49 protein-coding genes, 5 pseudogenes and 1 riboswitch (2 of these 55 cut by a window edge) are annotated in these 57,671 nt (G+C 37.9%); of the genes and pseudogenes, 12 read left to right on the top strand and 42 right to left on the bottom strand.

Going from position 1 to position 57,671, the window contains the following annotated elements; genetic code table 11:
• The 4 genes and pseudogenes from BAU16_RS07825 to BAU16_RS07835 form a co-directional block, all read right to left on the bottom strand.
• Positions 1-74: pseudogene (locus BAU16_RS07825) on the bottom strand (M15 family metallopeptidase) (its annotated part extends 505 nt beyond the left edge of the window); the annotation flags it as partial.
• Between the two features lie 159 nt (positions 75-233).
• Positions 234-599 (bottom strand): annotated as a pseudogene (locus tag BAU16_RS13700) (VanZ family protein); the annotation flags it as partial.
• A gap of 141 nt (positions 600-740) precedes the next feature.
• On the bottom strand, positions 741-2,087 hold the full coding sequence (locus BAU16_RS07830; protein WP_137605594.1) for a sensor histidine kinase: 1,347 nt from the start codon (positions 2,085-2,087) through the stop codon (positions 741-743).
• A pseudogene (locus BAU16_RS07835) lies at positions 2,084-2,746 on the bottom strand (response regulator transcription factor). Before BAU16_RS07835 ends, BAU16_RS07830 begins: the two are co-directional and overlap by 4 nt.
• A gap of 447 nt (positions 2,747-3,193) precedes the next feature.
• Between BAU16_RS07835 and BAU16_RS07840 the strand changes: the two are divergent.
• The gene (locus BAU16_RS07840) at positions 3,194-3,784 is read left to right on the top strand and encodes a GNAT family N-acetyltransferase (protein WP_137605596.1); all 591 of its coding nucleotides are present in this window, start codon (positions 3,194-3,196) and stop codon (positions 3,782-3,784) included.
• Positions 3,785-3,837: 53 nt separating this feature from the next.
• Here the strand turns inward: BAU16_RS07840 and BAU16_RS07845 are convergent, their stop codons facing one another.
• The 4 genes from BAU16_RS07845 to BAU16_RS07860 all read right to left on the bottom strand — a co-directional run bounded on the left by BAU16_RS07845 (position 3,838) and on the right by BAU16_RS07860 (position 7,984).
• The gene (locus tag BAU16_RS07845) at positions 3,838-4,719 is read right to left on the bottom strand and encodes an SDR family oxidoreductase (protein WP_137605597.1); all 882 of its coding nucleotides are present in this window, start codon (positions 4,717-4,719) and stop codon (positions 3,838-3,840) included.
• Entirely contained in the window at positions 4,719-5,141 is a 423-nt protein-coding gene (locus BAU16_RS07850; RefSeq protein WP_137605598.1) for a MarR family winged helix-turn-helix transcriptional regulator, read from the bottom strand. The genes BAU16_RS07845 and BAU16_RS07850 overlap by 1 nt, the downstream gene beginning before the upstream one ends.
• A gap of 177 nt (positions 5,142-5,318) precedes the next feature.
• Positions 5,319-6,035, bottom strand: coding sequence for a DNA alkylation repair protein (locus BAU16_RS07855; RefSeq protein ID WP_137605599.1), 717 nt, complete (start codon positions 6,033-6,035; stop codon positions 5,319-5,321).
• 197 nt (positions 6,036-6,232) lie between these two features.
• On the bottom strand, positions 6,233-7,984 hold the full coding sequence (locus BAU16_RS07860) for a 1-deoxy-D-xylulose-5-phosphate synthase (RefSeq protein ID WP_137605600.1): 1,752 nt from the start codon (positions 7,982-7,984) through the stop codon (positions 6,233-6,235).
• Between the two features lie 139 nt (positions 7,985-8,123).
• A riboswitch (Fluoride riboswitch) is annotated at positions 8,124-8,196 on the top strand.
• Between the two features lie 54 nt (positions 8,197-8,250).
• Between BAU16_RS07860 and BAU16_RS07865 the strand changes: the two genes are divergently transcribed.
• A complete protein-coding gene (locus tag BAU16_RS07865; RefSeq protein ID WP_137605601.1) occupies positions 8,251-9,513 on the top strand; it encodes a chloride channel protein in 1,263 nt (420 codons plus the stop codon).
• Positions 9,514-9,519: 6 nt separating this feature from the next.
• Here BAU16_RS07865 and BAU16_RS13800 read toward each other — a convergent pair.
• The 10 genes and pseudogenes from BAU16_RS13800 to BAU16_RS07910 form a co-directional block, all read right to left on the bottom strand.
• Positions 9,520-9,873 (bottom strand): annotated as a pseudogene (locus tag BAU16_RS13800) (ISL3 family transposase); the annotation flags it as partial.
• 411 nt (positions 9,874-10,284) lie between these two features.
• Positions 10,285-11,478: an ATP-binding protein gene (locus BAU16_RS07870; protein WP_161526853.1), complete on the bottom strand. Its 1,194-nt coding sequence runs from the start codon at positions 11,476-11,478 to the stop codon at positions 10,285-10,287.
• 763 nt (positions 11,479-12,241) lie between these two features.
• Positions 12,242-13,261, bottom strand: a complete 1,020-nt coding sequence (locus BAU16_RS07875) for a DUF5067 domain-containing protein (protein ID WP_137605603.1) — start codon at positions 13,259-13,261, stop codon at positions 12,242-12,244.
• 55 nt (positions 13,262-13,316) lie between these two features.
• Positions 13,317-14,318, bottom strand: a complete 1,002-nt coding sequence (locus BAU16_RS07880; RefSeq protein ID WP_137605604.1) for a DUF5067 domain-containing protein — start codon at positions 14,316-14,318, stop codon at positions 13,317-13,319.
• Positions 14,319-14,714: 396 nt separating this feature from the next.
• Positions 14,715-15,896: a tryptophan synthase subunit beta gene (gene trpB, locus BAU16_RS07885; protein ID WP_161526935.1), complete on the bottom strand. Its 1,182-nt coding sequence runs from the start codon at positions 15,894-15,896 to the stop codon at positions 14,715-14,717.
• Between the two features lie 414 nt (positions 15,897-16,310).
• Positions 16,311-16,775 (bottom strand): helix-turn-helix domain-containing protein, encoded by a 465-nt coding sequence (locus BAU16_RS07890; protein WP_161526854.1) that lies wholly within the window; start codon positions 16,773-16,775, stop codon positions 16,311-16,313.
• Positions 16,776-17,187: 412 nt separating this feature from the next.
• Positions 17,188-17,406 (bottom strand): hypothetical protein, encoded by a 219-nt coding sequence (locus tag BAU16_RS07895; RefSeq protein WP_048603473.1) that lies wholly within the window; start codon positions 17,404-17,406, stop codon positions 17,188-17,190.
• An 18-nt stretch (positions 17,407-17,424) separates the two neighbouring features.
• A complete protein-coding gene (locus BAU16_RS07900; RefSeq protein WP_161526855.1) occupies positions 17,425-18,555 on the bottom strand; it encodes a M56 family metallopeptidase in 1,131 nt (376 codons plus the stop codon).
• A gap of 3 nt (positions 18,556-18,558) precedes the next feature.
• Positions 18,559-18,933, bottom strand: a complete 375-nt coding sequence (locus BAU16_RS07905) for a BlaI/MecI/CopY family transcriptional regulator (protein ID WP_048603471.1) — start codon at positions 18,931-18,933, stop codon at positions 18,559-18,561.
• A gap of 103 nt (positions 18,934-19,036) precedes the next feature.
• Positions 19,037-19,432, bottom strand: a complete 396-nt coding sequence (locus BAU16_RS07910; protein WP_161526856.1) for a YbaN family protein — start codon at positions 19,430-19,432, stop codon at positions 19,037-19,039.
• 130 nt (positions 19,433-19,562) lie between these two features.
• On the opposite strand from BAU16_RS07910, the pseudogene BAU16_RS07915 reads away from it, so the two are divergent.
• Positions 19,563-20,195, top strand: a pseudogene (locus tag BAU16_RS07915) (GntR family transcriptional regulator); the annotation flags it as partial.
• An 80-nt stretch (positions 20,196-20,275) separates the two neighbouring features.
• Positions 20,276-21,559 (top strand): PTS sugar transporter subunit IIC, encoded by a 1,284-nt coding sequence (locus BAU16_RS07920; protein WP_161526858.1) that lies wholly within the window; start codon positions 20,276-20,278, stop codon positions 21,557-21,559.
• A gap of 88 nt (positions 21,560-21,647) precedes the next feature.
• Here the strand turns inward: BAU16_RS07920 and BAU16_RS07925 are convergent, their stop codons facing one another.
• The 3 genes from BAU16_RS07925 to BAU16_RS07935 all read right to left on the bottom strand — a co-directional run bounded on the left by BAU16_RS07925 (position 21,648) and on the right by BAU16_RS07935 (position 23,210).
• The gene (locus BAU16_RS07925; RefSeq protein WP_048603467.1) at positions 21,648-21,989 is read right to left on the bottom strand and encodes a DUF2200 domain-containing protein; all 342 of its coding nucleotides are present in this window, start codon (positions 21,987-21,989) and stop codon (positions 21,648-21,650) included.
• A 104-nt stretch (positions 21,990-22,093) separates the two neighbouring features.
• On the bottom strand, positions 22,094-22,789 hold the full coding sequence (locus BAU16_RS07930) for a hypothetical protein (protein WP_161526859.1): 696 nt from the start codon (positions 22,787-22,789) through the stop codon (positions 22,094-22,096).
• Positions 22,790-22,889: 100 nt separating this feature from the next.
• A complete protein-coding gene (locus BAU16_RS07935) occupies positions 22,890-23,210 on the bottom strand; it encodes a DMT family transporter (protein ID WP_048603465.1) in 321 nt (106 codons plus the stop codon).
• A gap of 222 nt (positions 23,211-23,432) precedes the next feature.
• Here BAU16_RS07935 and BAU16_RS07940 point away from each other — a divergent pair, with 222 nt between their 5' ends.
• Positions 23,433-23,867 (top strand): VOC family protein, encoded by a 435-nt coding sequence (locus BAU16_RS07940; protein WP_161526860.1) that lies wholly within the window; start codon positions 23,433-23,435, stop codon positions 23,865-23,867.
• 129 nt (positions 23,868-23,996) lie between these two features.
• Here the strand turns inward: BAU16_RS07940 and BAU16_RS07945 are convergent, their stop codons facing one another.
• Entirely contained in the window at positions 23,997-24,500 is a 504-nt protein-coding gene (locus tag BAU16_RS07945; protein WP_161526936.1) for a cysteine hydrolase family protein, read from the bottom strand.
• 106 nt (positions 24,501-24,606) lie between these two features.
• Between BAU16_RS07945 and BAU16_RS07950 the strand changes: the two genes are divergently transcribed.
• The gene (locus tag BAU16_RS07950; RefSeq protein ID WP_161526861.1) at positions 24,607-25,086 is read left to right on the top strand and encodes a GNAT family N-acetyltransferase; all 480 of its coding nucleotides are present in this window, start codon (positions 24,607-24,609) and stop codon (positions 25,084-25,086) included.
• Between the two features lie 14 nt (positions 25,087-25,100).
• Here BAU16_RS07950 and BAU16_RS07955 read toward each other — a convergent pair whose 3' ends face one another.
• Entirely contained in the window at positions 25,101-25,595 is a 495-nt protein-coding gene (locus BAU16_RS07955; protein WP_161526862.1) for a hypothetical protein, read from the bottom strand.
• Positions 25,595-25,792 (bottom strand): helix-turn-helix transcriptional regulator, encoded by a 198-nt coding sequence (locus BAU16_RS07960; RefSeq protein WP_161526937.1) that lies wholly within the window; start codon positions 25,790-25,792, stop codon positions 25,595-25,597. The genes BAU16_RS07955 and BAU16_RS07960 overlap by 1 nt, the downstream gene beginning before the upstream one ends.
• A gap of 257 nt (positions 25,793-26,049) precedes the next feature.
• On the opposite strand from BAU16_RS07960, the gene BAU16_RS07965 reads away from it, so the two are divergent.
• From BAU16_RS07965 to BAU16_RS07975, 3 genes are read left to right on the top strand one after another with little or no spacing between them, the layout of a single operon-like run.
• Complete coding sequence (locus BAU16_RS07965; RefSeq protein ID WP_161526863.1) at positions 26,050-26,982, top strand: AAA family ATPase; 933 nt, start codon at positions 26,050-26,052, stop codon at positions 26,980-26,982.
• A 4-nt stretch (positions 26,983-26,986) separates the two neighbouring features.
• Entirely contained in the window at positions 26,987-27,976 is a 990-nt protein-coding gene (locus BAU16_RS07970) for a DUF58 domain-containing protein (protein WP_161526864.1), read from the top strand.
• Positions 27,969-30,038, top strand: a complete 2,070-nt coding sequence (locus tag BAU16_RS07975) for a transglutaminase-like domain-containing protein (protein ID WP_161526865.1) — start codon at positions 27,969-27,971, stop codon at positions 30,036-30,038. Before BAU16_RS07970 ends, BAU16_RS07975 begins: the two co-directional genes overlap by 8 nt.
• A 79-nt stretch (positions 30,039-30,117) precedes the next feature.
• Here the strand turns inward: BAU16_RS07975 and BAU16_RS07980 are convergent, their stop codons facing one another.
• The gene (locus BAU16_RS07980) at positions 30,118-30,717 is read right to left on the bottom strand and encodes an SOS response-associated peptidase (protein WP_161526866.1); all 600 of its coding nucleotides are present in this window, start codon (positions 30,715-30,717) and stop codon (positions 30,118-30,120) included.
• Between the two features lie 265 nt (positions 30,718-30,982).
• On the opposite strand from BAU16_RS07980, the gene BAU16_RS07985 reads away from it, so the two are divergent.
• From BAU16_RS07985 to BAU16_RS07995, 3 genes are all read left to right on the top strand, one after another.
• Complete coding sequence (locus tag BAU16_RS07985; protein WP_048603453.1) at positions 30,983-31,111, top strand: hypothetical protein; 129 nt, start codon at positions 30,983-30,985, stop codon at positions 31,109-31,111.
• Between the two features lie 43 nt (positions 31,112-31,154).
• Positions 31,155-32,849 carry an oleate hydratase gene (locus BAU16_RS07990; RefSeq protein ID WP_161526867.1) on the top strand — a complete coding sequence of 565 codons (1,695 nt, stop codon included), beginning with the start codon at positions 31,155-31,157 and terminating at the stop codon, positions 32,847-32,849.
• Positions 32,850-33,002: 153 nt separating this feature from the next.
• Positions 33,003-33,599 carry an ATP-dependent Clp protease proteolytic subunit gene (locus BAU16_RS07995; protein ID WP_161526868.1) on the top strand — a complete coding sequence of 199 codons (597 nt, stop codon included), beginning with the start codon at positions 33,003-33,005 and terminating at the stop codon, positions 33,597-33,599.
• A gap of 58 nt (positions 33,600-33,657) precedes the next feature.
• Here the strand turns inward: BAU16_RS07995 and BAU16_RS08000 are convergent, their stop codons facing one another.
• The 17 genes from BAU16_RS08000 to BAU16_RS08080 form a co-directional block, all read right to left on the bottom strand.
• Positions 33,658-34,065, bottom strand: a complete 408-nt coding sequence (locus BAU16_RS08000; RefSeq protein WP_048603450.1) for a VOC family protein — start codon at positions 34,063-34,065, stop codon at positions 33,658-33,660.
• A 94-nt stretch (positions 34,066-34,159) separates the two neighbouring features.
• Positions 34,160-34,678, bottom strand: a complete 519-nt coding sequence (locus tag BAU16_RS08005) for a GNAT family N-acetyltransferase (RefSeq protein WP_161526869.1) — start codon at positions 34,676-34,678, stop codon at positions 34,160-34,162.
• Positions 34,679-34,699: 21 nt separating this feature from the next.
• The gene (locus BAU16_RS08010; RefSeq protein WP_161526870.1) at positions 34,700-35,476 is read right to left on the bottom strand and encodes a hypothetical protein; all 777 of its coding nucleotides are present in this window, start codon (positions 35,474-35,476) and stop codon (positions 34,700-34,702) included.
• A gap of 169 nt (positions 35,477-35,645) precedes the next feature.
• Complete coding sequence (locus tag BAU16_RS08015; RefSeq protein ID WP_048603447.1) at positions 35,646-35,876, bottom strand: hypothetical protein; 231 nt, start codon at positions 35,874-35,876, stop codon at positions 35,646-35,648.
• Between the two features lie 69 nt (positions 35,877-35,945).
• On the bottom strand, positions 35,946-37,514 hold the full coding sequence (gene abc-f, locus BAU16_RS08020) for a ribosomal protection-like ABC-F family protein (protein WP_161526871.1): 1,569 nt from the start codon (positions 37,512-37,514) through the stop codon (positions 35,946-35,948).
• A 454-nt stretch (positions 37,515-37,968) separates the two neighbouring features.
• Positions 37,969-39,348: a Na+/H+ antiporter NhaC gene (nhaC, locus tag BAU16_RS08025; protein WP_161526872.1), complete on the bottom strand. Its 1,380-nt coding sequence runs from the start codon at positions 39,346-39,348 to the stop codon at positions 37,969-37,971.
• 327 nt (positions 39,349-39,675) lie between these two features.
• Complete coding sequence (locus BAU16_RS08030; protein ID WP_161526873.1) at positions 39,676-40,335, bottom strand: potassium channel family protein; 660 nt, start codon at positions 40,333-40,335, stop codon at positions 39,676-39,678.
• A 14-nt stretch (positions 40,336-40,349) separates the two neighbouring features.
• Positions 40,350-40,997 (bottom strand): potassium channel family protein, encoded by a 648-nt coding sequence (locus BAU16_RS08035; protein ID WP_048603437.1) that lies wholly within the window; start codon positions 40,995-40,997, stop codon positions 40,350-40,352.
• A 14-nt stretch (positions 40,998-41,011) separates the two neighbouring features.
• Positions 41,012-43,807: a cation-translocating P-type ATPase gene (locus BAU16_RS08040; RefSeq protein ID WP_161526874.1), complete on the bottom strand. Its 2,796-nt coding sequence runs from the start codon at positions 43,805-43,807 to the stop codon at positions 41,012-41,014.
• Positions 43,808-44,097: 290 nt separating this feature from the next.
• A complete protein-coding gene (uvrC, locus tag BAU16_RS08045) occupies positions 44,098-45,888 on the bottom strand; it encodes an excinuclease ABC subunit UvrC (RefSeq protein ID WP_161526875.1) in 1,791 nt (596 codons plus the stop codon).
• A gap of 134 nt (positions 45,889-46,022) precedes the next feature.
• Positions 46,023-46,412, bottom strand: a complete 390-nt coding sequence (locus BAU16_RS08050; RefSeq protein ID WP_161526876.1) for a DUF4430 domain-containing protein — start codon at positions 46,410-46,412, stop codon at positions 46,023-46,025.
• 9 nt (positions 46,413-46,421) lie between these two features.
• Entirely contained in the window at positions 46,422-47,249 is an 828-nt protein-coding gene (locus tag BAU16_RS08055) for an ECF transporter S component (RefSeq protein ID WP_161526877.1), read from the bottom strand.
• Positions 47,222-48,895: an ABC transporter ATP-binding protein gene (locus tag BAU16_RS08060; protein ID WP_161526878.1), complete on the bottom strand. Its 1,674-nt coding sequence runs from the start codon at positions 48,893-48,895 to the stop codon at positions 47,222-47,224. Before BAU16_RS08060 ends, BAU16_RS08055 begins: the two co-directional genes overlap by 28 nt.
• Complete coding sequence (locus BAU16_RS08065) at positions 48,873-49,817, bottom strand: energy-coupling factor transporter transmembrane component T (protein WP_161526879.1); 945 nt, start codon at positions 49,815-49,817, stop codon at positions 48,873-48,875. The genes BAU16_RS08060 and BAU16_RS08065 overlap by 23 nt, the downstream gene beginning before the upstream one ends.
• Before the next feature lie 2 nt (positions 49,818-49,819).
• The gene (locus BAU16_RS08070; protein WP_161526880.1) at positions 49,820-50,962 is read right to left on the bottom strand and encodes a DUF4430 domain-containing protein; all 1,143 of its coding nucleotides are present in this window, start codon (positions 50,960-50,962) and stop codon (positions 49,820-49,822) included.
• The gene (locus BAU16_RS08075; RefSeq protein WP_161526881.1) at positions 50,959-55,479 is read right to left on the bottom strand and encodes a prenyltransferase/squalene oxidase repeat-containing protein; all 4,521 of its coding nucleotides are present in this window, start codon (positions 55,477-55,479) and stop codon (positions 50,959-50,961) included. Before BAU16_RS08075 ends, BAU16_RS08070 begins: the two co-directional genes overlap by 4 nt.
• A 303-nt stretch (positions 55,480-55,782) precedes the next feature.
• Positions 55,783-57,671 carry the 3' portion of a vitamin B12-dependent ribonucleotide reductase gene (locus BAU16_RS08080; protein ID WP_442896822.1) on the bottom strand. It continues 586 nt past the right edge of the window, so 1,889 of the gene's 2,475 nt are visible here — the last part of the coding sequence; its start codon lies off the right edge, out of view; its stop codon occupies positions 55,783-55,785.

A 57,671-nucleotide genomic window follows, 5' to 3' on the forward strand; every position in this document is an offset into this window, starting at 1 on the left:
GTGTGCCATTTATTAACAAGAATAAGAGCCCAGTCAGATGAATCAGTAGTCGTTTTTATTGTAGACTGCGCATCTGTCGTAGCAAAACCAAGCACGGATTCCTCAAAAAAGTCATGTTTATTCTCTGGTATACCAATGAAATAAACCAGCCCTGCTACAAGTACCAAAAGGAAGCTGCCGGTGGTTCGCCACCCTTTTTTCGTTTTGAAAAATCGACTTCCAAAAGTATAGATAAAAAATCCACCTAGACCACCAACCGTATTTAAAAGTAAATCATCGACATCAGAAATATCTTGAGCCAAGATATATTGCGCTAGTTCAAGCGTCAGACTCAGAAAAAATGATCCTGCCAAAATGCGTAGCAAATGGCGATGTTTTGATGATAGGACCGTAACCATATATCCAAATGGGACAAATAAAAGAGCTTTTCCTAACAACCTACTGGCTCCAGCTAGAGAAGCTCCGCCCCTAAATGGAATGATATTGATGCTTCGTCCACCTAAATTTTCAACTTGAAAAAGAGATAGTTTGAGAACAATCAGTAGATAAACGACCAGTAATATGGTAATGATTATTTTTTCAATAGTTGCTTTTTTCATATGATTTCTCCTCTAAAAGTAATAACTTTGTTCTACGGTCATTATTATGGCAAAGCTATCTGTATCTAAACTGGATATTTCCTGTAGTTTTTCTGTAGAGACAAAAAAAACGACCAATTTCATGGTCGTTTCTACATTTATTTAGATACTTTTGGGAAAAGTAGCCTGAAACAATACGCCTTCTTCCGTGTTTTCTAATTTAAATTCGGTATTCATTTCATTCAGTAGTCTTTGCACGATGGTCAGACCTAGTCCACTGCGATGTTCTTTTCCCGTTCGTGCTTTGTCACCTCGATAAAATGGGTCAAAAATCTTTGTCAAAATTTTATTATCGATTTGCGCCTGTGCATTCAAGACGTTTAGTCGATAACTGTCAGAATACTCTTCACTCCAAATACAAATTGTCGCTTCATTCGGAGAATTTTGTAGCGCATTGGCTAGGACATTGGACAAGACTTTTCTTAACATGTTCACATCAGCAAGAATAAATGTTTCTGCTGGAATAGTTATCTTGATAACCTGTCTTGATTCTTCAAGCAACGACTGGTATGGCAGTAGAGCTTCATTGACAGACGAAAGTAAATCTACTTTTTCAGGTGATGCAATTATTTTTCCATCGTTCAGTTTAACTAATTCCAATATCTCAGAAACCAGCTCACTTTGCCTATCCATTAATTTCAAACATTCCCGCAAATATTTAGGATGATTTTTATATTCTCCGATGTTTGCCAGCATCCCCTCTAATAAAATACTCGTGGCAGCAATCGGTGTTTTCAATTCATGAGAAGCCGCTGAAAAGAAATCTCTTTGAGCTTCTTCCATCTCCCGCTCGCGGATAATCTCATTTTGTTGGTGGGCAATTGTCTCTTTTAGTTTATGATACATTGAATGAATATCTCGGGATAAATCCCCCAATTCATCTTTACGATTCGGCAAACTTTGGGTCATATCTTCAAGCTTAGACATTTTCTTTGTATCTTCTGCCAGCCTTTTTATGGGATCAGCAATTTGCTTTGTAAAAACATACGCAATCACTAAGCACAAAATCACAATAAAGATAAAAATAAGTAATCCCCGCAAGAGCATTTCCCGATGAAATTCCGTCAGAACTGGACGAGTTTGGGCAATAATGGAATACCCCAAGGAATCATCTTTATAAACGACATAATAAAAGTCCTTTTGTGCATCAGCTGTAATATCTGCTTCAGGAGTGGCGTAAATTTCCTGATTTCTACCACTAGCAATCGCAAATTCAAAAGATTGATTCTCGTTATAAAATTTTTCAGCTACCTCCGGGATGTTGTCATAATCACTGTTTTTTACTCGATTTACTAATGGCTGATAAGAAGTAAAAATTTGCTCTTTTTCCACCGACCGATACAAGGTGAAAAACTGATTATAAAATAATCCCGCCGTGACAAGAACTAAAAACAGCATGGCAAGAATCGTATAGCTGAATATTTTTAGAAAAATCCCATTTTTCCTCATGGTTTCTCCTCTAAATAATAACCCACGCCGCGTACTGTTTTAATAATATTTTCCGGCAGTTTATTTCTTAAATTTTTGATGTGGGTATGAATTGTACTTTCGTCTCCCTCAAATTCATAGCCCCAAACACGAGACAAAATAAATTCGTGGGTGAGCGTCTTCCCTTTGCTTTGAATCATCAGCATTAAAATCTCAAATTCTTTTAATGTAAGTCCTAACTCTTCTCCGTCATAAGTTCCGTTGAAACTTTCTGGAAAAAGTGTCAGTTTCCCCCGATGAAGCTCCTTTGATAAAGCACCTGTTCGGCGAAGCAGAGCTTCTACCCGTTTTAGTAATAATTGAATTTTAAATGGTTTCGTTACATAATCATCGGCCTCTTCATCAAAGGCTTTTAGCTCATTTTCATCATCAGATAGAGCTGTCATCATTAAAACAGGGGTATCGTTAAGCTTCCGTAATTCCCGTAAAAGCTCATGTCCATTCATTCCCGGCAGCATGATATCCAGAATCACCAACTGATAGATGGTTTCATACATTTTTTCATACGCATCATTTCCATCTGAACAGGCATCCACCTCATACCCAGCTTAAGTCAAAAAAGTTTTTACTGTATTGCAAATATTCTCATCATCTTCGACAAGCAAAATCCGTACAACCATATTTTCCCCTCCCATTAGAAATTTTACTAGGACAATCTGTGTTTTTTCTGTATTTAAAATTATTTACTTTTTCGAAAATAAATGCGTTACACGAGAAAAAAATTTTTAGGTCTTCATACATCAAGTTATACCGCAAAAATGCTAGAATATCGAGTATAGTCTTAATGAAAGTTACTATTTTCTTTCCTGTAGTTTGCATTAAACGATTTCTTTATTTACTACTAATTTATGACTCAAAAATAACCCATATAAAATAAATAGTTGAGTGTTCCTATTTAAAAATGATACTATGAATTGTACGTAATCTATTCAGCAATTTAAGATATCCTATGATTATTATTTCTTAAAAAATAACTAATTATCTTCTCTTGCGTCAACTGACTAACCATTTTCCAAATAAGCTATTTTCTTAAAGTCCCTATTCTTACTAAAAAGGAGCTCACCGTTATGAAAATCATCAAAGTCAGCACCGCTTCCCATGACCTTCGTCCCGCAATCAGCAAGATATTTGTTGAAGGTTTCTATGAATGGTTAAAATTTTTCTCCAAAGATAAAGAAAAATTAGCCCAAACCTTTACACATATTTTTAATCCAGAAGTTTTTTATGCCGCGGTAGAAAATGATATCGTTTTGGGTTTTGCAGCCTGTAGTGATGGCACAAATCCATCGGTTCAATTAAAACAGCAAGAATTTAGAAAACACCTTGGATTCATCAAAGGAACGATCGCCTATCGTGTTTTGAGACGCGAATTTGAGGAAAAACCGTACCCTTTTGAAATTTTGCCAGATATGGGTGCGGTGGAGTTTGTTGCTACAGATAGTCAACATCGAGGCAGAGGCGTAGCAACACAAATTATCCGCTATATTCATGAGACTACTCCCTATACTACGTATGTTTTAGAAGTAGCCGACACAAATACCAAAGCACTCAAGCTTTACGAAAAACTTGGTTATCACGTCTTTAAATCCGTTGCGGAACGTCACGCTAAGCGTAGTGGTTTTAATTTTTATCTGTACATGGAATATACAAAATCATGATAGGTACTCTAACTGCAAAGTTGCTTATTTGGCAACTTTTTTTGTAACGATAATCAAAAATTATTTTCTTTCTGCAAAAAATCTTGTTGATAATCTCTCACATATTCCTCGAAAGAAGTCGCTTTTCGCCCTAAAACTTGTTCAACTGTCGCTGTTACCTTCTTTGCATTCCCAAGTTGGGTGATGAGGTAAAGCATCACCATCACATTCACGTAGTCTTTTTTTATTCCTCTTTGCAGCATGGTCCTACGAAAGCCCAATAAGCTTGGTTTGCTGTAACTAATTGTTTTCCCTAAAATATTGGTCATAATCGCTGCAATTTCATTATACGTCCATGCTTTTTCTCCAGTTATTTCCAGTTCTTTGTTTATGTAATCGTTCGATAACAGGCATTTTGCACTGACTGCGGCAATATCTCTTGTATCAATGAAACTGGTTCTTGAGTTACCGGCTGGAATGTACAATTCATGATGATCACGAATATCTGCTACATGTGTGGTGTTTAGATTTTGCATAAAGAAGCTTGGTCGGATAAACGTATGAGGAATACCTAATTCAAGAATTTTCTTTTCAATTTTATGATGCGGGGTAACTGGATTCTTTTCAACGCCAATCAAGGAGACAAACACGACTTGTTTTATCTTTCTTGCTTTGACTTCCTCTAAAAAAGGAAACATATCTTTTTTTGGATCTGCTAGTTGTGGAGGACGAATAAAAAATACTCGATCAACATTTTCTAATGCTTTTGAAAAAGTCGCTGGGTTCAGAAAATCAAATTTAATCAGTTCTACATTGGCAAAGTTCGCAAAGCGAGTGGTTGCACTCTCAGGATGAAAAATGCCAGCAATAACTTGAACATTTTTATTTTTTGATAACTCTTTTATTAGCGGAAATCCAATATTTCCTGTTCCACCGATAACTAATATTTTTTCCATTAGACTACTTCCCCACTATCTAATTTTTGTAAAATTTGATTTAATCGTTCACTCTCATTTTGAGAAAGCTTGGCGGTAAATTCCTCTAAAATTTGATTGCTGATTTTCACAGCTTTTGTGCAAATATCCATACCCTCTTGACTTAAAAATAAATCAAAAGCCCGACTATCCGCTTTATTTTTTCGTTTGTATATGAGTTTTTTATTTTCTAACCGTTTAATAATTGCCGAGATAGTCGGTTTATCCATATCAAGAATTTTTGCCAATTCATTAGCGGTCATTAACTTAGCATGGTCATAATGACTCAACTGCTGGATCACTGCCCACTGCTGCACCGTAATATCTAAAGGATGTAGCGCATAATTTAGTTTATATCTCAATTTTTTAGACACGCTCATTAATAAATAGCCCGTGTTACCCATTCAATCATCTCCTAATATGGTTAGTTTACTAACTATATTCTGAAAAGTAAAGCTTTTATCCAGGCAAAAAACGAAATTCATTCTTATCTCCAAAAAAACAGAGAAACTTTTCCAATTTTGGAATTTGCCTCTCTGCTTTCTTGTCTCTTTTAATAAGCTTGCTTCAAAAATTATTTTTTATAAAGTGCGAAAGTGTTCCTTCTGCTCTTTGTTCAAATGCTCCATTGCATATCTCAATTGAACGCGTGGCATATCATGCGCATATTTTTCAAGAAATGCGAGTAACTGTGTCTCATCTACATCACCTGCTGCCCGTAACATCCAGCCAGAAGCTTTATGAATCAGATCTTCCTGATCTTTTATCAGTAGCTTCGCAATTTCAAACGTATCTTTTATTTCTCCTTGCTTAATAAAAAAGCCTGTGGTGACAATAGCAGTTCGTCGTTCCCAAATATTTTGTGATTTTGCTAAATCATGAAGAACATCCCGAGGTTTATCGATTAAGTATCTTCCCACCACCCATGGTGCACTACGATCAACGATATCCCAATTATTAATGCGATCATGACGGCGCAAATAAAGCTCAAATAATTGCTTACGCTGATCTTCTGTAATTTTCTTGCTTCGTGCCTGCCAATCCATAACACTCACAGCTCCAACACGTGCTTCATGGATTGGGCTTTCTAAGACCTTTTCAATTTCTGAAAGTGGAAGCTGAATGAACTTCTTGGCTAATTTGAAGACATTCCCCATCCGTACACCGATAAAATAATCTTGCACCGACTGTTTTTCTTTTTCAAATGTAAAAAAGTGCTGATATTTATCCAGCTCGTCCTCAGATTGAAGGTCCTCTAATTCATCTAAAAATTGCGTAGCAGTTAGGTTCTTAGACATAAGAAATCTCCTTTTTTTTTAAATTATAGCGTAATTTTTGTGATTCGACTAATTTATTTCACATCCTATAGCTTCCTCAATATTATAGAGAAAGTATTCAAAAATCCTTTCCATTTTCAAATTGTTCCTTAACTAAAAAGAGCAGAAAAAGGAAAACCTTCTTTCTGCCCGTTTTAGTATTTGTGTGAAATTTCCACTTATAACGCTTCAACAATCTTTTGAAGAATATTCTCCACTGTCACGCCATTTTCAGTAAGTAATTCTGCTGCGTTGTAACGATCATGAAAGGCTTTTTCTAGCCCATAGGTTTGGACTTTAATCTTGGTGTTTCCAAAATAGTCGGCAACCGTTTGTCCGTACCCGCCATCGATGATCCCATCTTCCATTGTCACAACGAGTTGATGGTCAGCACTCAAATGATTAAGTAATTCCGTATCTAACCCCGAAATAAATCTTGGATTGATCAAGGTTGCTTTGATTCCATGCTTTTCTTCCAACCCTACTGCTACTTCTTCAGCCAACTGATAAAAATTACCAAGTCCGAGAAGAGCCACTTGTTTTCCTTCTTGGATCACTTGATTCTTGAAAAGTTGAGAATAATCGGTCGTATCTGGAATACCTGTTTCTTTTAGCGGACCAACAGGTACACGAATAGCAACCGGATGATTCGTTTGGTCAATAGACCAGTCAAGCATGGCAAGGTATTCTTCCATATTAGTAGGTGCAAGATAGACGATGTTTGGAATATGACTCAAATAAGAAATATCAAAAATTCCCAAGTGACTCTCATCATTCATTCCATTGACAGAGGCACCATAAACCAAAATTGTTCCTGGTAAATCGTTTAAGGCTAAATCATGAGAAATTTGGTCATAGCTTCGTTGCATAAAAGTTGATGTGACTGCCCAAATGGGTTTAACGCCATTCTTTGCTAAGCCCGCCGTCATACTTGCTGCGTGCTGTTCTGCAATACCCACATCCACAAACTGTTTGCCGACTTTTCTTCGCTGTTCCTGATTAAAAACAACCATGGGTGTTCCAGCATTGATTGCCACGACTTTAGGATCACTGGCCATTTTTTTCATTAAGAAATCGGTCGTGACACTTCCATAAGAATTCCCGCTGTTTCTTCGAGTGTATTCCCCGGTTTCCAAACTAAATGGACCGCCAGCATGGAATTTTTCTCGATTTTCTTCAGCAAATCTAAACCCTTTACCTTTGATTGTATGAATATGCAGCAAAATCGGATGATCAGAATCTTTTACCTGTTCAAACAGAGCAATCAATGCGTTTAAATCATTCCCATTATCAAGATAACGATAATCAAAGCCCAACGCTTTAAAGAAATTATTTTCTGCCGCACCGTTTGTTTCTCGTAATCCGCGCAGGTTTTGATAGATACCCCCATGGTTTTCGGCAATGGATTGATCGTTATCATTCACAATCACGATTGTATTTGTTCCTTGCTCAATAATGTTATTAAGCCCCTCATAAGCTAATCCACCGGAAAGTGATCCGTCTCCGATAACAGCAACGACATTACTAGTTTCCTCTTTTAAATCCCGCGCTTTTGCGACACCATTGGCTAAAGAAAGAGACGTTGATGTGTGACCTACCGTGAAAAGATCATGTTCACTTTCTTTTGGATTTGTATAACCCGAGACATCGTCATAATGTACTGAATCAATAAATGCTTGCACACGTCCGGTCAGCATTTTATGAATATAACTTTGATGGGAGACATCAAAAATAAATTTATCTACTGGTGATTGAAAAACATAGTGCATTGCAACGGTCATTTCCACAACACCAAGATTGGGACCGTTATGTCCTCCATGATGGCTGACCTTTTCTAGCAGTGCTTGTCGTGCTTCATCAACTAATAGTTGTAACTGTGCAGAGGATAATTTTTTTACATCCTCTGGACCTTTGATTGTTTCTAAAATCATAGTATTCCTCCTTCATTCTGGGTTAGTGTACACCTTAAACTGGACTTTAAGTCAAGTTTATTTTAGGATTTTTCAAAATATTTTCATCTATTTATTGAAAATATTTTGACTTTGCAAATAGTCTATGCTAAAAATAGACTATAAATAAGGGAATGAATGTCTCCCTTGGTATAAACCAAAACCGCAAAAGAGCTGATGACTTCTACAAGTGAACTTATTTGTAGATTTCTCGGCTTTTTTTATGATTTTTAGAAAGGGAAAAAGCGATGGAACAGACAAAAAAATATTTTTTAAAACAAGAAGGCGCGCTTTATGGCTCGGTTATTTTTGTTGCTAGTATGATGGGAATTATTTCCCACTACTTATTAAGCGTTTTGCACTTTGTTTCTACGTTGCGAGAAAATAATAACTTTTTCCTTTTTTTCTTGCCATTTATCGGAGTGCTGACTGCCTACGTCTATCAAAATTATGGAAAAGGCGCACAAAAAGGCAATAATTTAATTATTGAAAGTACTCAAAAAGAAGGACTGGTTCCATTACGGATGGCAGTATTTACCTTTATCTTTACCATCTTGACCCATTTATTCGGAGGATCTGCTGGTCGTGAAGGATCTGCGGTGCAAATCGGTGGCGTTTTATCGAACAAAACTGGGACCTTCTTCAAATTAGAGAAAGAGAAAAGAAAACAATTAATTCATGCTGGCATAAGCGCAGGATTTTCTTCCATCTTTGGTACTCCTTTAGCTGGTGCATTTTTTGGAATGGAAATGGTCTTTATTGGAAAACTAGAACGAAACTCTTTGATTCCCTGCTTTCTCGCTTCATATTTAGCTAATTTTATTTCTATTCAGATGGGAACGACTCATGAACTACATCAAATCAAAGATATTCCCCAATTCAGCGTATCTATTCTTTTGATTGTTGTGCTCGCATCTGTTTTGTTTGGTATTTTCGGCTATTTATTTGCTTGGTGGGTACACACGTTAAAAAGAATCTACCAAGAAAAGATGAACAATTATCTGCTTCGTGCCTTTATTGCTTCGGTTATTTTTGTTGCATTCATTTTTATTTTTAATGGTCAAAAATATGAAGGGTTGAGCTTGGGAATTATTGATGAAGCATTTGCAGGTGGTTCTTCCTTTTTCGATCCGATATTAAAATTATTTTTTACAGGTTTGACATTAGGGGCGGGTTTTCAAGGTGGAGAAGTGACCCCATTATTTGATATTGGCTCTAGCCTGGGAAGTGCGCTGGGAGGCTTCACAGGAATTTCCCCCTCCTTCTTAGCTGCTTTAGGCCTGATTGCTGTATTTGGTTGTGCAGCCAATGCGCCATTAACGACCATTATGTTAGGCATTGACCTTTTTGGAACAGAAGCTATTCCCTACTATGTAATCGCGGCTTTCGTCAGTTATCTCGTCTCCGGTCATCAAGGAATTTACACGTCACAAACTATTGTTCATTCCAAACTGTTCTTTTTAAAACACCACGAAGGTTATCAATTAAAGGATATAAAAAATATAAAGTAAGTCAAAAAAAACTGTTGTAGATGAAATATTGGTTCTTTGTCCAATGATGTTGGTGAAGAGTAATCTTAGAATTATTGGCGACCAACGGACTTTTTCATTGATAAAGCAGTGTTTTTTCGCTACAGAGGTACTGCAACAAACGTCCGCCGACAAGCTTCTATATTTAAAACGGTGTTTCGTGAGTTCAAGGTAGGTACAGTATTTTGAAACAACGTCATTCTTACTGTGATTGGATTCTTTGGCTGTATAGAGCAATTTTCCATGATGAATATTTCAGATTTGACCTTTGTATTTTTCCTTTGTTAGACAAATTTCGTTAAATGTAGCCGATTGATCTAGAATATCCAATCTTTCTTTGATAAGCTAAGTGTAGGACATCTTGATTCCTCCTTTTGGGTTGGTTCGCCAAATTAATTCTAAAGGATTTCAGGTTGTCTTTTCTATTGTTTTTGAAAATAAAAAAGATGCCAGTGAGATTCACCAACATCAAAAAGTATAGAGCCTAAAAATCAGTCATCTGATGCGACATATTTTCCATCTTCGGATAATTTATTAACTTGTTTTTCAGTCGTAGATGTATTGGTTGATGAAGAACTAGGTTTAGAAGTGCTATTACTCTTATCTGATGTATTTGTCGAACAACCGCCCCAAAAAAGCTTGCCAACATTAAAACCATGGTTCTTTTCATTTTTCTCTTTCCCTTTTTAAATAATATTATCTCCCTATTCTACTTAGCAATGAATACGGTGTAAATTGTCTACTTAGATTTTTCTATTTTTCAAGCAACCAATCCACAATATATTTAACTTCAATTCCATCTATTTGATTAATATCTTGGTATCTACCAGTGACTAGAATCTTTCTATAATTATCAATAATATTATTTAGATTATCTGTCTCGTGAGTATTATTAGGAAGATCATAAGTAACTTGAACATAAAGAATTTCATCTAATTTTCTAGCGATGAAGTCAATTTCCTTAGTTCCTAATCGGCCAATATCTACTTGATATCCTCTTCTCTTTAATTCAATAAATACTATGTTCTCTAAACGGTTGCTGTAATTCCCATCTTTTCTCCCAACCGCATTTCTTCTTAATCCAGAATCAACAATAAAGTATTTTCCATTGGTTCGTAAGTATTCACGACCACGAATATCATACTGTTTCCCTCGGTAGAATAAATAACCAGTTTCCAAGAGATCAAGGTATTTCTTAATTGTAGGAATTGTTGTAGGAACTCCCTCACTCGTTAATGTATTAGCAAGTCTAGCAGAATTAACTAGCTGTCCTACATTATCTGAAAGAAAGCTAATGAGTGCTTTTAACGTTGCTGGGTCTTTAACGCCAGCTCTAAATGCGATATCATTGAGAACTATTGTGTCGAATATTCCTTGTAGGATTACATCTTTTATTTCTTCATCTGCCAAGACAACTGATGGAAAACCACCATATTTCTCATATTCAAGATAGGCTTGATCTACGTGTCTGGAATCTGAATTAATTTCCTTTACCTGAAGAAATTCACTAAATGATAAAGGATAAACCAAAATCTCAACGTATCTACCGCTTAACAATGTTGCCAGCTCGCCCGACAGCATATCAGCATTAGATCCCGTAATAGTAATGTCACTATCGAAGCTCGTTTTTAATCCATTAACAACTCTCTGCCAACCTTCAATCATTTGAATTTCATCAAACATAAAATATAGTTTATCCTGATTGTCAGGAAGTCGTTTATCTATTTCTGCTCTAAACTTCTTTTCACTATTTATTGAAAGAGATTCATAGCTCTCAAAATTAATATAGATTATATTTTCATCTTTGACCCCCAAATCTTCAAGATGTTGTTTATATAATTTCATCAAAAAAGATTTTCCAGATCTTCGAACCCCAGTCAATATTTTTATAAAATCAGAATCTTTGAACTTGAGAATTTGATCTAGATAAAAAGGTCTATTAAACATACTTCTCACCTCGTCAATTTGTAATAAGTACCTCACTTGAAAATATAAAGTTTGTTTTATATTTATCTCTTAACGTGGATAATATAAACTTTGATTTATATATATGTCATTATACCATAATATTTAAAGACCTGTTTATATTTTTCGGCTTTTAACCAAAACAGTCACCCATTATGACTATCCATTAGGTGACTGCCGTGATTGTGTCTATTTTTTTGGAGGGAGGGGCCACCGGTTTCTTGTATTCCATCGAAATAAATAAAATAGTTTTGAGAATACAACTATGATTTTATGACTCCTGGAATAACCAATAACGATGAACATAGAACTAAAAGGAAGTGGAGTAAAGTCTGCATATTTATCTACTAAAAAATTATTAGATAAATTACGACCTATTGAAAAGGTATTTCTAGCATTATTCCTATAACTTGGAATCTCCATAGCTTTATCAAAATAATTTTCAGCTTTCTCTCCCTCAATCAACTGGATTTATTGAAGAGCATGAAGTTATTAGTGTCTTCTATAGCACTTCCTTCACCACCAACAAGTTTTATATAACCTTGAAGGCTCATCATCTGCAACAGGTTTTTCAATCAATCTGAAAAAGATTTTATTTACTGAGCCACGACCTTCGCATCAGCATTTTCTAAAGAAACGCTGATTTCTCGGGGAAGAGAAGTATCGTGCTACAAATTGGCAGTTCTTTTTAACGAATAGACATCACTTCTATCGTTTTTTTACTTGACTGATCTTTTTCTAATCATCAAAGAGTTGGATTAATGCTCAGCTTGATGATGCCCACTGGTTGTTCTGCCTGATCTGGATTGATGACAAATTGAATTTCTTGTTGGTCATCTTCCAAACCGTAGGAAACAGCAAATTGCATTGTTTCTCCGGGACCTAAAATAAAATCATAAAAATTATACAAGAGCTGATCTTCTTCTGGATGCTCCGCCAAATAATTTTCATCTAACCAAACTTCCTCCAATGCAAGCTCTTCTTTATCTGTCACTTGACTGATTGTTCCTAGTGAATAGAATGAATCTGCGCTAAAATAGTCCTCTTCACTGATATTCTCCATTTTGAAAACGATAAAGACAGCAGGATCACCTTCTTCATCAGAAACAACTTTTGCAGCATTAACAGTTAATTCAAACCCTGGGGTGTGGATTATTTTGTCTTGAATAGAAATTTGTTTATTCTTGTAAAGTGTTTCTGCTTCCTCATAACTCTCATCGTCTTCTTCAAAATCATAATCATCCTCTGACCACTCATCTGTAAAACTAAAGATACTTCCTCCAGTGATTCGTTTTAAAGGCTGAACGATGCTATCTGGAACCTCTTCATCATAATAAGTATCCCCAATATCTTGTGCAGCTTTTAGAAAACTAAAAAGTTGAATCATCTGATCATAATCCGTCGTTTTGGCATTTTTTATTGCCTGATAGAATTCTATGCCTCGTTCATTTAAGCGTAATAATTCTTTGGTCAATTCTTTTTGAGTCGCATTGTGAACCAAATCAGCAGAGAGGATTTTTAATTTATTGTCTATTTCCTGAGCTTCATTTTTCGTGATCGCATTCTTTGGGGAAGAGCCGTCTGCAAAAACTTTTTCTACTGGTTCATAAACGATCGTACTGATTTTTTCATAGTAACCGTATAATTCTTTTTTTGAATAACTTCTGGTTTCATTTCCTTGGCAGCCTGCAAGAAGCACAAGACAGCCAATCATCAGCAGAACATTGCTAAAATAAGAAATTTTCTTGTGAAATACAGGTACCATTTGCTTCCTCCTTCTTGATTTGTAAGAGATGCATACTATTTTAACAACAATTCTATTATTTCGTTGCTAAATCCATCTTAATCGTACCCACAGGTTCGTTGTCCCAGTCAGGATTTACCTCAAACTCAATCTTTTGTTTACTATCAGCCAATTTATACGCAGCGGCTGCCTGCATTGTTTCCCCTGGGGCTACAATTTCAAGGTAATAATTATCATTTAAAGTTTGATCTTTCTCATTGCTCTCAAGATATTCTTCACTTGGGTCGCTTTCATCTAATGCCACATGACCTTTATCCGTTGTTTGATAAAAAGTACCCAAATAGTAAAGCAGGTCAAGATCGAGATCATCCGAATCACTCAAATTTTTTACTTCATAGGTAATTAAAGCCGCATCACCGTCATCATAATCAGGAACGATTTTCGCACTTTTTAGTGTTAATTCAAAATCTTCAGTGGTAATGGTCATTCCTTTGATGGCGACATCCTCATTTGAATAATAGTATTCTTCATCATCTTCGTATTCTTCATCTTCTTCATAGTCATCGTCACTTTCCCCACCAAAAAGTCCTTCTAACCCACTACCAGATTCTTCACTTTCCTCAAGGCTCTCAGTAATTTCCTTAAAGGTATCTGGAATCTCGCCATCAAAATAATCATCACCAACATCTTCTAACGATTTCAGAAAATCAAGCATCTTGATAGCTACATCATACTCATCCGCTTCCAAATCATCCGTACTCTTATAAATATCTAATGCTTTATCATTTAGCTTGATTAAAGCATTGGTTATTTTTTTCTCTGAATTATTGCTTTCCAAAGATTCTTTAATATCAGTTAAATCATCTTTAGCCTCTTTAAACTCATCTTCCAAATCTGCCAAACTATCTTCATCTGTTACATCGATTTCTCCGTTGACAAGCTGTTCAATGGGTTCATAAGTCGTCTCTGCAATATCATCATAATACCGTTGTAAATCTTTCTTTGTATAATTTGGTCCTTGCTGACAACCCGCGAGAAACAATGCAGCAAAGCTGACAGTCATCAAAATTTTTTTCATTTTCTTCTCCTTTATTTCTACTTTTTTAATAGCATTGATTTACCCAATAATGTATCTCTATTTCGTATCTACCTAATTTTGCCATATTTTCCAGTAAAAAAAATGTCAATTTTTAACCTATTCACACGAATTTATGACATTCGTTCAATTTTTTATTGAAATATGAATAAAAATAAACGGAACCAGTTTTTTTGTTGTTTTATTAAGAAAATTTAATAATTTATTTGCTATTTTTTGCTAAAAAAATCGTCCTATCGGTGAATGAAAATCAAAAAAAGCCCAAACAATAGTCAAGACCAGAGAATCCTGTTGCTGTTTGTCGCACCTAATGATTCTTACTGTTTTTACTATTGTTTGGACTATTGATTGATTACAACTTCGTTAAGGCCTTTTTTTCTAAAGAGTAATATTCAGGTACTTAGCTACCTGTTCTACGTCTTTGTCTCCACGTCCGGATATATTGATAATGACCAGTTCTCCTTTTGACAGAGTGGGAACTCGCTTGATTGCTTCTGCAATTGCATGTGAGCTCTCAATCGCTGGAATGATTCCCTCTGTTTTTGAAAGTGTCAAAAATCCATCTACTGCCTCTTTGTCAGTCACAGCGACATATTCTGCCCGGCCAGTTTCTTTTAAAAACGCATGTTCAGGCCCTACACCAGGATAATCTAGTCCTGCAGAAATGGAATAAACCGGTAAAATACCACCTTGTTTATCAAAAAGACCATACGTATTCATGCCATCGATAATACCAATTTCTCCTTTCGTCATCGTTGCGGCATGATAAGGAGTATCAACACCCTTTCCTGCTGCTTCCACACCAATCAATTTTACTGACGGCTCAGGAATAAACGCAGCAAATGCACCGATTGCATTTGATCCGCCTCCTACACAGGCAAAAATGTAATCTGGCAAGCGACCTTCTTTTTCTAAAATTTGTCTCTTTGCTTCCTCACTGATAATTTTTTGAAAATCTTTTACCATCGTCGGATAAGGATGAGGGCCCACAGCCGAGCCGAGAACATAAAATGTATCCTCTAAATGTTCAATGAAATAGCCGAAAGTGGCATCCACCGCATCCTTTAAAGTTTGAGTTCCTTGGGTCACAGAATGAACTTTGGCGCCTAACATCTCCATTCGAAAAACATTCAGCTTTTGACGAGCCACATCTTCTGCACCCATAAATACTTCACACGCCATACCGAATTTTGCCGCAGCTGCAGCAGTGGCTACTCCGTGCTGGCCAGCTCCAGTTTCAGCAATGATTTTGGTCTTTCCCATTCGTTTTGCAAGTAGAATTTGTCCTAAAACATTATTTAGTTTATGTGCGCCAAGATGATTCAAATCTTCACGCTTCAGATAAATTTTTGCTCCTCCCAATTTTTTCGTCAAAGATTCTGCAAAATACAATGGCGTTTCCCGCCCTGAATAATCTTTTAAATAATGCTGATATTCCGCCAAAAATTCCGGATCATCTTTATATTGTTCGTATGCTACTGCAACTTGATCCAAAGCCACTTTTACCTCATTAGGAACAAATTGTCCGCCAAATTCACCATAAAATCCTTTTTCATTCATTGTCATAGTCACTTTCTCCTTAGGTCTATTTTAGTTTTTTGTCACCAAAGTATGCTCTAAAAAGAAAAAAGACCGAATAGCGAAAAACGCTAGCCGGTCATCAATCTAAAGGATTATTCACCGACATAGATGCTTTTTAGAACATACTCTAAAAGTTGCATCTATGCCTTTACCTGCATACACACAACTTCATCTTTGCCAGTTTTGCCAATTTATCATGGAATGTATAAACATGTGAATCATCCTTTCCGTTTTATTTTCCAAAATCATAGCACAGAAACAAAAAAATACAACGCTTTTTCTAAAGTTTTTTTAGAGTCTTTTAAAAGATTGGATTATTTTAACTTCAGCGATTAATCACAAAATCGAACCAACCTTTTCTTTTGACAGGAACATCATATTTTAATTGATAGCTCATTTGACCTTCAGATAACGCAGCGTAAATCTCCTGTAACTCTTTTTGTCCATCTTCCATTGACTCATACCAAGCAATGGAACCATATTCTCTCCCCAAAAAGTAGTTGCATCAATTCCAAGCATTTGAACAGCAGGTTGTCCCTTCTTTTTACCGAAAACATTAGCAAGTTGAAATTTATAAAATGAAGAAAGCTGTCCGTTAATCTTGCTCATGATTGAAATTCGATGAGTTCCTTCATTGATTGGTTTTTTCGTAAATGATTTTTTATCTAAATTTCCTAAAAGGTAATCAAATGAGACTTCAAAATAATTTGCAATAAGCGCTAGTTTTTCAAAGTCTGGTTGTGCTGTCCCATTTTTATATTTTGAAATTGATTGTCTGGAAACATTTAATAATTCTGATAATGCTTCCTGAGAAACACCTTTTTCTTTTCTTAACTCTTTCAATTTTTCACTAAACATCTATTTACAACCCTTCTCATCCATTCTTGTTCATTTGAATAAAAAAGGCAAGAACTAAAAAGTTGCATTTCGTCAACTACTCGTTGCAAGGTAATCTTATGCGGCTAGAAATATTTCATATCAACACTGACATCAAATAAATGATGCCAGTAACTATAAAAGACAAAATGACTTTATTGGTTTTCTTTTCGGGATCGATTGCGATTTTTTGCAGTGTGATAACACCTGATCCTATTAAGAAAAATAATAACAAAAATCCCACTTCGACACCCCCACAGTTAATCTCGATTCATTTGCTCTTGCTATAATTTTATTTATTTGAATAGTCCATTCTCAATTTATGCTTAATGTAAAAAAATATACTATAAGTGTAAGGAAAAAAGAATCAATTAGATTCTTTTTTCCTTACTTTTTAAACTGGAACCCATTCGCCTAACCATTTAGCCGCAGTATAATCGTATTGTCGTTTATACGCTTTTCCGTTGATATTTTTAAAACGCCAGCCAATAATATTCGCTCTTGCTGAAATTTGAGGTTCTGTCTGAGGCACTTCTTCTGCAGATGAAACGAGCGGAAAGCTGCTTACCCCAATAATTCCTACAATTAATCCAACGAGTACTCTTTTTTTCACGTCATAACCTTCTTTCGATTATTTTTTTATAATTGGGATTCCCTCAATGGAAGGATCATCCAAATCTGAAATAGTTCCCATATCATTTCCTTCAATGATTAGTCGAAAAACATTACCCTTTTGTAAAATATATGTTGCCGGTTGATTGGATTCAATTTTTTGAGTGTCTTGAATATCGGCTTCTTTGTAGCGGTAAGGTTCAAAGATAAAGGAAGTAACGATAAACGGCAGGATAAATGCTAAAGTCAATAGGTACCGTTTCGTTCGCTTATTTTTAAAACCTGCCAAAAGAAATTCGATTCGTCTAGAAAGGATATTTGAATCGGAAAAAGTAAAATTCGTCACCAATCTGTTCGCCAGTTTGGGGTCCGTTTTTTTCTCCTTCTTTTTTACCGACACGAGAGATTCTACATAGCTAAAATAACCCTCTTTTGTCATAGAAGAAGTTACTTGATGATCCACACGTAACTCAATAATAAAATGGACTTGATTACGGAAGAGATATAGTGGGAGGAACCACCAATAGCTGCTGACAATCAACTGCAATAAAAATTTTTTTAGAGGATCTTTATTTTTGATGTGCTGGTATTCATGAAGCAAAATATTTTGACGTTCCTCTGCAGAATAACTTTTATCTGGAATAAATATTCTTGGATGAAAAATTCCTAACATAAATGGAGTAGAAACGAATGATGACTGATAGACCAACGTTTTCTTAGAAGTATCTTTTAAAAGACTCGAATCAATCAGTTGTTGAATATCTTGTGATTGGGCACTCTCTTCGATGACACTGGTCAATTTTTTTAGTCGCAGCCATTTAAAAAAGAACAAAATATAAGAAATAATTGCACCTATAATCCAAATGATTGCAAAGAAACGAAATAGTGAACCAGACGTTCCAGATAATGTAAGGTTCGTTTCAAAAAAACTATATATTTTTGGTAATACCGTTTTTGAAGGAACCGTCACTGTATTGGCTAATTCAACAGGAAAAACCAACCGCATTGAAACAAAAAACGCCAAAATCAACAATAAGTCTGTACGAATCAACCGATAGGCTTTTTTAGAAGTTAGCAGAAACTGAAGCAAAATTACCAATAAACAAACTGCCAACAATGAAATAAGCAATGAAGAAAAAGAAAGATTCATAAATTATTTCCCTTCGTTCAGCTCATCCTTTTTCCGTTGAATCATTTGCTCTAATTCATCAAGAACAACTTCATCGTCATTGGTCTCAATAAAATTTGATACAAGTGACTTCATTGAAAAGGAGGAAAGCTGGCTGGTAACAAATTCTTCTTGCGCAATGGTCGGTCTGAATAATCGAGTAAGCACCGTTCCACTGTAACCAATATCATCAACAGCTATTAATTGATACTTCAACAGTTTACGCAAAACAGCTTGGATAGTATTTTTATTCAATGATGGGTCGTTTCGTTCGATGTCACTCGCCGATAGGGCTTTTTCCGTATTCCACAGAACCGTCATGATCTGCATTTCTTTTTTTGTGAGTTTGATATTCTTCACTCTTTCTACCTCCTGAAAGTATTCTCTAAAATAAATTATAGCATATTATCCGATTGATAGCGTAAATATTTACGGTAATTCTCTTTTATCTGATTAACTAATCCTAGCGAAGCGTTTCTTTTTCTGGGATTCTTTCCTCCATCTTTGCTCCTCGCAAGTACAAACTTAATCCACTAACTAAAGAAAAATAGATAATTGCCAACAACCAACGAACAAATGTGGAATGGACTAGAATACCGGACAAAAGAAAGACCACTCCCATCATGAGAAACATCCTTTGCTTTGCTTTTCTCGTCATTTTCTTTTCCAAAAATGGTGTCACATATTTTTGATACGCATTCAAACCAGTCAATCGATGATAAAGTTTCGGAGAACTTCTCATCCAAAAGAAGCCCGTTAATAAATAAAAACCAGTTGTTGGCAACACGGGTAGGAAGATTCCCGCCGTGCCGATGATAAACGTCAATGAACCTAAACCAATAAACAAATATTTTTTCATGTTTCTCTACCTTTTTATTTTTTCCTGTATTATATAGTATTTCCACAAAAGAAACATTAGAAACCCTCAGATTCAACTTTTATTTGCTTCTTTTCCGACAAGTCGTTATACTTTTTTTGAGGTGAATACGTTGCCAAAATATATCGAGATCGCAAATATTCTAAGAGAACGCATTGAAAACGAAATTTATGCCAAGGGAAGCTTACTTCCAAATCAGACAGATCTTGTTAGAGAATTTCATGTCAGTCGAACAACAATCAAAAAAGCAGTCAGTATTCTGATTATGGAAGGCTTGCTTTTTTCAAAACGCGGAGCAGGAACAACTGTTTTAAATCATCCTTTTTTGGGAAAAGAAACTTCTCCTATTAATGAATACGCTGGACTCAGTTATCAAATGAAACGACAAAATCGGCCGATTGAAAGTCAAGTAATCACTTTTGAAGTAAAATTTCCCGATGAAAAAATTCAGGAAAAGTTAATGATCTCGGAAAAAGATCCGGTCTATGAAATCATGCGTTTACGAATCTTAGATGAAAAGCCCTATGTCCTTGAACACTCCTTTATGCCGGTCAGTCTGGTTCCGGGATTAACATTGGAGATTTTGCATCACTCGGTGTATGACTATCTGCTGCAAACTTTGGGGCATCATTTTGCGGGTGCCTACCGAACCATTTCCGCTGCAAAAAGCGATTTCTTTGATCAAGAATATCTTCGCTGCAAAAGAGATGATCCGGTTTTAGAAGTCGAACAAGTCATTTATCTTTTTTGGTGCTACTATAAATGAGAAATCGATTTCAGCTTCAACCGTTCTAGAACATGAATACTTTTATTAAGGAGATAATCATGGATAATTTTGTTGCATTTATGGAAAAATATTTTATTCCGGTTGCTTCTAAAATTGGGGCACAACGCCATTTAGTTGCTATTCGTGATGGGTTTATCGTCACGATGCCATTAATGATTTTAGGATCATTCGGGGTATTAATAAATAATTTACCTATCCCACCATATATCACATTTATGAACAACCTTTTCGGTGAAGGAAAATGGCAAGCTTTCGGAAATAATTTATCTTCAGGTACCTTTTCAATTTTGGCGTTACTGATTGCTTTCACTGTTGCCTATAATTTGGCAAAAAGCTATGGCAAAGATGCTTTAGCTGCAGGTGCAATTTCAGTTTCTAGTTTCTTCGCTCTAGGTGCATTACCAGTTGATGCCGATGGAAATTTGAGTAATGCTGGACTAGGCTCACAAGGATTATTTTTAGCATTGATCGTTGCAGTCTGCTCTACTGAGATTTTCAGAAGACTTATCGGCAATCAACGATTAGTAATCAAGATGCCTGATGGTGTGCCACCTGCAGTTTCTCGTTCATTTGCTGCTCTCTTCCCCGCAATGATTACAGTAGCGATTTTTGCTTTTATTACTGCATTATTCCAAGCAGCAGGTGTAACTAGTATCGTGACAGCTTTTTATGAATTGGTTCAAGAACCATTTATGGGCTTGGCCAACTCGTATCCTGCCGCTCTTTTACTTGGTTTTATTTCTGCATTCTTATGGTTCTTTGGTTTGCATGGTGCAAATATCATCGATCCATTTATGCAAACAATCAATATTCCTGCAATTGAAGCAAATGTAAAAGCACTACAATCTGGCGAAAAAATGCCTTTTATTGTTAACAAACCTTTCTTTGACTCCTTTGTTAACTTAGGTGGTACTGGTGCAACTTTGGGTCTTTTAATTGCTATTTTCTTAGTCGCTCGTAAACACAAAGCTTACATGACAGTAGCAAAATTATCCATTGCCCCAGGTATTTTCATGATTAATGAACCCGTTATGTTCGGGTTACCAGTTGTATTAAACCCAATCTTGTTCATTCCATATGTCTTCACTCCACTTGTTCTAGTGACTGTCGCATATGTTGCTACTGCAACTGGATTGGTTCCAGCCTGTTCAATCATCGCACCTTGGACGACTCCACCTATTATCGGCGGTATCCTGTCTACACAAAGTTTAGCTGGCGGTGTTCTTGCTGCAGTAAACTTAGTCATTTCTATCTTGATTTACCTGCCATTTGTAAAATTGGCACAAATCCAAGAAGTTCGTCGTATGAAAGCAGAAGCCTAAAGTGTTTCCTGTTGAATGAAATAAAGCACCACTTCTCTCTTCCAATTTTTTTGGAAAATAGAAGTGGTGCTTTTTGATTGGTACCTAATCAACTACGTAGAACTTTTTCCATAGATTTTCCCTTGGCTAATTCATCTACTAGTTTATCTAGGTAACGAATTTTTTGCATCAATGGTTCTTCAATCGTTTCAACACGAACGCCACAAACGACACCTTTGATTAATGCAGCATTCGGATTGATTTGGGCTTGATCAAAGTATTCTTCAAAAGTTACCTCATCATCAATTAATTTTTGCTGGGTGGCTGCATCAAATCCTGTCAGCCATTCGATGGCTTCGTCAAGCTCAGCTTTCGTACGCCCTTTTTTTTCGAGCTTCTGAATGTACATTGGGTAAACACTAGCAAACGAAACTTTATAGATTCTGCTCATTGTGATTCTCCTCAAAAAAAGTTTTTGAACTACGGATATTTATCTATTAATTTTTTTTATTATATCCCAGCTTTCTCTCTTTTACCAAACAAAAAGAGAGATTATTAGTGGATATCCAATACAATCCAATTCCCAGCTTCTTTTGCTAAGGTCCACTCTTCAGAAAACCGCTCTCTTTTTGCTTGCTTTTTAGCCTCTTCAATTTGTTCTGTTGGATCAGAGTCGGAAATAAAATAATCCTTCATAGCAGCATCTACACGCAGAACAAGCATGGTATCAGAAAAACTTCGTACCTCAGTAACACTAAAAATTTTTATATCTTCCAATTTATTATATTTATGGTCTTTTTTATATTCCTCAATTATTTGGGAATTCTTTTTATACAATGATGTGGACATTTTGTCTTTTATCGGTGTAAGATTGTTCATTGACCATGCCTCTTGAAAATTCATGAACAATCCGCGAAATGTTTTATTTATCTCCTTTGAAACTCGTGGACCTCTTCCGATTCCTTTGTTGAAAAGAAATTTATAAAGACCAAAGGCAGGAAGAAGAATCAACAGGATATTATTGAAAAAGAACGAAGACCAACCACGCATTCCCCAAGAACGAATTGGATGTTGGTAAAAATAGCTATGTGTATTTGAATAGCTCCCCCCTCTAGAAAAAGAACTCCCTCCATGAAAGCTTCCTCCTCCATGGCTTCCGCCAAATCTAGCAAATGTTTCTTGTGGAGCTACAAAAAAAAGCAGTAATGCAAAACTTATAAGGCATAAACAAATCAAAATTTTTTTCTTCATTTAGATAGTTCTCCTATGCTTTTGTTCCAATTTTTAGAAGTATACGCCTCCTATCAATAAAAGTAAATATTTTTTCGTTATTTAATTACTGGTTAAAGTGCTAATGCCCGCTCGTTACTTTAATCCCAATAATTCCGGTAATCAATAAACCGATAAAAAGCCACGTCGATAATGAAAGATGATCCTTGAACAAAAGAACGCCGACAAGAATCGATCCCACGGCACCAACTCCTGTCCAGATTGGATACGCCAAACTTAAAGGCAATAACTTTGTTGCTTTTGCTAAGAAAAAGAAACTCAAAATCATTCCTACAACGGTCGCCATTGAAAAACCAAATTTAGAGAAACCCACACTCAATTTCATGGTGGTCGCCCAAACCACTTCAAAAACTCCTGCGATTATTAAATACATCCATGCCATTTTCTCTTCCTCCTAAACTAAAAAAGACAACTACGCCTCCTCTACTAGACCTAAAGAGGAAGGTAATTGTCTCGCCCGGCGGCGTTTAAATATTACGACTATTATACTAAAAATCAGAAAAACGTCAACTTTTTCCTTACAGGAAACCATAAGTCTAAAAATCAAGCCCTGCATATACAAATATGGTATCCTGAGTATATAAATGAAATGAGGTGTAAACGAATGAACAGTATCCATTTAATTTGTCTGGGCGTAAAAGATCTTTCAACATCTAGAAAATTTTATAAAGCACTAGGCTTTGAGGAACCAAATGACAAAAATTCTGAAACGATTGTTTTTTATAATAATTTTGGCACTAAACTTGAACTTTTTCCTTACAAAGAATTGCTAAAAGATATTGGAATTTCAGAAACAGATCATCCGATGCCACAGTCTTTTAATGGGATGACTTTGGCTTTCAATACCAAAAGTGAGAAAGAAGCCGAACAAACATTTGAAAATGCCCTCAAAAATGGCGGCATGCTAGTAAAACCATTAACTTGGGGCGATTGGGGTGGGTATAGTGGCTACTTTAAAGATATCAACGGATATTTCTGGGAAGTCGCCTATTCTAGTGCATGGAAATTTGATCAAAATGATATGTTGATTATTGAATAATTTAGAAACCATGTCCTGAATTTTATCGGACATGGTTTTTTCTGTCCCCTTGACCCATTGAATGATGAGAACTAAATGTTAGTTAATTTTATTAGTCACAGAAAGATTTTACATTTATATCAAATGTTTTTATTCAATAAACGTTAAAAATCTCCGATTCCAAATTTTCTCATAGAAGTTAATCGTTGTTTCTGCTGTCATATAGTCATTACTATACGTCGTCGTTCCCCCTCTTCTCATCCACAGCACATACCCTAACCCATGAGCAAATTTAACGGTGGTGTCAATACAATACTCGGTCTGAGCACCACAGATTTCAAGAGAGCGACACTCATTTTTTGCCAATAGTTCTTGTAAATTTGTGTGATAAAAAGAGTTTGCATGGATTTTTCTGACAAAATAACTTTTTGCAGGAAGAAATAATTCTGGAAGAAGTTCCCACATTTCAGTTTCCGGAATCAATTCTTCATCCTCATGTTGGATAAAAATAATTGTTTTTCCTGCCCTATCGTAGTCGTCAATTCTCTGATTTGTTTCTTTAACTACCTTTGTTAAGTTATGAATTGGTGTTTCATCATAGCAAACACCATTCTGTAAATCGATAACCAGTAGTGCATCTGCGACGGGTTTCATTAAAATTCCTTCTTTCGATTCTTTCATTTTTTCGTCTCTATTGACAATCCAACCATTTTTCTCTAAGATAATTTAAACTTTTATATGAAGAAAGAGCCTGATACCTATGAAACTACGAAAAATGACAAAAGCAGACAATCCTGCCATCAAAAAACTTGTCCAAGACTCCTTAAAAACGCTTGGCTATGATATTCCCGGCACCGCATATTTTGATCCCCAATTGGATGATTTATTCAATTACTATCGAACCCATTCTCCCGGACAATATTGGGTCATTGAGCAAGAGCACCAAATTATCGGTGGCGTTGGAATTGCACCTTTTTCAGAAGCAAGTGGCATTTGTGAACTACAAAAATTATATCTAGCGGAGAAATTTCAAGGCCTTGGCTTATCAAAAAAACTAATGGTAGCAGCCCTTAACTTTGCCAAGAAGCATTATCGTCAGTGCTATCTTGAAACCCACACGGATTTAGCAACCGCTTGTCGCTTATATGAAAAATATGGTTTTCAGTTATTGAATGGGCCGTTAAAAGGTAGCGAGCATTCAGCGATGAATGCATGGTATTTATTGGATCTAGAGAAGTAATTCGATCTCTTTTCTTACCGAAAGTATTCTTTTCGCCACACATAGATATAGGAAAGCTGTTTGATACTTATTGCCAAAAGACCCAGCAACAATAAGATTTCGGTAGAAACTTGCTTGCCACCAGTGATTATTAATAAAAAAAGAAGAAAGCTAATAAATGCTTCGGTATAAGCGGATGAACGTAGGCTTGCCTTTTGACTGATTTTGGTCGTTCGTTCATCCTCGAACTCTTCTGTCACTCGCAACTCGGAAAATAAAAAATTGATAAACGTGTAGTCAGGATTAAGTTTTCGAGCATCCTTCACTCCTTTTAGTAACAATAAAATAGCAAAAATCAACAGGACTAACAAAATAGCTGCGATACCTACCATAAGACCCATAACCTGTGGGAATGAAAGATAGTTATCGATACTTTCTAGTTTGTTCAAAAGAACCCATGATCCCCCAACTACCCAGAAAAAAACTACTAAAAATAAATTTTTCCGTTGTATTCCCTTAATTGTCTCCATCAGTTTCCCCTCTTTTCAAACAAATCTTCAATTTTTAAATCAAAAACTACCGCCAAGTCCAATGCAAGCTCTAGAGATGGTACGTAAGAACCCTTTTCCATAGATATAATCGTTTGCCTCGAGACTTGAACTTTATCAGCCAACTCTGCTTGTGTCAGCCCTTGTTTTTTTCGTTGCTCCCTTACTGTATTACGGATTGGCACATTCTCAACTCCTAATATTCTACGCCGAATTGTAAAGTTAACTTTACTTTGATCAAAGTATAAAGCTTCTCTTTTGTAAAGTCAACTTTACTTATTAATAAAATTATTTTTATTGGAAATAAATTAGAGAAAGTCTTTGTGGTATCACAAAAAGTTTGGGATAATAAATTAAACCTATCTATTAATAAAGTGATAGCCTTTTGCTATTCTTTATTTTCACACCCCAACCAAAGATGAAAGTGGTGTTACTTATGGAGAAATCTTTTAAACATGCAGAAGCAAAAATCAATGAATTAATGGCTGTTTTAGAACAAAATATTCTTGGTAAACCAGAAATTTTACGTCTGACGATTACGGCATTATTGGCTGATGGGCATGTGCTGTTTGAAGATGTACCTGGTGTTGGAAAAACATTGCTGGCAAAAACGCTGACTCAAGCCATTCAAGCCGATTTCAAACGAATTCAGTTTACACCTGATTTATTGCCCAGTGATCTTTTAGGTGTTTCCATTTTTAATCGGCAAACCAATCAATTTGAATTCCATCAAGGACCGATCTTCACAACGATTCTTTTAGCAGATGAATTGAATCGAACGACACCTCGAACACAAGCAGCGCTACTGGAAGCCATGTCAGAAAAGCAGGTGACGATCGAATCAACTTCCATGCCGTTGAATCCGCATTTTTTTGTGATTGCTACCCAAAACCCATTGGAAAACGAAGGTACCTATCCTCTTCCTGAGGCACAACTGGATCGCTTTTTATTTCGCTTGAAATTAGGTTACCCAGCGGCAAATTTTGAATTGCAAATGTTAGCGGGAACGACTGCTACACGTACTGTTGCTCCCGTTTTATCCCTAGAACAATTGACTGTTCTAAAACAAAATGTTCAGCAGGTCCATGTTGCTCCAGAGCTTTTACACTATGCGCTTCAGTTGATTCAAGCAACTCGGGTTCATCCTGAATTGATTTTAGGCATTTCTCCTCGTGCCGGTGTCGCTTTCATCCAGGCTGCAAAAGCTTACGCATTAACTTGGGGGCGATCCTATGTAATACCGGACGACCTACAAGCAGTTGTACCGGCAGTTTTTCATCATCGCTTAATTTTAAAAGATTTCTCTCAAAAACAAGTCGATCAAATCATCCATGAAATCATTGCTCAGACACCCGTTCCAGTGAGGTAGCAAAATGATAAAAACGATTTTCCATTTTTTTCTACAAGTAGTGGTTCTATTCATCTTGGGACTCTATGCCTTTGGATTTAATTATTCTCTTGGCTGGTATCTCTTTTATTTCTACGGTTTATTTTGTTTCGTTAACTGGGTACTATGGCTCCTCCTCAGTCGTTTTCTCTTATTTTCTTTGAACCAAACAATTACTCACGTTCAAACCAAAGAAAAATTACCTATCCATTTCAATCAAAAACGGCATCTGTACCCACATATAACAATCAATGGCGAAAATATCGTTCCCGACAAACAGGAAATTTTCTATTTGTCTGTTTTTTTCAAATATAGAGGTACAGTCGATACTCTACCCCTCTCGTTAGAAATTCGTGATCTCACTGGCAAATTACGTCGAAGAAAACGATATTTGTTAAACACTGAGCTACTTATCTTGCCCAAACTAAACCTTGAGTACAGTCAGAATCTTTATGCATTTTTACTCAAAAAAGGACTACTTCATGGAAAAGATGAATTTTCCTCAGAAATTGCTGACCATCGGAGTTATCACTATGGAGACCCGTTGAATCAAATCAATTGGAAGCTTTCTGCCCGGATGGAAGACCTTGTGACTCGAGAATTACTTCCGGAAAAAAATCAACCAATTCTTGCGCTTTTGTGGTCCGATTCAGAAGAGTTGCTTGGTTTATATTATTCCCTTTATCAGCAGCATAAAAACGATTTCCACTTTGTCCTTTGGTCTCAAAAAGGAGTCCTTTCTCAAAACATCCCCGCCAAAGAATGGGCAGATTATCATCGTGGAGATCCACCTGAAGCTATGCCAAAAAATCGAAGTATTTTGCTTTTCAGCGAACAAAAGGAGTCAACCAATTCGATCATTGACTGGTTACAGCAAAATAATTCAGTGACTCGAATCGAACAAAAAGAAAACCTTCAGATTCATGGGAAGAAACAAAGGTGGACTTTACCAAAGGTGGTGGCTGGCGATGACTGAGTCGAGAGGAAAACGTTGGCTTTTTTCACTTTTTTCTTTTTTGCTGTTAGCTACTATGATAACTCCTTTTGCTAAAGCTAATGAATTTTCTCCAACATGGAGTTTATATCTCTTTTTATTTTTACTGCAACTTTTGCTCTCTCTTCCCTGGCGACTTTTACGTATCGCCGGGACACTTGTGCTGACTCTGTGGTTCTTGCGATTTGCGATTCCTGTAGCCCCTCAATTAGCTTTTCAAGCGTGGCTTTCTGCCTTTATTCGGCGTATTCAGAGTCACTTACAGTTGATTTACCAAGGAAATGCTTCCTACTTACATGTTGATTTAGCCCTTTTGTTTATGGTCAGTTTCTTACTTTTGTTAAGTTTATTGATCTTACGGTTTTATCGTTGGCGTTTTGCCGTATTCGCTACAATCAGCTACTTGATTTTATTGACGATTTTCAATCATCAAACTCTATTACTCGAAGGTGTCTTGGTTTCCATCAGCAGTTGCGGCTTTTTGCTGACAGAAAAAAATAGCCAAAGAAAAAATTTCCGATTGCTGCTCTTTTTAAGTCTTATCGGGGTGTTGGCTTTTACTTTTCCGATTGGTTTGCCACAAGTACAAAAAGAAGTTTTTTTCTGGGGACAGCCTTTGCGAAATCGTATCAATCAAGCGGGTATTTTTGACGCGATTGCTGACTATGGAAGTGGATTGAATACACTGAAACGAAGTGGATTTTCAGAAGACGATACTAATCTTGGTGGTCCACTGGCAGATGATTTTACGGTTTTGTTTACGACAAAAATGACTGAGCCCAGCTATTGGCGCGTTGAGACTAAAACAAATTACAGTGGAAAAGGCTGGACAGATGCTGGGAGTGACAGAGGAATTCCGGCTGATCCCTTCTCACTTTTTTCCTATCCAGAAACATTGGTGAAGGACAGTGAAACCATCAATATCCTTCCGCAAGAAACATTGTCTTATTTACCTCTGCCATATGGAAATAGTCAATGGAATATTCCGGATTCATTAACCGATGTTCGTTACCAACGTGAAACGGAACGAATCTCTTTTTCACCAACGAAAACGGAACAACAGTTGTCCTTTCGTCCTCTTGAAAGACCGGAAACCATTCAAGAAGCATCCCTTCCCGATGGTATGCAGATGTATACCCAGTTGCCTGATTCATTACCGGATCGTGTAAAGGAGTTAGCGGTAGAAATTACGGAGGGGACTCAAGGTCAATTAGAAAAAGTTGAGGCTGTCCAAAGATATCTTCGTGCCGGAGGAGAATTACGTTATTCCAAAATTGATGCAGAATACACGCCAGAAAATCGTGATTACGTAGATTACTTTCTTTTTGATACAAAGGTTGGTTACTGTGATAATTTTTCGACAGCTATGATTGTTTTGTTACGCAGTTTAGAGATTCCAACACGTTGGGCAAAGGGCTTCAATAGTGGAAATATCGTGGAAACAGAAGATGGCGCTGAAATCACGATTCGAAATGCCGATGCTCATTCTTGGCCGGAAGTTTATTTTACAAATTATGGTTGGCTGCCGTTTGAACCGACACCGGCGTTTTCTGACGTCTTTTCTCAGAATCAGTCAGCCGATTCAACACTTCCGACTGCAGACGCCTCTGCTTCGGAGTCGAACCCCGAAAGTACGACAACAACGGAAACGACTCAAATAAGCAGCAGCGATTTTACCCAAGAGACGCCTTCAAATGGACGAAATTATCTACGTCTTGTACTCATCCTAGTGGTCTTGGTGCTTTTGATTACCGCCAAATTTTGGCTATATTATCTTTTGTCCGTTGCAATTCAACTACTTTCCTTTGACCGTAGCTACCGGTTGCTGCTCTTTTTATTTTCAAAAAGACTTCCTCGACAACCAGCAGAAACTCTAACTGTTTACAGCCAACGAACAGAAGCAGCATGGAAACTAAATGGCAGTTGGCAAACGGCAACCAAGCAGTATGAGAATTTTCTTTACAACCATTCAAAAAATCCAACAACGAAAAATTTTCTTTTAGAAAGTTTGCACGGCCTATTCTTTTCAAAAAATCAGCAATAACTTTCATCCATAAACAAATCCGATGACTGCTTCTCTTATCAATAAGAGCAACGGTCATCGGATTTACTTTTTGAAGCAGTTATTTGCGAGAATTTTCTTTTTTATCCTCAATTAATTTCACTTCTAAAAGTGGCATTGATTGGGAAATTATTTCCCGTGCGAAGTCGATATCAGTAATCCATTGATTGATCTGTTCCTCTTCGATCACTAGCGGCATCCGGTCATGGATTTGTTCTACTGATGCATTTGCTTCAGTCGTCAGGATAATCGATTCAGTCTTAAAGCCTGCTTCCTTCTTATGAATCCGATAAAAACCGGCTACATACAGCGTTTCTCCTTTTGAAAAGAAAAATTTTTCTTTCTCTTTCCACTCATAGAAGCCGCTCATGGGAAAAATACAGCGATTTTCTCGAAAATGTTTTGCAAAAGTTTTCTTTTCTTCCACTGTTTCTGATCGCGCATTGATCAATAGTTGCCCTTTGCGAAAGCCTTCAAATCCCCATCGGGTAATTCCAGCAACAACCTCTCCTTGCTTATTCGCCCCTAATGTAACGACGTGATTAGAAGGATAGATTTCTGCTAAAGATACCTCTACATCCTTTTTTCTACGTTTCATTGCCGAATCCCAATATGCCTTGAGTTTCTCGGAGTGTTTGTCAAAAAAATATCTTCCGCACATTCCTCATCACCCTTTCTATTTTCCTGTCGCTAATCTTTCTTTTATTTTACTATGCCTTCGGAAAGAAACCCTCTATTTTGCTTCATTGATTCCTTTTTTAGACAAACAACACCAACTGTCTAAATAGCCCCTGTCCTTCAGCCCATATGTTTTGCATTCGTTTTTAAGCAGGTCTATGCTTGTTTTATAGAAAGAAGGAATGAGTAACGATTCATGCAACACCCAGGTTTCATCAATTTTTTATTTTGGAGAGGAGCAATTCATCATGAAAAAGAAATTATTTGGCATTGGCTTAACAGTAGGTATCTTAGCATTAGGTGCAGCTTACCTTGCTAAAAAAACAGGCTTTTTCGAAGATGATAGTCACTTATACGATGAATATGAGTCTATCTAGTTTCTAAGAATGTCGGAAGTTAACAATGATGGAGGAATTAGTGATGAAAAAAAATAAAGCTATAATGATTGGTGCCGGTTTATCAAATATGGCAGCAGCTGTTTACTTGATTCAAGAAGGCAGATGGAATGGCGAACAAATCACCTTTTATTCTTTAGATGATCATGGTTCAAACGACGGAGCACCAACAGAAACAGTTACAGATGAATATTGGAATAAGAATCATCCGATGGAAAACCAAAAGGGTTATGTTGCCCGTGGCGGTCGGATGCTGAATTACCGGACCTATGTGGACTTAATGGATCTTTTGGATCGGATTCCTTCTGCAACCGAATCAGATATGACAGCGGCAGAAGACACTCGCGATTTTGATGCAAAACACCGCACCTTTGATAAAGCACGTCTATTGGAAGGCGACAAAGGCATCATTGATGGTGGACATCTTGGTTTAAACAATAAAGATCGGATTCTATTGACGAAATTGATTGCTATGCCTGATTCCGAAGAAGAAAAGCTGGATAACCTATCCATTGCTGAATATTTTAAAGATGATCCTCACTTTTTTGAAACTAATTTTTGGTTTATGTGGGAAACAACTTTTGCCTTTCGTTTGCAAAGCTCTGCACAAGAATTACGACGCTACATGCATCAAATGATTTATGAATTCACTCAAATTGAACATTTAGTTGGTGTCAATCGGACTCGCTACAATCAATATGAAAGTATTATGCTGCCTTTAATCAATTATTTGAAAGAACAAGGCTGTAAAATTGTTTTGGATCGCTTAGTTACTGATTGGGATTTCAAGGAAACGACGATGCAAGATGAAATTACGGTGACTGGTTTGAAGATGCTGAATACCAAAACGAATGAAGAAGAATATGTTCCTGTTGATGAAGACACAGCAGTTATCTTTACAAACGGTTCAATCACCGATTCCGCAACACTGGGTGATTTTGAGCATGCAGCTCCTGAAAATATGGATTACGGTGCTGCCTCAAGTTTATGGAAAAAAGCCAGCGACCGTTTCTACAATTTAGGTAATCCCGATAAATTCTTTGCCGATCGCAATGCCAGTGAATGGGTCAGCTTTACTTTGACCACAAAAAATCATGTTCTTTTAAATGAAATCACTCGTATTACGACCCAAGTACCCGGAAATGCTTTAAACTCATTTGTTTCAACGACGCCAATTACGCCTCTTGGTCAAAAAGACGTCAACATGTCGATCGTTGTCCACCACCAACCACACTTTACAACGCAACAACCAAACGAAACGGTTATCTGGGGTTACTTCTTGTATCCTCGCCGTCGTGGTGAATTCGTGGACAAACAATACATCAAGATGAACGGAAAAGAAATGTTGCAAGAATTAATCGGGCAACTGTCAAAAGTCGATCCCGGTCCTGGAAATATTCGTGACAAAGAAGCAGAAATCATGGAAAGTGTCATCAATAATATTCCCGTTTACATGCCGTATGCTTCCGCATTGTTCAATAATCGAGCAAAAATGGATCGTCCAAAAGTCATTCCACAACATTCAACCAATCTGGCCTTTACCGGTGAATTTGTAGAACAACCTTATCAAATGATTTTTACCGAACAAAGTGCTGTCCGTTCTGGCGAGATTGCCGCTTACCATTTTGCCGGTATTCCAATGTCCCGCTTGGTACCAACGCCACGCTACGACAAAGATTTAAAAACCTTGGCTCGGGCTGCTAAGAAAATGTTTGAATAGGTTCTAAAGGCTAACGCCCTCAAAGGTAAAAAGTCCACTTTGAGGGCGTTTTTTTCCATTCTTTTTTGAAAGGACAGAAATAATAGCTATTGATTGTGTTTATTCCTTTTTTGTTCTATCATTTTAGTGATAGCGAAAGAAAGAGGTGGCTTCATGTTTTATTTAGATGAAGAAGACGAAAAAGAAAAACAAAGCAATGATCTTTCCAGTATTTACCGGAAAAAATTATTGGAACAACGAACTGTATTGATTTATGGTGAGATCACTCAAGAATTAGCGAAAGATGTCACTTCACAATTACTTTTGTTGGCAGCTTTAGCAGATGACCCCATCAATGTCTACATCAATTCTCCTGGTGGTCATGTGGAATCCGGTGATACGATCCATGACGTCATTCAATTTATCAAACCAAAAGTAAATGTAATCGGTACTGGTTGGGTAGCGAGTGCTGGGATCACAATTTATTTGGGTGCTGAAAAAGAAAATCGCTACAGTTTACCAAATACCCGTTACATGATCCATCAACCAGCTGGCGGTGTTCAAGGACAATCGACAGAAATTCAAATTGAAGCAAAAGAAATCATTCGAACCCGTGAACGGATCAATCGTTTGATTGCGGAAGCTACTGGACAACCTATTGAAAAAGTTCAAAAAGATACTGATCGGAATTTCTGGATGACCGTTGACGAAGCAAAAGATTATGGCATCGTTGGTAAGATTGTTCAAACATCTGATGAGGTTGCAAATTAATCTTCATTCAAAAAAAGGTGCGGCAGAAAAATCTGCTTCACCTTTTTCTCATTTTATTTTATGGCATTGCCATCCATGTTGGTTCTAAAATGTTGCCATCTAAATCACTGACTTCATATCCGAGCATCGTCTCTTCAGGGATCGCTTCATTTGGTGCTGATTTATAATAAGAGCCCCCATTTTCTTCTGCTGTTTTCGCAAATTTACGGACCGCATCGGCACTTTCTAAACCAAAAGCAACTAAAGCTCCACTCATCTTTTGAGGGTCCATGACTTCTTTATCGCCAATGAACTCTTTATAGTAATCTCGTGTCAGCAGCATCACCCAGAAATTATCATCCCAGACCATCCCACTTGCCCGTTCATCGGAAAATTCTTTATTTTGAGTAAATCCCAACTTCGTATAAAATTCTGTTGCTTTTGCTAAGTCTTTCACTGGAAAGTTTGCAAATACCATTGTTGCCATTTCTGTCACCTCCACTTTTATGCAAATATCATCTCACGAAAGCGTTTTATTTGTCAAAGTATGGGATTTTCCTTTAGAAAAAGGTAACTTTCTTCTACAGTACTATCCAATATCTTCTCATTAACTGCTTTTCATGATTCAACCGTTTATCCTCTAATCGTCCATAGTTCTTTTCAATGACTCTTGCTGAAGCCTGATTCGTTTCTTTACAGGTCACTAAAATTCGTTTAATCCCATTTTTTTTTGCTTCCTGTAGACCGAGTGCTAAAACTTTTGTTCCATACCCTTGCTTCCGTTCGTCCGGTCGGATGGCATAACCGATGTGTCCGCCAAAATTCAGAAGATAGTCATTTAATCTTAAGCGCAGATTTAGCATTCCAATAATCTTTTGATCCTCATCAATTGCCAGAAATTGAATGCCGGGAACCTTTCCACTTGGTGTAGTAGGCGAACGTAATTGTTCTAGTGAAGTCAACCATTTATCAATCGATGGACTAGCAGCTAAATCACTGCTTCCTTCAATTTTATTCGTATCCGCAGGAAATGCTGCTTTAAAATTCCCGATTTCTTTTTTGTAGCTTGAAGTTGCTTCTACTAAGAAAATTTTTTTCACTACTATTCTCCTGCCTTTTCTCTACTTCACAACCGTCCATTCATCAATCGTTTTACCCTCAGCGTCCTTTAGCTCCAGCCAGCTATTTGTTCCTGCAAAATAAAGAAACAGCCCCACTTCATTGACGCTTTTTAAAATGATATCTTCTGTTGTCACAAAATTTTTGAATTTATCTGCATGCTCTGAACGAATCTTTTCCCCAAAACGTGCAGACATTCCCACAGAACCATCTTTATTAAGCGGTGCAACAGGCTTCATCACAGCGCCAGCTTTAATCAACATTTCATTCCGTTTTTGCCAAATAACAGTGGCTTTTGCCTCATAAGCTTCCACATAAAATTCTTTTTCACTCACAGCTTTGCTCCAGCGATGTTGCGCTTTTGCTGGTTTTTTCTTTGGTTTTGGTTTTAAAGTCACACCAAAACTATCTAACACAACTAAAATTGTATCAAGATAATTCATCACCAATTTTTCATGATTTGAAGGAATTTTTGCAGGTGTGTCCCGCTTTGTTAATTTTACGCCATTTTCCTCTGCGATTTGAGTTAATTTTTCAGAAAGATAGCTAAGTTCAATCTCTTCAGGGGGGAAAATTGCGACTGCTCGTTCGCCCTCCTTCTCCTCTGCCTTTTCTTCAATTTTTTCAATTGCAAAAACGATTTGATCCTTTGACCAAACAACAACGGCTGGTTGATCCAGCTTTAATTTATTAGCTTTCGTCAAAATCAATTTACCCAATTCTGGTAGTTCAATTACCGTTTGCTTATCTGTGAACTGGATTGTCGCCTTGATGTCCATCTCAAACTGCCTCCTTTTTCGAACAAACTGTTCAATAAATTTGAATTGCCTCAATTATAGCAAAAGAACCTTTTAGGCTAAACTGATTTGTCTTTTTCTATCCTTTAAAATCACAAAAAAGCAGCTCCATTTCTAAAAAAAGAAATAGAACTGCTTCCCTCAAAAAAATTTACCGCTCAACAATATACTTCTCAGTAAATCGTTTGCCTTCTTCTGTCGGCTTCACTTGATCTACCATATCAAAGAGAAATTGCTCCCCGCTTTCCGGATCCTTCACAATGACAAGATGGCCGTTGAGTTTTCGCTTAGAATATTCAATTTGGGCGGTACGCATCAGTTCCTTTGTATCATAGTTAGAAGCTAATGCATTGCCAGCATTGAAAAATATTGATTCTTCCATAAAAAAACGTCCCTTCTATCTCAAAATGTGAATCTTTCTAATTTCAGTATAGCATAGGCTCTGGAAGACTTATATTTTCACGACTTGAGTGTCTTGAATCAATAGTTGTTTCTCTGTCACTTTTTTCAAAAAATAGCGATCGTGGGAAACCACCAATAACGTTTCATTATACTGGGCTAAAATTTCTTCCAATTCTTCTTTCCCATAGATATCTAAATGGTTTGTTGGTTCATCGAGAATCAGAAAATTGATTTTATCTTGCAGTAGATGCAAAAGATACAAACGCATCTGTTCTCCACCCGAAAGATCTTTGATTCGTTTATTAACATCTTCCGCAAAAAAACCAAAACGGGCAAGAGTTTGGCGGGCAATCTGCTCGTCAGAAATTTTTGTTTTCACGTAGGCTAAAATGCGCAATTCAGGTTTTTCAAAAGAAAGCTTCTGTGGTAAATAGCCAACTTTAATATTCGCTCCTAAACGAATCTCTCCTTCATCCAATGGTGTATCACCTAAAAGACACCGAATCAACGTACTTTTTCCACTGCCATTTTGTCCCATTAGAGCCACTCGCTCCTGACGATAAAGAGTGAATTGACTATCAGAAAACAGCAATTTTTCCCCTGCAAATTTACCGACATTTTTAGCAATCACTACTTCTTTTCCTGAACGATTTGCTTGGGATATTTGCTGCAGTCGCTGCTTAGGCGGTACTGGTGGTTTGATTAGCTGTGTCTTAAGCTTTTCAGCACGACGTTCAACTTCCTTTGCTTTGCGATAAAAATCATCATTGTCCGATTCGTTTGCCCACTGCCGATAACGTCGTGCCATCAAAACAAGTCGTTGAATCTCTTTTTGCTGCAGATCAAAATTTTTCTGGAGAGCCGCCACGCGTTCCCGTTTCAACCTAGCGTACTTGCTGTAATTTCCAGGATAGCTGACCAGTTGCTCGTCTTCTATCTCTACAATGCGGTTTACAACGTTATCCAAAAATGCACGGTCATGGGATATAATCAAATAGGCTTGTTTCGTATGGCTCAAATAATTTTCCAACCACTGAATTCCTTCAAGATCCAGATGATTGGTCGGCTCATCCAGCAAAAGTACCTCGGCATTGCCCACTAAAATTCGTGCCAGCTCAACTCTGACACGTTCTCCACCACTTAACTGCAGAAGTGAAGCTTCTGCTTTATGACCGATTCCCAGTCCTTTTAATGTCCCACTGAGGCGGTCCTCCAAAGTATAACCGCCATTTTTTTCATAGCTGTCTTGTAACCGCCCGTACTGAATTAGCATGCGCTCAATATCAGCCGCAACATCTGTCATTTGAATTTCTATTCGTTGCATTTCTTGCCTTAAGTTTTGCAGCTCATGGAAACTGGTCAATAAATACTCTTTTACTGTTTCTTTATTTCTTGTTAATTTTTGTGGGACAAAACCAATTCTCAATCCTTTTTTCCGAGCAACGACACCTTCTTGAATTCCTTCTGCTCCAGTTAGAATAGTCAATAAACTACTCTTTCCGCTGCCGTTTATCCCTACCAAACCAATTTTATCTCCCGCTTGAATCGTTAAATCCAACTTTTTAAAAAGCGGTGTAGTTCCAAAATTCTTTGTAACTTTGTTTGCTTGTATCAACATGTTGTCTCTCTCCTTATAGATCAGAGACCATAAAAAAAGGTCATGATAAACATCATGACCTCGTTATTTTATAAACGATTAGAAGATTGAAACGCTTCTCATGGTCACTGATTTCCTTCATTATTTGCGATTTTTTGGCAGACTGCTCCCTTGTTCGCATTTTTGAAGGTAAGATCATGACAAAAGCTGATGAAATAGCGAAGGCTAAATTCATTTGGCGTTATTTTTGACATGCAGACCATTGATTCGTTTCCCCCTCTCTGAAAGTTCCTTACTAGTGACAGTGTAGCAAAATTTTCCTAATACCGTCAACAAAAAACCAATAGCTAAATTTTTTTCCGTCTGCAAATCAATGGCATTTTCTATTGGATAGCTGGCATCTCTGAAAAAAACAAAGTGCCTGATTCAAACACAAATCTTCTTCAATAATCAGTCGAAGATTCTCAAAATTTATTTAGCTTTTTTCCAAACGATTCATTCCAAAACCGGTAATTGAACTAATTAGTGAAAACAGTGGCGACAATAGACTGAAGAAAACAAACGGTAAATAAGTCAGTGTCGGTACGCCAAAGGTTCCTGCAACAAAACTTCCCGCAATTCCCCACGGTATGAGATAGTTGATGACCGTTCCGCCATCTTCTAATGCGCGGCCTAATACAGTCGGGTCATATCCCGCCTTTTTGTATACTTCTTTAAACGCATTTCCTGGTAAAATCACTGATAAGAATTGCTCACCAATAAATAAATTGACACCAATACTTGCCATTAAGGTAGTAAACATCAAGCGGACCGGACTATTCAATTTTTCTGCAATATGATTCATTACTGTCGTTATCAGTCCGAATTTCATCAATAACCCGCCCAAAGACAGAGTCAGAATAATCAATGAAACAGTTGGCATCATACTTTCAATGCCTCCACGACTCAATAATAAATCAATCTGTTGATTTTTCGTATCGGAAGTAAATCCCGATTCAATGACTGTCGCAATTTTTTGGATGCTTGTTTGCGGATTTTGAATGAACACCATGACAATTGCGACGACAATATTCAGTAAAATCGTCACGATTGCCGGCAGTCGCTTCCACGCGCAAAAGAACATCAAAAATAACGGAAATAATGCCCAGCCCGAAACAACAAATTGTTCTTCCAAAACCTTTGTCACTGTCTTTACTTGTTCTAAACTGGCGGAATGATCGCTCTGCCCTAAAACAACATACAGAATAAATGAAAGTACAAAAGCTGGAACCGTTGACCACATCATGTGCTTGATATGTTGGAATAAATCTGCTTCAACAATTGCTGCGGCCAAATTGGTGGATTCTGACAGTGGAGACATTTTATCGCCAAAAACAGAGCCCGAAACGATGGCACCAACAACCAATGCTTCATTCAGTCCTAGCGTAACACCAATTCCGAAAAATGCGATTCCGATCGTAGACATAACAGTAAACGCACTACCCACTGCGCTACCAACAATGGCACAAACGACAAAGATCGATGGAACAAACCATTGCACACTGATTAAACGAAAACCATACACCATTAAAGTTGGAATGATTCCCGCTTGAATCCAAACGGCAATCAAAGCACCCACTAAAATAAAAATCATAATTGGAATAATTCCTGGTTTAATTCCTTCAATGATTCCTTGATGCAACAAATCAAAAGAATATTTTTTGATTGCCGCATACAACATCACTAACGCAATCGAAAATAAAATTGCAACATTCGGGGAAATCCCAATACCAATTACCCCCACCGCAATATTAACCACAATTAAAATCAACATAAGACTTGCTTCAATCAACGATGGCTGAACTTTTTTCTCCATATTCATTCTCCTCTTTTTTTATCAATAAGCCTCAGAAAACACCAAAAAGAGACTCATCCTCAATTTAAGGACGAATCTCTCCGCGGTACCACCTTATTTAAAAGTATTGCTACTTTTCACTCTTCTATTTAACTGGATAAAAGCGATTAGTGTACTTCACACAAACAGACTTGATCGATTCTCAGCACCCATCGACTTTCTGAACAAAACATCTGCATGCTACTGCGCTAATGGCGGTGTTTCTTCAACAACTCGGCTAACTTGGTGCTATTATACACCAGATAAATGGGTTAAGCTACTAAAGATTTTTATTATATCTTTTCGCTCTTACCGCAACAGCTTCAACAAATCTTTCTCTCCTTGTTCTCCGGTATACAGTAACAAGCGATCTCCTGAAAGTAACTGCGTATCGCCTTTAGGAATAATCGTTTCTTTATTTCGTGTGATCGCAATCATTACCGTATCAAGAGGAATTTCAAGATCCTTAATAAAACATTTATCAGCTTTTGCGTTTTCTCGAATCATTACCTCGACAATCGCATTGTTTCCCTGATTCAAATGCGCCAAAGTGACCATATCGTCTAAATTGATTTGATCGATGATAATACTGGATAAGATGTCTGCTTGACTGACTTTTATGTCTACACCCATTTCATCATTGAAAAGCCATTCGTTTTTTGGACTATTGACCCGTGCAACAACCTTTGGAATACCAAATTCGAATTTTGCAATCGTTGCTCCGACGACATTTGTTTCATCTGCACCAGTAACAAAAGCAACCACATCCGAATCATTGATTTCAGCACGTTCTAATATTTTAGGATCTGTCCCATCGCCTTCAATAATATCATTTGTTGGAAAAATATTTTTTAGCAGAGTAACACCTTTTGAACGTTTTTCGATAATTTTCACTTCATTGTTAGAATCTCTCAGCTTTTTTCCAACATAGGTACCAACTTGCCCACCGCCAATAATCAATACTTTCATAAGAAATTCTCCTCTCACAACTCCATGATTTGTTTGATTCTATTCAACGATTCCGGCATCGCAGATACATATAGCCGATCCCCTTGTTTCAACACTGTTCCATTGGAAGGAATGAAGGTATCATTTCCTCGTCCAAGTGCCACGACACGAATTTCATTTAACGGAAATGCATCGATCAAAACAGAATTATCTAAGAGGCTTGGGATGACTAGACGCAAAATTTCAACAGGCGTATTGCCAATCGTCATGACGCTGTCAAGAGTGCTGAATGTCAGCAATTCTTTCGTTCTGGCAATTGACCACTTTGTCGTAGCAATCACTTGAATGCCTAGCGCATTATACACATCAACTTTTCTTTGATCGTACAATCGGGCAATCACTTTAGGAACCCGATATTTATTTTTAGCGATACGAGCAACTAAGGCATTGATATCATCACTTTCCGTACAACCAATCAAGCTATCCGTCTTTTCAATTCCAGCTTTTTCAAGAAGTTCTTTATCAAATTCGATACCTGTCAATGTTTCTCCTTCAAAATCAGCATCCAGATTTTTAAACAGTTCTGGTTTTGAACTGATAACCGTCACCTCGTTCCCATCTTGGGATAGTTCAGTCGCCAAACCTGAACCCAATCGACCACAGCCAACAACAATAATTTTCATCTTGCTTCCTCCTTCTAAATACTTCTTTTTCGTAGCCATGCTTTTCTGATTTCTTCCAAGCCAATAATTGGAACTGGGCAAAGAATCAGATAAATCCACTCAGCAAGTGCAATTGGTGCTGTGTTAAACAAGGAATGAAACACTGGAACATATGCTAATAGACAAAATAGAAAAATTTCAACAATCAAGCCAAAGTTAATAGTTCGATTTGAAAACAACTTAATTTTGAAAATCGATTGTTTTTCGGTTCGGCAATTCATCGCGGCACCTATCTGGCAAAAAATGATTGCCCCTAGAGTCATCGTTGTTGCTTGCCGATAAATCAACCCCGAATCAGCGAGTTCTTGCCCAAAACCACCATTCAGCCAGTAGGAAAAGAAAAATGCACCCATCGCAACTGTCGCTTCTAACAATCCATACCAAATAAAGGATTTAACAAGAAGTTTTTTATTTAGCAAAGGATCTTTTCTTGAACGTGGAGGACGGGACATAATTCCCTCTTCCGGCGCTTCAATACCCAAACCTAAAGCTGGAAGCATATCTGTTCCAAGATCGACAGCTAATATCTGCATAACTGTTAAGGGCAATGGAATCCCTCCCCGTGAAAATAAGAATGCCGCAGAGGGAACCGCTTCTGATGTATTACTGTTAAAAATATAAGCCAAAAATTTTGGGATATTGGTGTAAACAGCTCTTCCTTCTTCTACCGCGCGAACAATCGATGCAAAATTATCATCCGTTAAAATCATATCTGCCGATTCTTTCGCGACATCCGTTCCGGTTATCCCCATCGCAACACCAATATCTGCTTTTTTCAATGCAGATGCATCATTTACACCGTCACCGGTGACCGCAACAACATTGCCCATTTCTTGTAAGTTTGTGACGACACGAAATTTTTGTTCTGGTGCGACTCTTGCAAAAACGACTTCATCAGATAATGCTTTTTTCAACTCATCTTCCGTCATAGACTCTAGTTCGATTCCTGTTACCACACGTGGGTTTTCTTCCTTGACGATTCCGATTCGTTTTGCAATACTGACCGCAGTCAAACCATAGTCACCCGTAATCATAATGATACGAATGCTTGCGTGATGGCATTGTTCAACTGCTGCTGAAACTTCAACTCTTGGCGGATCAGCCATCACAACTAACCCTAGAAAAATCATTTCTTGTTCAATCATTTCTGGCGTATAGCTAGTAAGTCCTTTGGGTAAGCCATCTACTTGATCCAAGAGACGACAGGCAACTGCTAAAACCCGCAATCCTTGACGGGCATATTGGTCATTTGCTATCATGATTTTTTCTTGTTCGTCCGTTGTGATTTCTTGGATTTCACCATTTTTCAACGTATACTTACACAATTCAACTGTTTCTTTTGGTGCACCCTTTGTGAAAGAAACCCGATTACTTCCGAAAAAGTTTTTTTTCATCGCATGGATGGTTGTCATTCGTTTTCTATTTGAATCAAAGGGTAATTCTCGTACTCGTTTTGCTAATTCTTCATTTTCAACTAAATCAATACCGGCTTTTTCAGCAACTACATCCAAACAGGCCTCAGTGGGATCACCCAGTACTGTATAGCGAGGATTTTCATCGTCTGGTGGTAATACTCGCGCATTGCTGCACAAGCTCCCTCCCCGAATAACCCATTCCAAAGTTTCATTGTCAAATGCCGTAATCGGTTGACCATTTTTCATTAGTTTACCTTTTGGAGCATAGCCTAACCCTGTCACTTCGTATTCCTGATCTAACAGCCATACATGATTAACCGTCATCTCATTTTGGGTGAGAGTTCCTGTTTTGTCCGAACAAATTACGGATGTTGCACCTAGTGTCTCAACAGAGGACAATTTTTTTACTAGCGCGTGTTCTTTCGCCATTTTTTGAACAGCCATTGCTAATGACAGCGTAACTGTCGGTAACAATCCTTCTGGAATAAATGCCACGATCATCCCTAAAGAAAAAATAAATGCTTTTGCTACTGGCTGATGGACAAAAAAGACTGCCGCCACTAGGAAAAACACTCCTACCGAGATAGCAATCATCGAGATTTGTTTCGTTAAACGATCCAATTCAATCTGCAAAGGACTTTTTTCTTCGCCGAGTGATTGTGTCAGACCAGCGATCTTTCCAAATTCGGTGTTCATCCCAATCGTTGAGACGACAACTTTTCCACTGCCATTTGAAACACTGGTTCCCGCAAAAACAATATTCTTAAATTCTAGTTTACTAGCGTGAGTATCAATAATTGCCTCACTATTTTTTCTAACGGGATTCGATTCTCCCATCAGAGCTGATTGATTGACTTGTAAGTCCGTTGTTTGAATCAACCGACCATCCGCAGAAATCCGATCGCCTTCTTCTATTAACAAAACATCTCCAGGAACAAGGTCTTCCGTCAGAATTTGTTCTTCTTTGTCGTTTCGAATTACGCGAGCATATGAAGGTAACATTTTTTTTAAGGCTTCTGTTGCTTTGCTTGCACGATTTTCTTGAAAGAAACTAAACAACCCATTGATAATGTTTACCAACCAGATTGCCACCCCTAGTTGTGGTGTGTCCGTGAAAAATAGTGCCACTGCACCTCCAACCCACAATAAAATCGCCATAAGACTGACAAAATTTTTGATAAACTTGATAAAAATCGATTCACCTTTTGCTTCTTCAATTCTATTTGTACCAAATTTTTCTTTCGCCTGTAAGACCTCTTTATTTGTTAATCCCTCCGGACGACTTCCAAGCTCGTGATAAACCTCATCTATTTGAAGGCTCTCAATTCCCCCAGAAGCTTGCTTTTTTTCATTCATTTGAAAGAACCCCTTTTTTCATAAAAATCACTATATTTTAATCGATTGCAAGCTAGTAAACAAAACAGCTTCCATGCTGTAAGTATAGAACTTATTGGTGAAACATCAAGTAATACGAGTTATTAAGCAACTCTTCCTTTCCCGATTGTGATATTTTCAACAAAATTTTCTCACTGTCTTTTCACAAAAATTCTTAACTCATTTTCAAGCAAAAATTTCTTGAAGTACACCCGTATTGCCATACAAAAAAACCTAAAGTGCGTAAACACACTTCAGGTTCAATCTTTCGTCTAACTCTTCGCTTTTTCTGGAGCCGCTAATTCCTGCAAAACATTTTGAGCAACTTTTTCCGGAATACCGATTGCCTGAATTTCGGCAACGCTGGCTGCTTGAATATTTTTTAAGGATTTAAATTCCTTCAATAGTAATTTCTTGCGTTTAGGACCCAACCCTTCAATTCCATCCAGTTTTGAAGCAAAACTATTTTTACTGCGCAATTGACGATGGAAGGTAATGGCAAATCGATGGACTTCATCTTGGATACGTTGCAACAAGAAAAATTCTGGTGAATTACGTTCCAATGCAATTGTTTCTAAATTTGCACCAAAAAGAAGTTCGCTGGTTTTATGCTTGTCATCTTTTGCTAATCCAGCGATAGGAATATCCATTCCTAATTGATTCGCCAAAACTTCTCTTGCGGCATCTACTTGTCCTTTCCCACCATCAATGATAATCAGATCGGGTGGTGTTAGCCCATCTTTGATCACACGGGAGTAGCGGCGATAGATCACTTCACGCATAGAAGCATAGTCATCCGGTCCTACAACCGTTTTAATTTTGTATTTTCGGTAATCTTTTTTCGAAGGTTTTCCATCCACAAATACAACCATTGCCGAAACTGGATTTGTTCCCATGATATTCGAGTTATCGAAGGCTTCGATGCGAATTGGTGTTGGAATGTTCATGGCATTACCTAATTTTTCGACTGCACCGATCGTTCGTTCTTGTTTTCGTTGGATCAAGTCAAATTTTTCACTTAATGCCACTCGAGCATTTTTGTTAGCTAATTCAACTAATTTTTTCTTTTCTCCCCGTTGCGGTTGCAATACTTTTGTATCTAGTACCGCAGCAACAGCTTCTTGATCGATATCGTTAGGGATCAAAACTTCTTTCGGAATAAAGTGCTCGGCTTCTTGATAAAATTGTCCGATATACGTCAGTAAATCTTCGGTTGGTTCATTGTAAAACGGAAAAATCGAGACATCCCGCTCAATCAACTTTCCTTGACGGACAAAAAAGACCTGAACACACATCCACCCTTTATCTACAGAATAACCAAAAACATCGCGATCCATGAAATCCGTTTGAGTCATTTTTTGCCGTGTCATGACTGTTTCGATTGCTCGAATCTGATCCCGATATTCGGCTGCTTTTTCAAATTCCAAATTTTGTGCTGCTACGTTCATTTTTTCTTGAATTTCTTCTTGAATCTGTGTGTGCCCACCATTTAAAAAACTTTTAATTTCTTCTACCATGTCTTTAAAAATTTGCGGATCAACATGAAACACATATGGACACAAACATTGCCCTAAATGATAGTACAAACAGGGTTCTTTTTGGTGCGTACCGCATTTACGTAAAGGAAACAACCGGTCCAAAATCTTTTTCGTTTCATTTGCTGCACCAACATCGGGATATGGACCAAAATAAAGGGCCTTGTCCTTCAATACTTTACGCGTAATCATCAATCGAGGATACTTTTCATTGGTAATTTTGATAAAGGGATAGGTCTTATCATCCTTTAACATAATATTGTATTTAGGATCGTTCTTTTTGATTAGATTGATTTCCAGCAACAGGGCTTCGATATTAGATTCTGTCACGATGTACTCGAAATCATCAATTTCAGAAACCAACCGTTCCGTTTTTGTATTGTGACTGCCGGTAAAATAGGAGCGTACCCGATTTTTTAAAATCTTGGCTTTCCCTACATAAATAATCGTACCATTTTTATCCTTCATCAGATAACAGCCCGGTTGATCTGGTAAAAGCGCTAATTTATTTTTAATGCGTTCATTCAAGGCATCTTCACCTCATTATGTATTTACAAACTGAGAATAGTATATCACGAGTGTCAATCAGAAGAACCAATCTTGCCTGTCCTTAAGAAAAACTAGAAAAACGGAGAAAATTTTTCTTTCTCCGCTACAAAGTATTATTGTGCTGCCAAATCAAAAATAATCCGATCTTTGGCTTTTAACTGAATTTCTTTGGCTCCCTTTAAAACCGGCTGATTATTGATTGTATACGTCCAATATTTATTGGCCTTTTCATCTTGAGCATGATTGTCAATTTCCGTAATAAATCCGTCTTGGTCTTTGATCTCAAAATTATTTTTCATCGTCTCAAACAAAGTATCATTTTTTTTGATTGTAACTTTTTTACTGCTTAGTTCTTGCCCGTCTTCCTTCAACGCAATCGTGACTGTTTGTGAAACAGCTTCCGTTGTTGTCGTGTTGCCCTTTTGTTCGTTATTGTTTGGTGAACAGGCACTGATTAAAAGAACACTCAAAAAAAGCAGGGTGGTTGAAATAATTTTTTTCATACTAACTCCTTATAATAATCCATATTTTTGTTTTACTCGTTGTAACTTTTCTAAAAAGGGATTCGCAAATAAAAGTAAAAAAACAGCGGTTGATATTCCATGAATCAAATCCATGGGGGCGCCAGAGATAAACGCGGCAAGTAAAATATCTTTATTCAAGGTCGGCATAAACAATAAAACAGATGCTGGATTCATGATCCCACCATAGATGAAGAAAATGCTGAAAAAACCGAAAAGTGCTAAGGACCAACGATTTTTCTTCAATAGTCCCCAACGATACAGCAAACCGGCAATAAAACCAATCATCCCAAACGCAAACATCTGCCACGGTGTCCAAGGGCCCTGGCTGAAAAAAATATTCGACACCAAAGCCGAAAAGCACCCCACTAAAAAACCAGATTCTGGACCAAAAGCAATCCCAGTGATAATCACAATAGCAGCCACAGGTTTAACTTGTGGCAACATGAAAAATGCCCCTCGACCAGCAACAGCTAAAGCAATCAGCACTGCCAAAATGATTAATTCCCGCGCTTGTGGTTTACGATTTTCAAAAACAATGAAAAAAGGAAGCATTGCTAATCCTAAAAGAAGCAAACTTGCTGTCAAATAATTTCGACTGCCTAGTTTTGGCATAATGACTAAGACTAGCAGTATCGCCAAAAACACGATTCCCAAGCTGACGAAAGTTCGTTTAGACACAGATTGTCGTCTTTTTTGAGAAACAACAGGCAAAATTGACTCCTCTATTTCCTCTTCCTCATTTTCTTTCATCGTCTCATGAGGAGAAGGTTGATCGGCATAAAAAGCTTTTAAAAATTCTTCTGTTCGTCTAGACATTTCTTCACATCCTCAATCGTAACTGCATTGGGAAAATACTTTCGTGCCATTCTGTTGGCAGCAGTCGTATAAAAATGGTTTCCAGCAAAAAAAGCTTTGGCATTTTTTGTTGAAATAATCTGTCCATCAAAAAATAATCCGCAGGTATCTGCATGCTCAGCAATAAATTCGATATCGTGGGAAACCATCACGATAGTCACACCTTGCGCCTGTAATTCCTTTAGCAAATGTCCCAATTCATTTTTATAAAAAGCATCTAACCCTTTCGTTGGCTCATCCAACAATAAAATTTTGGGTCGCAACAGTAAAATCTTTGCTAGCGCCAATCGTTGTTGTTCCCCACCACTTAAATCATAGGGATGGCGGTCCAATAAATTTTCTAATTTGGCAGTCTCAGCGATTCCGGTAATAAGTTGTTGGGTTGTCATCTGACTAGTGACTCGATTTGGCTGCAACATGTCCGCAAGCTCGGCACCAACTGTTTTCTTCACAAACAAACTTTGCGGATTTTGCGGTAGGACGCCCAGCAGATCCACATGCAATTCCTGATCCGAAAAACGTTCAATTTTCTTCCCCAAAATTTTTATTTTACCGCGATAAGGATGATTTAGCCCAGCAAGTAAAGAAAGCATCGTACTTTTCCCTGCCCCATTCCCGCCAACGATTCCGGTAAAACTGCCTTTTTTTACTTGAAAAGAGAAATCTTTCAAAATATCCTCTGCTTCACTTTGATAACGAAACCAAACATTCTTCACTTCAATGATCAGCTGCTTACTTTTATTTATCGGTTGATCTGCTTGAACAGGAAACTTCCGAAGAGAAAGAGTTTCCAACCATGTCCGCCCTTCTCTGACAGTCAAAGGAATTGGGGTATTTTGTTGTGATGCATGAGCAAAAATTTGTACAGGTGCCGGCATTGCCGCAAACAAATCATTAGGACTGTCTGACAAAATCTGACTGACTTTTTGTGGGGTTCCCTCTACAGTCAATCGGCCTTCTTCCATCAACCACACCTGATCCGCCATCGGTAACGCTTCCTGTAAGCGATGCTCTGTCAGCAAAATCGTCGTACCGATCTCTCGATTGATTTTTGCAATCGTTTCTAAAAACTCTGTCGTAGCGATTGGATCCAGCTGTGAAGTCGGTTCGTCTAAAATTAGTAAACGAGGGTGCAAGGTCATAACGCTTGCCAAATTTAATAACTGCTTTTGTCCTCCCGACAATTCAGCTACCTCTTTGTGAAACCATTTTTGAAGACCGAAGTAAGCGGCCATTTCAGCTACCCGCAAACGAATCGTCGCCGAATCATAGCCTAAACTTTCTAAACCAAATGCTAATTCATGCCAGACTTTATCGGTGACTAACTGGTTTTCTGGGTTTTGCAGAACATATCCGATTGCTGTCGTTTGCTCTCGAAGGGGTAGTGTATCTAATGGACGATTCTCAAAAAATATTTTCCCCGTTTTTTCCCCATGAGGAGCTAAAACTGGTTTAAGCTGTCGTAGCAACGTAGTTTTCCCGCTGCCGCTTTTTCCAAATAATACGGTAAAACTGCCTTCTTCCATTTTTCCGGAAAAATTCGCAACGGCCGCCGATTTTGCATCGGGATAATAAAAGGAAAAATCATTGATGGTTAATAGTGGCACTTCCTGCACCTCCCGCTATTTTTCTGGCTTGTCGCCACCGAATTTTTTCATATACTGCTAGAATCATTGGGAGATTACAAAGAATCAGAAAGCTGAGATATCCTAAACTTTCTCTAAATGTTTTAGGCAAAGAAATGATTAATTGCGGATTGTAACTGGTGTAAAACTGTCCCATGCGCCAAAAATAAAAAAATATACCGCTACACAAAAGCAAACTACTGAGCAATAAACCATCTCGGCGATCAAAACGGTACAGTGAAAATGCACTACGGCCTTTTAATCCATAGCCTCGTGCCTTCATTGAATCTGCTGTTTCAATCGCATTTTCTAGCGACCAAGTAATCATGATGGAAAAAATCGTCAATGCATGCTTCATTTTTTGAATCATGGACCCATGTGAAAAATCTCGACCGATACTTTTTTGTCCCTGACGAACCACCGCCAATTGTTGAGAAAATTTTGGTACAAAGCGAAAAACCATGGATAGAACCAAAGAACTGGCAGGCAAAATTTTCCCAAATAAATACACAAATTTGTCTGTGGTCATCACTGCATTGTAGCAAGTAAACCAGGTTAAAGTAATTCCCAGCACCGCAGCTAGAACAACCCCATAGGCGATGGCTTCCATTGTAATTCTGTTCCCATTTTCTAAAATGAGTAGCGGTGTCACTCCATAATGATTAAAGGCGGGATTAAGCAGCGCCACCACGACCATTCCCGGCAGCAAAAAAGTGAGTAACCGTCTAAAAAACTGCCGACTTCCTTTCAAATAACTCGCATAAATGCCAGCGGATAGAAAGGAAATTCCCAAAATCAACGGCTGCAGACAAAACATACTGCTGCCAATGACTAAAAGAAAATAGAGAAAATTAATTACAGGATGGCTTTGAGAAAAGGCATCTCTTTTTTCTCGTAGGTTCATCGTTATTCTCCTCCAGAATTAAGATCCGTTCCTAATTCAATCGTATATAACCAATCAATTTGATCTCCTGCTTGCAAATCACGATACTTTGATGCCCCATAATTTGGCACCCACCCGTTGACTTGATACATCCAGCCAGATAAGTTTCCAGCATCAAATTCATACAATTGATTGATTCCTTCAACATAATACGCGTCGTACATCGGTGTCCAGCTGGCTTCCATTTGAATACCTACTTGTTTCGTTGTACGAACTAAAATATCATATACCGAATCATTTTCTTTTAATACAACCTGTGTTGGGACTAAAATCCATCCATCCTTTGGCAGGAAGGCTTGCTTTTCTTTTTTTAGTTTCTCTCGATTTTTTAGAAGTGCAGAAGCAGAAATTGAAACGGTCACCATTTTTTCTGGTTCTTCCTTTGAATCCGTCTGTGAAGAGGCAACAGAAGAAGTTTCTTGCTTAAGCGTTTCTGCTTCTGGATGGATTGTTTCTTGTGTAGAATCCTGATCAACTTCTTGCTGAGCTGTAGATGATTGCGTTATTTGTTTTGCCAGCGACGAACTCGTTGTTTTTGCAGAGGCCTTTTCCATTTCTGCTTTAGTCTTGCCGCCAATCAGGTAATATTGCACCCCGCTTTCCAGTACGGTGAAGGAAAGTTTGGTTTGCTTTCCGGCAAACGAAATTTGGGGTTGACTTTCTTTAAGTGTTTGCAGCTTACCATTGATTTTACGAACAAGAAGAACTTTGTCTGCCTGCCATTTTTTAGGCAAATAGATTTCGAGAATTGGTGTTTCCGCTAAAGTCATTTTTTCAATCTTCACACCCAATGCTTCACTAGCTTGGTTCGCTGCTTCCTTAATCTCCTGCAGCCCCTCCTGAAAAGTAACTTTAAGATGCTGATCGACAGGATTTTGGATTTGTTTCCCTTGATACAGCCACTGATACTGGATCGTGCCAGCGGTTCCTTTAAATGTGTAAACCTTTTTCTTTCCACTGATTGTTGCCAACTGTTCCTTTTTCACGATTCCATTTTCATTTAGGTTCGTCACACTGGCTAAAGGGGTCATTTCTTTTGTCTGCGGTGTACAGCCTCCTAAGACCAAGAGAAAAACTAGAAGGGAGGCTATCCATTTTTTCTTCATTTCAATAATTCCCTTCTTGATTTTTTTACTCTGTATAAGCCAGCACCCACCAGTAGGATACAAATGACACTTCCACCTATAATTTCAGGAATTGGCAATTCTTCTGCCTTCGCTTTCTTGTATTTTTGCGGGACAGATTTTTTTGGAGTATAGGTTTCCCCAACAAAATTCCAACCAGATTGACTATTATTAAGAATAGTATTCGTTGTTTGTGTTTCGGCTGCTTGTGTCATGGGTTTTTGTAGGTATTGCGTAGTAGCAGAAGGTCGTTTTTTGCTAACAAATTGTTGAAAACCCGCAGTGGATTCAGTGACAGAAGCAATACCATTATCTCCCCACTCACGTTGAAAATTTTCTGGTTCATTCTCCGTTGTTTTCTCTGATTTTTGAATTGCTCCTTCTGACGCAACTAATAGTTGATAAACTTCTGCAGGGATTAATTTTTTTTGTTTTTCAGTTAGTCCATCATAAGCTGCTCGCGCTAGCTTGACTGCTTCTGGTTGCCGATTTGGCTGAGTTAATTTTTTAATTTGCTCACTCACTTGCGCGGCGGTTTCTTGATCTGATAGTGAAACAACATCTGACATTTGATAAAAACTTGTCTTCTTGTCTGCCAATCGTTGGTAAGCCACAAGGGCACTTAACGCCTGTTCGGTTGCCATCCCATTTGCCTCACCAGGTGCACCTCCACCATTGCTGTTTCCTCCTGGCAGAACATGCATGAAGCCACCATTTTTAAGCTGAAATTTTACCAATGCTTCTAGCAGATTTTTCTTTTTGATAAATCGAGAATCTTTTGTCGGATCAACGTCCAATGCCGTCAATGCAAGAATTACCTGCGCAATCTCTTCAGAATTTTCTGTTTTGGTACTACCAAAACTTCCTGCAGAATTTTGTTGTTTAGATAAAAAGGTAAGTCCGCGATCAATCGCCTTTTTTACTGCTGGCTGCTGGCGGTATGGCGCTAAAGCCTGCAAAGTCATCGCGGTGATGTCAATTGTCGGTGTCTTCCCATAAAGAGTCCATCCTCCGCCAACTATTTCTTTTTCTAAAAGGTAATCAAGCAACTTTTTTCTGGTTGTCATGGTTTTCTGCTGAGGAGCCGCATTTAAAGCAAGCAAAGCAAAAATACCGCCATTGATTCCCTGATAGATGGTTTTAGAAAAATCCTGCAAGGGTAAAAACAAATCAAAATCTGCCACTTCGGCTGGTTTTTTGCCAATCGCAGTCAACGCTAAAATCAACCGTGAATATTCCGTGTATTTTACTGAATGCAGCTGCCCATTTACCTCTTGTAGTCGACGAACTACGTTTTGATAGTAAGTCGTCATTAACGGAGAGTTTTGTGGATACCCATTACGTGCCAGTGCCAAAATCAGCCATTCATTGGAATAGGTCGGCACGTAGCTTGTAAATAATGATAAGACATAGTTTTGCGTATGGTCAAGCACCTGTTGATAAACCATATCTTGTTTTTTTAATTCATTTAATCGTTCTTCCAGTTCTTCTAATTTTTTCAGCGACTCGGAAGATATCATTGTTTTTTGGCTTGCCGACAACTGATTATATTCAGCACGAACATCGATAATCATTGCTTCATCAAAAAGTTGCAACTTCGCCCACTGGGGTAAGTTCTCGATTTTCTCTTTGAGTTGATCTGCCTTTTGTTGATCCACCACCAGCTTTTCTAAAATATCCCTTGCTTGAGCCAGCTTTTCTTGTAGTTCTAAGGAAATTTCTTCTCTGGAAGTTTCAGATAACTGTGCCAAGGCAGTAGTTAATCGACTCACTTCTGCCAAATTTTCTAAACGTAATTGCTGATTTTCCGGTAAATTTTCTATACCGTTGGCAATACTTTCTATTTCTGCAATTAAGTCAGCAATTTTCTTTTCAGCCATTTGCAGTTTTTCTAAAGATTTAGCAGAAAGTTGTTTTTTTTCCGGGGTAGATAAACTTTCATATTTGTTCCGGGTATTTTTTACCATTCCTTGATAATAAAGAGAAATATTTTCCGGTGTTGGTAAATAGCTGATACTTTCTTCCACTGCCGCAATTTTTTTTGCAGAGGCGACAATTTCTGTCATTCTTACAGAACACTGGTTTAACTTTTCGCGATTTTCTGCGGAAATCTTTTCTTTTACCTTCGTTGAAAGCAAGTTATATTCCATTACCGCCGTTTCGACTTCTTCTTGTTCCTTTAGGGTCAACACTTGACTATCCGGCAATTGATTGATTACTTTCGTCATTCGCTGAACAGCCGTTTCTTCACTTTCAATCGGAAGTGTGGGCACCGGATTTTTCGTAAATTGATAAATCACACCCTTGTTGGCTTGCTGAAACAATACTTGGCTTAAGGCATGGGCAGTTTGTGCCGTTGCCATGCTATCTGGTTTTGTATCCTCCATCAACCAACGGACGCCGCCATCTTCCAGTTGAAAAGCAAGCAATGCTTCGATCGGTGTGACCGATTTTTGATAATCACCGCGGGTCAAATCTTCTCCCACCGCTGCCAGACCTAAAACTGCCTGCGCTTGACTATTTGCGTTGGGTTCTGGTGAATAATAAGTTGCAATAAAAAATTGTCCCTGCTCATTTAGACAATTTTTAAAGAAAGAAACACCGTTGGAAATAGCTTTTTTTACTGCCGGTTGATCTTTGAAAGGAGCCAATGCGGTCAAGGTCATTCCCGTCATATCGATATCCCCTGCATTACCAAATAGTGCCCAGCCGCCATCACTCAGCTGTTGTTGAGTGAGTGCATCAACCAACTGTTGAATCTTAGCTTCACGGTTTTCAACCGCGTACTCTTTTGAGTAAAGAGCGATTAAACCAAAGATTTGACTATTAATAGTTCCATTTAGGTCGCTGTCAGCAATCAATTGAATCAAATTTTTTCCCACAACATTTGTGGGATCGCCGCCTAAAGCCAACACACCGATTGTTTGACGTTCCGCATCCGTCCACGGACGTTTCCCACTACCAGAGCCGTAATCGGCCTTCAAAATCGTGGTTGCTAATTTTTTGTAGGCAGTCGTTCGTGTTGCTTCGTCTGCTGGATTCTCTGAACGAGCCAACGCTAGGGCTGACCATTCATCCAACGTTTTAAGATGGGTGGTCAAGTAGGTGGTTGCCCCATGCAATGAATCAGCAATTGTTTCTGACGGAGAAACGGCAGTTAGTTTATCTATTGCAGCTTGTAATTTTTTCCGATTAATCACTTTTTTCTGCTGATCAGAAGAGAACCCATCAAAAATTTTTTTGACAGAAAATACCTGTGACTTATCTGCCACGGTCAATTGACTTACTTCAGGTAATTGTTCAATTTGTTTAATCAGTTGATCAATTTTTTGTTGTTCTTTTAATTGATTGATTTTAACTTCTGCTTGAACTAACTGTTGTAGAATCTCTGCAGCCACTTGCTTTTTCTCTTCACCAGATAAAGCATCATAAGCTTCGCGGACAGCACGCACTTCGGTTTCCTGAGCAAGGGTCGTAATTGCACCTAGTTGCTTGATTTGGGTTTCAACTTTTGATGCTGCTGTAGCCGCTTCATTATTTTTATTAGGTTCTTGCAACCAAGCCAGTGCTTGATTGACCTCTGTCTGAGAAACCGTTAGACCAGTAAGCTTTTCAAAAGCATTTTGATAGGCTTCTTGATAACTGCTTCCTTGATTAAGCCAGGCGTTTTTATTCTGATTGATTTGCGCTATTTTTTTCGTCAACGCTGTTTTGTCCGCAATTGGCAGATAGTCTGTCTCTGCGTATGCTGCGCCCAAATCAGTCCCATAACCAATTAAAGAGAACTGAACTCGAAAAACATCACCATTTTGCGGATAAGTATCACTCATTCCCCGACCAGAAAGTTGATTATTTATGGAATACATCCAACCAGATGTCGCAGTGTAGGAAAATTCTGCTAAATCTTGATTGGCTTCATTTTTTCCTGTATTTGACAAAGATATTCCCGCTTGTTTCGCAAAATCCTGCAATTCTTGTGGAATAGCTAATGGATCATCGATACTGTTTTTGACACTTTTTAAATAAAATTGATTGGCTAGTGTACCAGAATGCTCATACCCGTAGCCGGCTTTTTTAAATATAGAATCCAGCACTTGCGCATAGTTCCAATTTTGTGTCACATTTATTTCTTGTGGCTCGATGATGTAGCCTTGACCTAACACAAATTTTTCCACCGAAACGGTAATTGTTTTGCTCGTTTGTTTTACTTCCGTTGCTTTTGTTTCACTCACTGCTGTAGATTGTGGTAAATTCCTTTCACTCGCAGTTGTACTTTCTTCTGTTGAAGTAGTTGTTTCACTCGAATGTGTCGAGGAATTAATCGTTTCAGCGGTTGTTGTGGCTTCTGTTTTCGTTATCAGCTCTGAAGATAAAGAAGTCTCTTGACTTTCCCTTGTTTCGCTACTTGCTTCAACTACCACCGCAAACACCGGCAGACTCATAAAAAAAGACTGACTCACCAAAAGCAGAGTCAAAAAGATCTGCACCGTTTTTTTCATTTTTCTCCCCATTTCTTTCACACAAAAAACACTCCATAAAATACAGAGTGTCCAGCAACCACTAATTGATGCATGGCAAAAAACCATGTCAAAGAAATGGATGCTGGACAATTCACCCTGATATGTTGTCCAGTGCCGTTAGTTGAAGCTATCTGACTTCGTGTTGTCTTCCTATTCAAGTTTTTTGAATGAGTTTAAGAATCTCCACGTTACAGTAGAAAGGGGCTGTTGCGGATTTTCACCGCATTCCCTTCAAGCTATCGGTCCATAAATAAAAAGTATTCCTTGTTCATTATTTCTGGATTACAGTCCACATTTTAATTGGACTTTGCAGTTGGTACACGTACTACAACCACCGATTTCTTCGATCGTTCCTTTTTGACAGATTGGGCAGATTTCTCCTTCCAATGGTTGTTGATCCACCGTCACTACATTTTCATCTTCCAATGTAGCTTCCTGATAATTCTCTTGCGCTTCCAGCGTCAACACTTGACTCTCTCGGCTGCCATCGACATAAACGGTCCCACCTTTTGCTCCGCCGCGATAAAGTGCTTCGTAAATTGCTGCTACTTGATCCACACGATAACCTCGTGGTGCATTGACTGTTTTAGAAATAGAGCTGTCTACCCAGCGTTGAATGGTACATTGCACGCCAACATGGGCTTCCGGAGTTAAACTCATTGCAGAAACAAAAAATTCCGGTAATTGTTCTTTGGTATAAGCAGAATGATCGGCCAAATATTCTTCAACGATTGCTGCATTCACTTCAATAAATTTACCAAGTCTGCCACTGCGAAAGTAAGAGAAGGAAAAATAAGGTTCCAAGCCAGTCGAAACCCCCGCCATAGTTCCTGTTGAACCAGTAGGAGCAACCGTCAACAAATGAGAATTTCGAATACCATATTTAAGAACGCCTTGACGAAGCGCTTCAGGCATTTTTTTCATATAACCGGATTGAATAAATTTCTCCCGTAATTCACGAGTTTCCTGTTCGTCTTTTCCAATTAAGTATGGAAAGCTTCCTTTTTCTTTTGCCAATTCAATAGATGTCGCATAGGCTGTTGTGGCAATTTTTTCAAAAACGTTATCCACCAATTGGTTCCCGGTTTCTGATCCATAGGTTTCTTCACAGTAAATCAATAAATCTGCAAGACCCATCACACCTAAACCAACACGACGTTCTCCTTTGGCTTGGGTTTCATTTTTATCAAAAAAATAAGGGGTAGCATCAATGACGTTGTCTTGGAAACGAACGCTCGCACGAACAACTTCTGCTAATTTTTCAAAGTTTACTTGTCTATTTTTTTTATCCACCATATTTGCTAAATTAATCGCAGCTAAATTACAAACGGCATAAGGGGTTAGTGGTTGTTCTCCACAAGGATTTGTTGCCACGACCTTTTGTCCGTAGGCAGAAGCGTTCGTCATTTCGTTTGCATTGTCTATAAAAAAGATTCCTGGTTCTGCTGAGTAAGTCGCACAAAAAGTAATCAAATTCCACAATTCCCGAGCTTGGATTGTTTCATAAGTTTTTACCCGTCTGCCTGTTGTCGCCCATTCTCTGACATCGCCAATTTCCGCCCAGTTTTCATCGTAATCTGCCATCTCTTCTTCATTATAGTCTTCAATTGCTGGGAAACGCAGGGCATATTCATTATCGTTTTCTACTGCATCCATGAAATCTTTTGTCAGACAAACAGAAATATTTGCCCCAGATAAAAATTCACTATTTTTGACAGAATAACTGCCGCCTTGCTGTAATTTTTGTTTAATTTCTTTGAGGTACTGCGAGTCATTGAATTCGCTGGCTTTTTGACTCTCAATAACTGCCGTATAAAATTCTTTCTCTGCTTCTGCTAAAGGGGTAAAGGACAATTTTTCACTGGCTAATTTTTTGACAATAGGACTTCTCGTTGTAGCAATCAAATGCTGCAAAACAGCCGGATTTTGCATTTTTGAAATAATAAATTCAAAAATATCTGGATGCCAATCTGCCATCATAATCATTTGTGCGCCTCGCCGACTGCCACCCTGCTCTACTAAATGGGTAAGATTTGCCAAGTCGTTCAGCCACGAAACTGAACCGGATGATTTTCCATTGACCCCATGAACGATGGCTGCTCGTGGACGCAAGGTTGACCCATTGGTTCCAACACCACCCCCGCGACTCATAATTTCCATCACTTCTTGTC

The organism is Enterococcus sp. JM9B (assembly GCF_009933265.1).
Taxonomy (GTDB): domain Bacteria; phylum Bacillota; class Bacilli; order Lactobacillales; family Enterococcaceae; genus Enterococcus_C; species Enterococcus_C songbeiensis.

Coding starts and splice junctions, on each gene's coding strand:
- BAU16_RS07830 (WP_137605594.1), bottom strand. CDS start 2,087: ATGAGGAAAAATGGGATTTTTCTAAAAATATTCAGCTATACGATTCTT.
- BAU16_RS07840 (WP_137605596.1), top strand. CDS start 3,194: ATGAAAATCATCAAAGTCAGCACCGCTTCCCATGACCTTCGTCCCGCA.
- BAU16_RS07845 (WP_137605597.1), bottom strand. CDS start 4,719: ATGGAAAAAATATTAGTTATCGGTGGAACAGGAAATATTGGATTTCCG.
- BAU16_RS07850 (WP_137605598.1), bottom strand. CDS start 5,141: ATGGGTAACACGGGCTATTTATTAATGAGCGTGTCTAAAAAATTGAGA.
- BAU16_RS07855 (WP_137605599.1), bottom strand. CDS start 6,035: ATGTCTAAGAACCTAACTGCTACGCAATTTTTAGATGAATTAGAGGAC.
- BAU16_RS07860 (WP_137605600.1), bottom strand. CDS start 7,984: ATGATTTTAGAAACAATCAAAGGTCCAGAGGATGTAAAAAAATTATCC.
- BAU16_RS07865 (WP_137605601.1), top strand. CDS start 8,251: ATGGAACAGACAAAAAAATATTTTTTAAAACAAGAAGGCGCGCTTTAT.
- BAU16_RS07870 (WP_161526853.1), bottom strand. CDS start 11,478: ATGTTTAATAGACCTTTTTATCTAGATCAAATTCTCAAGTTCAAAGAT.
- BAU16_RS07875 (WP_137605603.1), bottom strand. CDS start 13,261: ATGGTACCTGTATTTCACAAGAAAATTTCTTATTTTAGCAATGTTCTG.
- BAU16_RS07880 (WP_137605604.1), bottom strand. CDS start 14,318: ATGAAAAAAATTTTGATGACTGTCAGCTTTGCTGCATTGTTTCTCGCG.
- trpB (WP_161526935.1), bottom strand. CDS start 15,896: ATGAATGAAAAAGGATTTTATGGTGAATTTGGCGGACAATTTGTTCCT.
- BAU16_RS07890 (WP_161526854.1), bottom strand. CDS start 16,775: ATGTTTAGTGAAAAATTGAAAGAGTTAAGAAAAGAAAAAGGTGTTTCT.
- BAU16_RS07900 (WP_161526855.1), bottom strand. CDS start 18,555: ATGAATCTTTCTTTTTCTTCATTGCTTATTTCATTGTTGGCAGTTTGT.
- BAU16_RS07910 (WP_161526856.1), bottom strand. CDS start 19,432: ATGAAAAAATATTTGTTTATTGGTTTAGGTTCATTGACGTTTATCATC.
- BAU16_RS07920 (WP_161526858.1), top strand. CDS start 20,276: ATGGATAATTTTGTTGCATTTATGGAAAAATATTTTATTCCGGTTGCT.
- BAU16_RS07925 (WP_048603467.1), bottom strand. CDS start 21,989: ATGAGCAGAATCTATAAAGTTTCGTTTGCTAGTGTTTACCCAATGTAC.
- BAU16_RS07930 (WP_161526859.1), bottom strand. CDS start 22,789: ATGAAGAAAAAAATTTTGATTTGTTTATGCCTTATAAGTTTTGCATTA.
- BAU16_RS07935 (WP_048603465.1), bottom strand. CDS start 23,210: ATGGCATGGATGTATTTAATAATCGCAGGAGTTTTTGAAGTGGTTTGG.
- BAU16_RS07940 (WP_161526860.1), top strand. CDS start 23,433: ATGAACAGTATCCATTTAATTTGTCTGGGCGTAAAAGATCTTTCAACA.
- BAU16_RS07945 (WP_161526936.1), bottom strand. CDS start 24,500: ATGAAACCCGTCGCAGATGCACTACTGGTTATCGATTTACAGAATGGT.
- BAU16_RS07950 (WP_161526861.1), top strand. CDS start 24,607: ATGAAACTACGAAAAATGACAAAAGCAGACAATCCTGCCATCAAAAAA.
- BAU16_RS07955 (WP_161526862.1), bottom strand. CDS start 25,595: ATGGAGACAATTAAGGGAATACAACGGAAAAATTTATTTTTAGTAGTT.
- BAU16_RS07965 (WP_161526863.1), top strand. CDS start 26,050: ATGGAGAAATCTTTTAAACATGCAGAAGCAAAAATCAATGAATTAATG.
- BAU16_RS07970 (WP_161526864.1), top strand. CDS start 26,987: ATGATAAAAACGATTTTCCATTTTTTTCTACAAGTAGTGGTTCTATTC.
- BAU16_RS07975 (WP_161526865.1), top strand. CDS start 27,969: ATGACTGAGTCGAGAGGAAAACGTTGGCTTTTTTCACTTTTTTCTTTT.
- BAU16_RS07980 (WP_161526866.1), bottom strand. CDS start 30,717: ATGTGCGGAAGATATTTTTTTGACAAACACTCCGAGAAACTCAAGGCA.
- BAU16_RS07985 (WP_048603453.1), top strand. CDS start 30,983: ATGAAAAAGAAATTATTTGGCATTGGCTTAACAGTAGGTATCTTAGCA.
- BAU16_RS07990 (WP_161526867.1), top strand. CDS start 31,155: ATGAAAAAAAATAAAGCTATAATGATTGGTGCCGGTTTATCAAATATG.
- BAU16_RS07995 (WP_161526868.1), top strand. CDS start 33,003: ATGTTTTATTTAGATGAAGAAGACGAAAAAGAAAAACAAAGCAATGAT.
- BAU16_RS08000 (WP_048603450.1), bottom strand. CDS start 34,065: ATGGCAACAATGGTATTTGCAAACTTTCCAGTGAAAGACTTAGCAAAA.
- BAU16_RS08010 (WP_161526870.1), bottom strand. CDS start 35,476: ATGGACATCAAGGCGACAATCCAGTTCACAGATAAGCAAACGGTAATT.
- BAU16_RS08015 (WP_048603447.1), bottom strand. CDS start 35,876: ATGGAAGAATCAATATTTTTCAATGCTGGCAATGCATTAGCTTCTAAC.
- abc-f (WP_161526871.1), bottom strand. CDS start 37,514: ATGTTGATACAAGCAAACAAAGTTACAAAGAATTTTGGAACTACACCG.
- nhaC (WP_161526872.1), bottom strand. CDS start 39,348: ATGGAGAAAAAAGTTCAGCCATCGTTGATTGAAGCAAGTCTTATGTTG.
- BAU16_RS08030 (WP_161526873.1), bottom strand. CDS start 40,335: ATGAAAGTATTGATTATTGGCGGTGGGCAAGTTGGTACCTATGTTGGA.
- BAU16_RS08035 (WP_048603437.1), bottom strand. CDS start 40,997: ATGAAAATTATTGTTGTTGGCTGTGGTCGATTGGGTTCAGGTTTGGCG.
- BAU16_RS08040 (WP_161526874.1), bottom strand. CDS start 43,807: ATGAATGAAAAAAAGCAAGCTTCTGGGGGAATTGAGAGCCTTCAAATA.
- BAU16_RS08050 (WP_161526876.1), bottom strand. CDS start 46,412: ATGAAAAAAATTATTTCAACCACCCTGCTTTTTTTGAGTGTTCTTTTA.
- BAU16_RS08055 (WP_161526877.1), bottom strand. CDS start 47,249: ATGTCTAGACGAACAGAAGAATTTTTAAAAGCTTTTTATGCCGATCAA.
- BAU16_RS08065 (WP_161526879.1), bottom strand. CDS start 49,817: ATGAACCTACGAGAAAAAAGAGATGCCTTTTCTCAAAGCCATCCTGTA.
- BAU16_RS08070 (WP_161526880.1), bottom strand. CDS start 50,962: ATGAAGAAAAAATGGATAGCCTCCCTTCTAGTTTTTCTCTTGGTCTTA.
- BAU16_RS08075 (WP_161526881.1), bottom strand. CDS start 55,479: ATGAAAAAAACGGTGCAGATCTTTTTGACTCTGCTTTTGGTGAGTCAG.